The sequence below is a fragment of the Gilliamella sp. Gris1-4 genome (assembly GCF_001690335.1).
GTDB lineage: Bacteria > Pseudomonadota > Gammaproteobacteria > Enterobacterales > Orbaceae > Gilliamella > Gilliamella apicola_P.
Window position 1 is genome coordinate 1 of the sequence record NZ_LZHA01000040.1, and the last position, 57,671, is coordinate 57,671.

Consider the following 57,671-nt stretch of genomic DNA (forward strand, 5'->3'; position numbering starts at 1 on the left):
AGATGCCAGATGCCAGATGCCAGATGCCAGATGCCAGATGCCAGATGCCAGATGCCAGATGCCAGATGCCAGATGCCAGATGCCAGATGCCAGATGCCAGATGCCAACCATGGTAATGCATTTTTATTTCCTTGCCAAATAATTTTTTGTTTTTTATCAATTTCTCTATCCGTTTGCTTTATTTTTGAACGATTTCCTGCTTGAATAAGCTCAAAAATTATAACTTGATGATAAATAATCCGCCACTTTTTTTGTTAATTTATTGTAAAGATTTGTTAACGGTGAGTGTGGGGTTGCTTTGGCTTTTTTTGGGGAGTGGCGTTTTTTATGGGGCGTAGCGGTTGAGTGGTTTTGGGACTGGTGGAGTAGGTGCTTTTTAAAGGCCTAAAATTGCTTCGGTAGAATATTGATTTTATTTAAGTTTTTTGTTTTAATTAAGATCAGTCGGTTATGGTGGGTGGTGGTTTTGCTTAGGGTTGGTTTTTAACTTATTAAATCCTCGTTACGATTTTATTGCTTAATCTTTATTAAAAATCTTAAAATTCGATAAACCTAAAACACTTTGTTATAATTTGACCTCTTTAAAAATCAAAATACAAAGATTAATGAAAGCCCTCTATTCCTTTATCATCTTAACGCTAGTACCTTTTGATCTTTTTGCTGCTGATTTTAGCGGTGATGATTTATCGATTTGTTGGGGGATCCCTTTTGTGGGGATTTTGCTTTCTATTGCCTTATTGCCGTTATTTTTACCACGATTATGGCACCATCACTACGGCAAAATAACAGTGTGCTGGACAATGCTTTTTTTGCTGTTTGCTTTGTATTCGTTTGGTCTGCAATCAACAATTCATCTTACTGCCCATGCAATAATAGCTGAATACATTCCTTTTATTTTATTACTGCTAGCCTTGTTTACTGTTTCGGGGGGGATTTTAATTAAAAGCGATGTGCTTAGTACGCCCAAACTAAACGTTGGTTTGCTAGCAATAGGAACTTTGTTAGCGTCAATCATGGGGACAACAGGCGCTGCGATGTTAATGATTCGACCTGTAATTAGAGCTAATCGTCAGCGAAATTATGCCGTACATACCATTGTCTTTTTTATCTTTTTAGTGGCGAACATTGGCGGTGGCTTGACACCACTGGGGGATCCACCTTTATTTATTGGTTTTCTAAAAGGTGTTAATTTTGGGTGGACAGTTAAGCATATGTTGTTGCCCGTTTTGCTTAGTTCAATGTTGTTATTAGCAATTTATTATAAGATTGAATGCCACTACTTTCGTACTCAGTATGGTAATTCGCTTGTGGTATCTTCGACTTCAAAAATTAGTTCTATTAAGGTTTATGGTGTAAGCAATATTTTTTTATTGGTGGCTATTATTGCCTGTGTCCTTATGTCAGGCATTTGGCGATCGTCTGTTGAGATTATGGTTTTAGGATTACCTATTACTTTATCTAATTTAGTTCGCGATATTATGTTTGTTGTGATCACCTTTATTTCAATATTAATCACCCCTAAACAAGTGCGTGCTGGTAATGAGTTTAACTGGGAGCCTATCATTGAAGTTGCTAAGCTGTTTATCGGGATTTTTATTACTATTGTTCCTGTACTTGCTATTTTACGAGCAGGTAGCCATGGTGCATTAGCCCCAATAGTCTCACTAGTGACAAATGAGCAAGACGAACCAATCAACAGTATGTATTTTTGGTTGTCAGGTTTGCTTTCTGGATTTTTAGATAATGCACCAACCTATTTGGTCTTCTTTAATCTCGCTTCGGGTGATGCTATCACTTTAGTAACCACGTTAGAAAAAACCTTGCTTGCTATTTCAATGGGCGCTGTTTTTATGGGCGCACTAAGCTACATTGGTAATGCGCCTAATTTTATGGTCAAAAGCATTGCCACACAAAACAAAATTAATATGCCGAGTTTTTTTGGTTATATGAAGTGGTCAATAGGAATTTTAATTCCAGTGTTTGTCATTGATAATTTGGTGTTTTTTGTGTTTTTTTAATTTATGTGGTTATAAATATTACGTATTATTGATTCTATGAGTTTTACACTTTGTATACAAATCTTGGTATAATGCAATGTTTCTACCGTTACTTTGAGAGTTATCTATGTTAAATCAGTTAAAAGCAATTATTCAGTACTTTCTTCCTAAACAGCTATTAACCGTTATTTTTGGTTGGTTGGCAAAAAAACAGTTAGGTAAAGTTACAACATGGATGATTATGCTTTTTTGTAAAGTGTATAAAGTGGATTTGAACGAAGCAAAAATTAGTGATGTAAAAGAATTTAAAACCTTTAATGACTTTTTTGCTCGCGAATTAAATGAGGATGCACGGCCAATTGATACCACCGATAGTGCTGTTGTTATGCCTGCTGATGGTGTAATTAGTCAGTTTGGTACTATTCTAGATACACAGCTGTTACAAGCTAAAGGGCATTTTTATTCTTTAGAATCATTACTTGCCTGTCATCCTGATATGATCAACTTTTTTAAAAATGGTTCATATGCAACCACTTATTTATCTCCTAAAGATTATCACCGTTTTCATATGCCTTGTGATGGTATTTTGCGTGAGATGATTTATGTGCCTGGTTCGCTATTTTCAGTTAGCAAAGCTACAACCGAAAGTATACCTAATATTTTTGCTCGTAATGAACGTGTGATTTGTTTGTTTGAAACCGAATTAGGTCCAATGGCGCAAATTTTAGTTGGGGCAACCATTGTTGGTAGTATAGAAGTACAATGGGAAGGTATTGTTACCCCTCCACGAGAAGGAATAATGAAACGTTGGACTTATACTAATGGGATAAAATTAACAAAAGGACAGGATATAGGTTGCTTTAAGTTAGGTTCGACAGTAATTACGCTGTTTGCCTCAAATTCGATTGAATTTGATAATCACCTTAAAGTGGGCGATGTTACTCGTGTAGGTCAAAAATTAGCCGATAGGATATAGTGTTATGTTGATTCGTGGTGTTGTGTGCTTTGTTGCTGTGTTGTTTTCTTCACTGACCTTTGCCGAAGAAACCACGCCAATCATTAACAATGAAGATGATCTTTCGCTAGCTGTTCATCAGTTAAGTGATAAAAATGATGAACTCAGACAAAATATGGAGTTACAAAAAACACATCTAACTAGTATTGTTAATGAGCAAAACAATATCACGACACAAATTTCACATGTTCAAAATACACTGGCAACACTTGATGAGCAAGGAGAGTGGTTGAGTTTTTCGACCGCTTTGGGCGAAACCTTACGCCAACAATTATTGCGCTTGCCTGAGAAACCTAAATCGCAAGCGCTTGATGCCGAGATTGCCGAAGCAAAAGCTCAACAACTTAATTATAGTAATATTTTAACGTCTTTGGATGATTATCCAACTTTAACAAGCCCACTTAATAGCGTTAAAGAAGCAACCCAATATCGTCGTTTAATTCGGGAACAAACCGAATTACTTAAGACTCTTATTTCGGGAACAGACACTACCATTTTAGAATTGACTAAACTAAAAATTGCCAATAAGCAATTAACCAATGCGATTGACGAAGTAAACGATGCTGCACACAGATATTTTTTCTGGGTAGCTGATGTGAATCCAATATCATTGAGTTATCCAATTGATTTAGCCAAAGATGTTGTGTATGTGATTTTTTCTGTCGATACCATTTCACAACTTTATAAAGCTAGCATTGAAGTACTTAGTTCGCCAAAACCGTTATTTTTAATTATTTTGTCGTTACTTTTTGTGTTTGCCCACTTTAAGATGCGTGCGAAATATAATATTTTTCTTAATAAATCCGCTAACCGTGTGGGGAAAGTAACACAAGATAGTTATTCTTTAACCTTAAAAGTAATTATATTTTCATTAATTATGGCATTGCCTATCCCTATTTTGTGGGCGGTGTTTGGTTATGCTTTACAGATTAATTCAGATTATCCTGTCGCGTTTGCTTTGGGCTATGGCGTGAATGCGGCTGCGCCTATTTTGTGGGTGTTTATTATTTCAGCCCATTTTGCATCATCCAATGGGTTGTTTATTACCCATTTTGGTTGGTCTGGACGTAGCGTACGCTCGGCAATGAAATATTATCAACTTTCAATTTGGCTGGTAATTCCATTAGTAATGATAATGATGAGTTTTGATCAATATAATAATCATCAATTTGCAGCCACAATTGGCCGAACGTCGTTTATTTTGCTCTGCTTTGCTTTGGTGTTTATGACTAATTCTATCCATCGTGCTGGCGTTCCTCTTTATATTGATAAAAAAGGAGCTGGTGATAATTTATTAAGTCATATTTTGTGGTTTATTTTATTAAGTGCACCATGGCTAGCTATCATTGCGGCTTGTTTAGGTTATCTTTCGACAGCTCAAGTACTATTAGGGCGTCTTGAGGCCTCTGTCATTATTTGGTTTGCTCTGTTAGTTATTTATTTTATGATTCGCCGTTGGATGTGGATCCAAAAACGTCGTATTGAATTTGAACGAACCAAGCAACGTCGCTTAGAACGTATGCAACGAGCCAAATCACATGAAGATGATCTTAATTCACTTAACGAAAGTGTTGATGAACCTGTTATTGATTTAGATGTCATCAGTGCGCAATCATTACATTTAGTCAGATCGATTATTATGATGATTGCGTTAATTAGTATGATTTTGCTTTGGTCTGAACTGCATTCAGCCTTTGCTTTTATGAATAATATTAAACTTTGGGGTACCAGTGCCATTGTTAATGGAACTGAAATCGAACAATACATTACTCTTGGTGCAGTCTGTATTGCGATTTTAGTGATGACAATTACCGTTCAGTTGGTCAAAAATTTGCCCTCTTTGTTGGAGTTAGGCATTTTGCAACATTTAGATTTATCACCGGGAACAGGATATGCTATTTCCACAGTTTCAAAATATATTACTTTGATGATAGGCTGTATGATTGCATTTTCGTTTATTGGTATCGACTGGTCTAAAATTCAATGGTTAATTGCCGCATTAGGTGTGGGGCTAGGTTTTGGTTTACAAGAGATCTTTGCTAATTTTATCTCTGGCTTAATCATTTTATTCGAAAAACCTGTGCGTATTGGCGATACGGTGACAATTCGTGATTTGACAGGTAATATTACAAAAATTAATACCCGTGCAATTACCATCGTCGATTGGGATCGTAAAGAAATTGTGATGCCCAATAAAGCCTTTATTACTGAACAATTGGTGAATTGGTCGTTATCAGATTCGATCACTCGGATTGTATTAACCATTCCCGCTACCATCGATGCCGATAGTGATTTGGTTATCAAACTTTTGCAACAAGCATCAGATGAATGTGAATATGTGCTTAACGATCCTGAACCGCAAGTATTTTTGGTGGATATCCAAGAAGGTATTCAATTGTTTGAACTACGTGTTTTTGCTGCCGAGATGGGACACCGAATGTTACTGCGAAGTGCTATACATAAATTGATACTTGAAGCTTATCGTAAACATCATTTAACGCTACCATTCCCACCATTGCAAACCAATTTAGAAGCATTGGGACGCAAAAGCGGACGTCGTGGCTATACTGTTGGAACCGTTTAACCAAAAAGAGTTTCTAACCAAGGCACACCAAATGCTCCTGGCGCAAGCAATACAAAAGCCCAAACTGGCGCTGAAGCAATATTAGCCACATTAAATTTGGTAGCAGGCATATGCATTGTGCCTGCAATTAATGGCACTATTGCTCGTAATGGCCCAAAAAATCGCCCAATAAATACGCCAAACGTTCCATAACGCTGAAAAAATTGCTCGGCACGATAAACTAATTTAGGGTGCTTATTAAGTGGCCATGAAGCAATAACTTGTTGATGATAGTGTTTACCTAACCAATAAGACAGTAAATCCCCAAAAACAGCACCTGCCGAAGCGGCAATTAATACGGGCACAAATGATATTGCTCCTCCACCGATTAAAGCCCCTGCCCCTAATAAAATAGCCGTTGCAGGCACTAGAAGCGAGATAATCGCTAATGACTCACCAAATGCCAATAAAAATATAATGGGTAATGCCCAAACTTGATGGTGCTCAATAAACTGCATGATTGTCTGTGTGATTTCTTGTAATGACATAGAGTTAGCTTGTGAATTATCAATTGCTTATGGTGAACTATTTTATCATAATATTGCTTATTAAGTGCTGAGCACGCTATCTATTGATAAAATATTACACTACGTTAACATTTTAGAATTATTAATGGTTGATCTTGTGCTAATAGCAGTCTTAATTATAACCAAATTAGCAAGAGGCAATTAATGACGATCGGTGTTAAATCAATTCCAGTACGTAAATTTAAAAACAGTAAGTTGCAACATTTTCAACCTGATATGTTAGCTATCGAAAAGCCAGTTGCTTTAATTTATAACGGAATTTCACATGTAGTGATGATGGCAACACCAAAAGATTTGGATTATTTTGCCATTGGTTTTTCGTTAACGGAAAATATTATTCATTCGGTTAATGATATTTATGGCATTGATATTATTGATACTCCCAAAGGCATAGAAGTACAAATCGAACTTTCGTCACGACGCTTTAGCGAGCTAAAAGAAAAGCGTCGTAATTTAACTGGGCGCACAGGATGTGGCATTTGTGGTAGTGAGCAGATAGACCAAGTTTGCCAAACCATTCCTGCTTTGCCACTAATGAACCAAATTAATTTAGCTGATTTTAGCAATAGCCTAAATGGTTTATCGCAAGTTCAACATGTTGGTAATCAAACTGGATGCACTCACGCGGCGGTATGGCTCGATTTAAAAGGGCAATTTATTGCTGGATTTGAAGATATCGGTCGACATGTAGCTTTAGATAAATTACTTGGATTTAGAGCAATACAATTATCTAATAATCCCAATTATCAACATGGTGTAGTGTTAATATCAAGCCGTGCTAGCTACGAGATGGTGCAAAAAACAGTTAATTGTGGCGTGGAATTTTTATTAGCGGTTTCGGCTGCAACTTCAATGGCGGTTGATTTGGCTAAACAGTGTAATTTAACTTTGGTTGGATTCTTTAGAGGCGATAAAGGTGTGATCTATTCTGGCGATGATCGTCTTATCTAAGAAAATCTTTTATATTGTTCATTTTGGTAATTAAATTAATCTAAATTTAATATATTGAATAATAAAAATAAAAAATAAATTTTTCTAATTCATTCTAAGATATATCAATTCGCATCTTCCTTTATTAGACGAAGATCATCATAATATATGCCGAAAACAAAAATTATTTTGTTTTTTAATTATTTTATGGGATTTTACCCAATTAAACTAAGCAATAGGTTATCACTGTTTTATTATATTCACCTATTTTACTTTAGCTTAGCATTAATTTTTTTGAAAGGATACTATCATGCATCAGACTTCAGATATTCAACAAGCCGTTAATTTTATTCAGAAACACACAAACAAAAAACCAACAATTGGGATTATTCTTGGTTCAGGTTTAGGACCTTTTGCCGACACTCTTGAAGATGCTGTTCATATTCCTTATGACACAATTCCACATTTCGCCAAATCAGCAGCCGTTGGCCACGCAAATGAATTAGTCATTGGCCAATGCGGAGACAAAACAGTTGTGGCAATGAAAGGGCGCTTTCACTATTACGAAGGTTTTTCGTTAGATCAAGTTACTTTCCCTGTTCGTGTGATGAAGATGCTTGGTGTTGAAAAATTAATTATCACTAATGCATGTGGTGCAGTCAATACGAGCTTTAAACCAGGCGATTTAATGTTGATTACCGATCATATTAATCTTACTGCCAACAATCCTCTTATTGGACCAAATAACCCTGATTTAGGTGTGCGCTTTTTAGATGTAAGTGAGGTTTATAATAAGCAATTGCGTTCAACAGTAATTGATGTAGCCAAAGAACTTAATATTACCTTACAACAAGGTGTTTATGCTTGGTGGACAGGTCCAACTTATGAAACACCTGCCGAAATTAGAATGATTCGTGTTTTAGGTGCCGATGCTGTTGGTATGTCAACCGTACCCGAAGCAATTATCGCACATCACTCTGGTATTAAAACCATTGGAATTTCGTGCCTAACTAATATGGCTTGCGGAATTTTAGATCAACCATTAGGACACGAAGAAGTTATAGAGACAGCAGAAAGAGTTAAATCAACTTTTTTACAACTAATAACAAAAACGATTGCACGTTTCTAACCAATACTTTTTATTGGTAATTTTCTATAAAAAGTTCACTTTATTTTAGGAATAAACAATGAACATAAAGAATAGATTGAAAATAATGATGTTTTCCCAATATTTCATTTGGGGAAGCTGGTTAGCCACTTTTGGTGCTTATCTATTTAATACTTTACACTTTTCTGGTGTTGAAGTATCTATGATTTTTAGTACCAAAGGTTTAGCGGCATTAATTACACCATTTATTATTGGTATTATTGCCGATAAATTTTTGCAGGCTAAATATCTATATATGCTTTGTCATTCTGTTTGTGCCATTGCGCTTTTTTATGCTGCATCAGTTAATAATTCAGCTATTTTATTTTGGGTAATGTTAGGCAATGCGTTAGCTTTTATGCCAACTATTGCATTATCTAATTCTATTAGCTACCACTGTTTGGCTCAACATAACTTAGATTCGGTAACCGTTTTCCCTAAAATACGAGTATTTGGTACAGTTGGTTTTATTATTGCAATGTGGACAATTAGTTTATGCAAATTCGAGTTGAGTAATGCTCAACTCTATGTTGCATGCGCAGCATCCGCTATACTTGTAGTTTATAGTGCAACATTACCAAATATTACTGTATCTAAAAGTCAAAAACAGTCTTGGGTTTCTTATTTAGGATTAGATGCTTTTGTGTTATTCAAAAAGCCCGTTATGGCTGTTTTTTTTCTTTTTGCTATGTTACTTGGTGCGATACTACAAATCACTAATACTTTTGGTGGCGCTTTCTTACATGATTTTGGTAAAGTCTCAGAATTTAAAGATAGCTTAATTGTACAATACCCTGCTATTTTATTATCAGTTTCACAAATGGCTGAAGTCGCATTTATTTTGACCATCCCATTTTTCCTCAAAAAATTTGGCATTAAAAAAGTCATAATGATAAGCTTGATTGCTTGGACTTTGCGATTTGGTTTATTTGCATTTGGCGATCCAACACCTTTTGGTTTTGTGCTATTAATGCTTTCAATGATCGTTTACGGCTGTGCATTTGACTTTTTTAATATTTCAGGCTCTATTTTCATTGAAAAAGAAGTCAGTTCAAATATTCGAGCCAGTGCTCAAGGACTGTTTATGACCATGGTTAATGGTATTGGCGCTTATTTTGGCTCGATTTTGAGTGGTTATGTTGTTGACATGTGTACACATGATGGTCTTAAAGATTGGCAAACAATTTGGCTAATTTTCGCTACATATGCACTTGTGTTAGGTGTTGTTTTTTATTATTCATTTAATTATGACCATACTAAAAGTAAGTGTGCTGCATAATCACTTATCCGTTTAGATTAATAGATATTTGAAATATTAATTATCATTGTAATTTGATTAATTTATTAAAAAGACACTGGGGATGAATTGTATAATCCTTCTCCTGATGTCTTTTATTGTGTTTTTTAGCCGATAATTATCGGCAATGTTGTTTTTTGTTACGAGATTTAGTTATGAAAGATAAATTTTTAGGCGGCTTACTGGTTTTATTTGGTGCGTGTAGCTTTGGCGTACTCTCTTCTATCGTTAAGACGGCTTATCAAGACGGGTATAAACTAGGTGAAGTCACAGGTATTCAATGTTTTTTGGGAATGTTAATGTTATGGAGTATTCACTTTATTGTCAAAATAATACGTTCCCCAAAAGTATCCACATCAACGAACGCACAATTAGCAACTCCAACAGAAAAGCATACAAAATTGACAAAAAAATGGAAGGTCTGTGCTGTTGGTCTATTTCCTGGATTGGTCGGCATTTGTTATTACCAATGCGTACAACTAGTGCCTGCATCAATTGCAATTATTTTATTAATGCAATATTTGTGGATTAGTGTCTTTATTGATTTTCTTATATTTAAGAATAAACCTAGTATTATTCAACTTTCAGCGGTTATTATAATTATTTTAGGTAGCTGCCTAGCAGCAGGTATTTTTAATCAAGATATTAGTTTAAATTTGACTGGTTGTTTTTTTGGTTTTTTAGCAGCACTGATGTATTCACTCTTTATTAGTACTAGTAGCAATATTGGTAACGAATTACCTAAGCTTGAAAAAAGTGCGTTGATGATTACCGGTGCATGTATTGTTACTTTTTTGATATTTCCACCTTTATTTTTCTTCAAACTTGATATTAGCGACAGACTATATCAATTAGGATTTTTATTAGCATTGCTAGGTACTGTATTGCCTCCTTTTTTGTTTTCGGTAGGAATTCCAAGAATTGGGATTTCATTAAGTGCCATTTTGTCGGCAGCAGAGCTGCCTGTAGCGGTCACTTGTTCATATTTTTATTTACACGAATCAGTCCATTTTAATCAATGGATTGGAGTAGGTATTATTCTGTTGGCAATTGTTTTACCTAACTTAAAGCATATTAAAAAGAGCAAACTTGAAAAATAGTTAGTTTATCGACATTTTTGGTTTAAAATTCATTAATATACTGAATTATTTGCATTTAATGGTTAAATTTGCCCCCCCTAAAACCTCATAAGGCGTTTTATTTAAAATCGCTGTTATGTGGTTTTACTTCATTATAAAAGTGAACAAATCACTTAATCTTTTATTTTTATTTGTTGAATCTGCTGATTTTTACCGTATTGCCATTAAAAGTATGTTAATTACCGTAGTGTTTTCAATTACTGTAACTAACGTGAAAACTATATATTGAATTGATTGATTATTTATAATATTTAAAGGTATTGAAAATTTATCTATCATCACCATAACTTTGGTCATCTGATAATTTGACCGATATTACTATTTTTTATCAAAAAATAAATGATTCTGTGCTCTGCATCATTCTGAATAGCTTTAATAGTCAAATATATTAAAAATTATTATGATATGTTGACTGACTTCATTATGTATTTGTCTATAAAATTATAAGAAGAATCTTTAATTAAAAGATTAAATCTAACAATATTATTGAACTTTCCAAAATTAAATCTGTCTTACAAAAAGTGATTATTTTTAAGTGTATTAAATAGTATTAAGTATTAGTTCACTATTTAAATTAGGTAGTCATTCGCTATTAAATTTTAGTATTAAGTAATAGTGTTTTGCTGTATTGATAATATACCGTAATTAACCTTTAAGTAATACTTATAAGTTAATAAGGCTTTTCATTTTCTGATAGCTGTCGTTTTATTATTTTAAGTGCCTATGCTTTGAAACTTAATTTCATTAATTTAAATTTTTATTAAAACATAATGAATTGTTTTAATTTTTGTTGTTTGTTTTTATATTTAAGTATTATGTCAACCGAAAACATTTTCACATAAAATTAACAGCCTATTTTCTTTATTAAGGTCTTGTTATCTTTTTATTTTAATTAAAAGGAAGTTACAAAAATGAAGATATTAAAAAAACCTTTATTTACCTTAGTGCATAGTAATAGCGCAATACCTGAACACAGAACGCTAGCTTATTTAGATCCGACATTAAATTATTATACCGATCATATCAATGAAATTATTGCTTTGCGTGTTAAAGAACTTAAATTGCATCATCCTGAATATAGAGAATGCCCAGATAGTAACAAAACCAATAACAAAAAGGGGGGTTCTTTTGTTTTTCGTGAGATATTTGAGTCAGAGCATCATAAAAAACAAATTGGCATGCTAAAAGACGAAATAGCTATTACAAAAGAATCCAATAAAATAAAGGAGTTACTTGATACCCGGATAAAAGAAATTGCTAATGTTTATCCTGAATTACAATTTAATTTTAATGATATGCAGGTTTTACCGGATAAAGTCAAAAAGTACCTTTTTGCGCCACCATTAATATTGACTGACGATCATGCAATTATGCTTTGGGATGATTAAAAAAATATTTTTAACAATAATTAATAAAAGCCATAATTTACAGGGATAATTCCCTGTAAATTACTTTTAGTTTAAATCTGTTTTTATATCTAATTTTTAATTAATGACTGTTTTGGTTAGTGATTAACTATTGAAAGCACTTTCACCATGGCTATTAATATCCAGACCTTCTCTTTCATGTTCTTCTGATACTCTTAAGCCAACAATGATATCTGCAATTTTATAAGCAATATAAGCAACCACTGTAGTCCAAACTACGCAGGTAATAACACTCATCAATTGTATTCCTACTTGAGTTGCCATTGTAATGCCTTCGGCATAACCAATACCTCCTAACGATTCTGATGTAAATATACCAGTTAATATACAACCCACAATTCCACATACGCCGTGTACACCAAATACATCACATGTATCATCAACTTTTAGAATTCTTTTGAGTGTTGATACTCCCCAGACACCAGCAAAACCACAAATAAGCCCTATTAACATAGCACCACCTACACCAACAAGACCTGCCGCTGGTGTTACACCAACTAATCCCGCTATCACACCTGATGCCGAACCAAGGCAAGATGGTTTACCTCGTAAAAACCATTCTGCGAATGTCCATGCCAAAACCGCTGCTGCTGTTGCTGCAACAGTGTTAATAAAAGCTAAACCTGCGATTTCATCTGCATGCGTTGATGATCCTGCATTAAAACCAAACCAACCAATATAAAGAATAGCAGCTCCAAGGTAGACATAAGGTAAGTTAAATGGTTTTAGTGGTTCACGATTATAACCAATACGTTGTTTGATCAGATAAGCACCCACTAGTCCTGCAATCGCAGCATTAATATGTACTACTGTACCACCAGCAAAATCAAGTGCTCCTTCATCACCTAAAATTCCGCCTCCCCATACCATGTGCGCCATGGGAATATATGAAAATGTAAACCATAACACCATAAATATTAATACTGCTGAAAAACGAATTCGTTCAGCAAAAGCACCAGGAATTAAGCAACAAGTAATGCAAGCAAATGATCCTTGGAATGCTATCCAAATTAGCTCGTAAATCGATCCTGAAACATCTGTAATACCTATCCCTGTTAATAGAAAATGGTTAAAGTTGCCATAAAACCAGTTCCCTTCACCAAAAGCAAGTGTATAACCGTAAACAATCCATAGTACCGCTATTAACGAAAAAGTTACTAGCACTTGTGTTAACATCGATAACACATTTTTAGAACGTAATAATCCACCATAAAACAAAGCAATCCCTGGCACCGACATAAAAAGTACTAGGGCGGTACAGATCATCATAAAGCCGTTATCCGCTTTATCAACTACAGCAGCTTCTTCGGCAAAAGCTGAACTTGAGAATAAAATAACTAAAAAGGGGATAATTTTTTTCAACATAATGATTTCCTTAACAATCAATTACAATGCCGAGTCATCGGTTTCACCAGTACGTATACGCACTACATGTTCAAGTGAAGTGACAAAAATCTTTCCATCACCAATTTTGCCTGTATATGCTGCTTTAGTAACTGTACTAATAACTTGGTCAAGTTCATCATCTCTAATAGCTAAATCAATTTTAACTTTAGGTAGAAAATTGACATTATATTCTGCACCACGGTATAGCTCGGCATGACCTTTTTGTCGTCCAAAACCTTTAACTTCGGTAACAGTTAATCCTGTAACACCTATATTGGATAAGGCTTCTCTAACTTCTTCTAATTTGAAAGGTTTTATAACTACAGTAACTAATTTCATCAATTGCTCCTAAAAATTGTGAGATACAAAATAAATTATGCAAAGAGTGTGCCAAAAAAGTTAACTTAAATGAAATTAAACTATTGCAGCTGAATTTATAAAAAATATAGTCGTTAAAAAATCACGGTTCAGCGGTTCTAATCGAAGGGTTAAAACAAGAGATAACAAATAGTTGATAGATTTATTATTATTTAGCAGCGCACTAATATGGTGCCAATGCATATTAGTGGTGCTTAGCTGTTATAAAAATTACTTGGATCTAGAATGTCACCATTAACTTGCGATATTCGTCATAAGCAAAGTGATCTGTCATGCCACTAATATAATCCTGCAATAAGCGACATCGATAGTAGAATTCCATACACGCAAAACTTTCTACTTTATTTGAATTTAGTTTGTTAACTGCTTGTTGATAAGCGGCACAATGTTTTGAGGATAATTTATGATATAAGCGAGTTTCAATAGGATAATTTTTGTGATGTTTATCCTCAACCAATTTCAAAAAGTCGTTGGTAGGCATATCAAGCAGTGGGCTATAAATATCGAGCAATCCACTAATAATTCGGTACCCTTGAAGTTCAATATTTTCAACCGATTCATGGTTAAATATATGTTCAAGTCCAACTGTTTTGAAAATATTGAGTAATTTATATTCTGCACCATGATCTTCAAGTAAGGCATGATTAAATGAGCCGTGATAAATTTCTTCAATATTTTCAATAAAGCGTTCAGCAGCATGTGGTACCAATTTGCCAATAGTGTTGACACGTAGGTACATAAAAAATTGGTCGATGCCTATCGCATCAAAACCATTTTGATTTAGATTTTCATAAGGGCGATTGACAACGGTATCAAACAGATCACCTTTTTTAATCGGTCCCCATGCCTCAGCTAAGTAAGTATAAAGCTGTTTTACTGTTAGAATTTTCTTTTCAACCGCATCTTCTAGATCGGCAATGCAATATGAGATATCGTCGGCGGCTTCCATAATATAGGTAAATGGATAACGATGAAATGGTTTGATATCAAGCTGTTTAGATAACTCCTCAATAAATGGTTCTTCTGATAAATAATAACCTGCTTTTTTCATTAAATAAGAAAATTCTGGCAGTACCGGCTTAGACCAATAAGCTGGTTTAGAATATTTCATAATTGAAGCAATCTGAGAGTAAGTTAAATTGAGACGTAATATTGTATGCACTAAACGAATTGCTTGTGCATTACCTTCGAAACTTGATAAATCTTGGCGAATTTTAGTTTTAAGTTCTCTTATTTCTTCTTTATCACTAACATTTATTTCAAGAAATCGATAATCTGTTGCTCTGCCAAGACCCAAACGTAGAGTAAACCATTTATTAATGGCAGCCTCACCAAAATGACCAAATGGAGGATTACCAATATCATGCATTAAACAAGCCATTTCAACTAGGCTTTCAATCGCCATTATACAATTATCAAGCCCGTATTTTTTTAATTTTCCAGCATTGCCTAGGCGATTAACGATTTCTTTGACTATGTATCGCCCAACTTGTTGCACTTCCATAGAGTGAGTAAGTCTTGTTCTAACTACTGAGTTTCGTTCTAATGGAAAAACTTGCGTTTTTTGTTGTAGGCGACGAATAGCGGCTGAGTTTATGATGCGTCCACGATCACTTTCAAAACAACGTACTATTGAGTACTCATCAGACAGAGCTTCACGCTGTTTGCTAGCATAACGCTGATAATTGATTTTTTGGTTAAAGCTGATCATGGTTTCATCCCTAATTTAATCACTCAAATTGTTTTAATTTTTCAAATTGCTAATGTTTGTTTTGCCCATTCAATACTTTTTTGATAATCATTAGGTAATAACGGTATTAAATTCTCTAATGCTTTTAACAATTTGTTTGTTTGGTTATGGGTTAAATTTAAATGCCCTACTTTACGTCCAACTCTAACTTCTTTTTCATACCAATGAAGATGTACCAAATCAATTGATAACCAATTTAAATTTAATTCTGTGCCAATTAAGTTAACCATAACTGATGGCGTAAATACATCTGGCTTAGGAAATGGAAGCCCCAATATAGCACGAAGATGTAATTCAAATTGGCTAATTGAAGCTCCATTTTGCGTCCAATGACCACTATTATGTACTCGTGGAGCAAGTTCGTTGATCAGTAGTTCATTACCAACAATAAAGCATTCCATTGCCATTACGCCAATATAATTCAATTTATGCATAATAGCAGATAGCATTTGTTCTGCTTTTATTTGTAATGAATCTGATTTGTTAGGTTGTACAACACTTATTTTTAAGATGCCGTCTTGGTGGAAGTTATTGGTAAGGGGATAAAATACTGTTTCACCTTTTGCATTACGAGCGCCTATTAATGACATCTCTTTTTCGAACGGGATAGCCTGTTCAACAATAGCGTGCTGATAGATATCATCAGGTACAGTTATTGGACCATTAATAGCAATTCGCCATTGCCCTCGTCCATCATAACCGCCAGTTCTACGTTTAACAATTAATCGATCGCCAAGTTCAGTAAATAACGTTGACCAATCTTGAGGGTGATCAAGCGAAAACCATTTCGCTGTCGGTAAACCAAGTTCGTCAAGTAGCTGTTTTTGCGTTAAACGGTCGGCAATAATAGGAAAGACATCTCGATTAACAAAATGCGAATGTTTAGCTAAAATTTGTGTAAACGGAGTATCTGACCATCGCTCAATTTCAGCTGTTATTACTGACTGTTGATATGGAATGACGGTAGGATCTACATCTAATCCAACTGGATAAACTTTTATACCTATTGGTTCGCCTGCTTGCTTAAGCATTCGCCCTAATTGCCCGTTACCTAGTACACAAACAGATTGAAGTTTCATATTATGCATTCACTCTTGGATCTGGGTTATTTAGTACCTCATCAGTTTGAGTTAATCGCCATGTTGATAAACGTTGATATATTTCTTTATCATGTAGAGCTAGAATCTGTGCAGCAAGTAATGCCGCATTCGCTGCACCAGATTTACCTATTGCTAAAGTACCAACAGGAATACCTTTAGGCATTTGAACAATAGAATAGAGACTATCTACTCCATTTAATGCAGCACTTTGCACTGGAACACCTAATACAGGAATCAGTGTTTTAGCAGCTAACATACCTGGCAAATGAGCCGCACCACCAGCACCAGCTATGATCACATCAAAGCCTTTTTGTTTGGCATCTTCAGCAAAACAAAATAATTTATCAGGGGTACGGTGAGCAGAAACGATTTCAATATGATAAGGAATTGTTAACGCATCAAGGATATCGGCTGCGTGTTGCATAGTAGTCCAATCGCTTTTGGATCCCATTACAATGGCAATTCTAGGTTGAGTATGCATGGCAAATGTATGAATAATTAAAATAAGATGTATGCGAAGTATACACTAAAATTTAGTTAATGGGGATAGTAAGGATTTTATCTGTTAGCAATTAAAACACATGTTCCCAGCAGAATGAGATGATAAACAAAGTGATACCGCCGAATAGTATCGGCGGTGAAGAATAAGTTAGCCTTTTACTGCTGCCACGATTTTAATTTCTATCAAATATTCTTGTTTCATTAACCCTGTTTGCACTGTACAACGTACTGGTGCACTACCTTTAGCTACCCATTCGTCCCATGCTTTATTCATAGCGGCAAAGTCACTTTTATTAACTAAAAATAATGTTACATCTAATATACGTGATTTATCACTGTTAGCTAGGGCCAATATTTTGTCGATTTCAGCTAATGCACTTTTGGTCTGTACATAAGCGTCATTTTCAAGATCAGCTGGAACACTTGTGTAATAAATAACGTTATTATGGATTACTGCTTCAGACCAACGGTTATCTGGATCTATTCGTGTTATTGTCATCATATTTTCCTTGTTAGATGAGTTATTAAGAAACTTTAATAAAATCAGAGCGCAATTTTTTTATTTCATCACGCAATACACTAGCTTTTTCAAATTCAAGATTCTTAGCTGCTTCGTACATCATTGCTTCAAGCTCTTTTACTTTTGCCTGTACGTCTTTAACTGAGAGATATTGATAAGGTTTGCCTGGTTCGAATGCTTGTACTTTGGCTGTTGATTTTTTAGTACTTAAACCTGCCTCTAATACGTCTTTAATTTCTTTGCGTACTGATTTTGGTGTAATGCCGTGTGCTGTATTAAAGTCTTCCTGTTTTTTACGACGACGGGCAGTTTCATCAATCGTTTTTTGCATAGCAGGGGTTATTCTATCAGCATATAATATGGCTTTACCATTTACATTACGCGCTGCACGCCCTACTGTTTGAATTAGTGAACTTTCTGAACGTAAAAAACCTTCGCGATCAGCATCCAATATTGCTATTAGTGAGACTTCAGGTATATCTAAACCTTCTCGCAATAAGTTAATGCCCACAAGTACATCAACTTTACCTAAACGTAGGTCACGAATAATTTCCATACGTTCAACCGTATTGATGTCTGAATGCAAATATTTTACAGTTATATTATGTTCTGACAGATAATCAGTTAAGTTTTCTGCCATACGTTTAGTTAATGTGGTCACTAAAACACGCTCTTGGTTATTGATACGAATTTTGATTTCAGATAATAGATCATCAACCTGCGTTGCAACTGGTCGAACTTCGATAATAGGATCTAATAAACCTGTAGGTCTAACTACTTGTTCAATAATTTCATTACCTGATTTTTCAATCTCGTATTTAGCTGGTGTTGCTGACACATAAATAGTTTGTGGCATGATGTTTTCAAATTCAGCAAATTTTAACGGTCGATTGTCTAGTGCTGATGGCAACCGAAAGCCATATTCAACCAGATTAAGTTTACGTGAACGGTCACCATTATACATTGCTCCTAATTGTGGAATAGCCACGTGAGATTCGTCAATAAAAAGTAATCCATCAGGTGGCAAATAATCAAATAAGGTTGCTGGCGGATCGCCCGGATTACGCTGAGCTAAAAAGCGTGAATAGTTTTCAATCCCAGAGCAATACCCCAATTCGGTCATCATTTCAATATCAAATAATGTCCGCTGAGTTAAACGTTGCTCCTCTAATAGACGATTATTGTCTAACAGAACTTTTTGACGTTCTTTAAGCTCTTGCTTTATTTGCGCAATAGCGTTTTCCATAATGTTTCTTGGTGTGACATAGTGCGTTTTTGGATAAATTGTTATCCGCGATACTTCATTTATGCTATTACCTGTAAGCGGATCAAACATAACAATTCGATCGACTTCATCATCAAATAACTCTACGCGCACAGCAAGATCGTCTGAATCAGCTGGAAAAATATCTATAACATCTCCTCGAACACGAAATGTACCACGACTAAAACCTATTTCATTACGAGTGTATTGCAATTCAGCTAATCGAGTTAAGATTGAACGCTGATCGGTTATGGTGCCTTTTGTTAGGTGTAATATCATCGACATATAGGTTTCTGGTGCTCCTAAACCATAAATAGCCGACACCGAAGCAACAATTACAACATCACGTCGTTCTAGTAGTGATTTAGTGGCAGAAAGACGCATTTGTTCTATATGTTCATTGATTGACGCATCTTTTTCAATAAATGTATCGGTTGACGGTACATAAGATTCAGGTTGATAGTAATCATAATAAGATACGAAGTATTCAACCGCATTTTCAGGGAAAAAGGCTTTCATTTCACCATATAGCTGAGCGGCTAATGTTTTATTTGGTGCTAAAATAATTGTGGGGCGATTATGTTTAGCAATAACATTTGCCATGGTAAATGTTTTACCTGATCCGGTTACGCCTAATAGTGTTTGATGTGCAATCCCATCATCAAGATTTTGATTAATTCTTTTTATTGCTTCTGGCTGATCACCGGCTGGCTTAAATTCGGAACATAATTTAAATTTTTTCATTACATCGCAACCTAATATTTTACCTATTAATAAAAATTATCCCCAAAAGGGCTTGACCTTTTAAAATTTCCTATTTTTTGTTCAATTAACATTTTTATTTATAAAAAAGGCAACTAATTTATAACTTGATTTGTAATAACTCATTGATAAAAAACAATAAATTATTTCATGATTAAGTTACAATCAAATTAAGAAAAATCCTGATAGTTACTGAGGTTAGCGCTTTTTTCAATAAAATACTCACAGAGTTATCCACAGGCAACGGGGATAACTTTATAAGTATAGTCTTTATAAACTTTTTTCAATTATCAAGATAAAATTTCAAAAAAAAATCCCTTTTATTTTAATGTTTATTTCTATCTTTAACATTATATTTGATAGTTTTAACTAATCATTCGATTTAGCTGTTCGATTTGATATTGATAGCTATGATCCAAGTTTTGGATGAAAGTCAATCGGTGAGTGATGCATTTTGGCGCATCTTCTGCGTGATGAGACACAAATAACAACTGTGTGTACCCTTCACTAATTAAACGATCTATCCAACGTTTTACTAATTCTCGATTAAGATGATCGAGCCCTTGCAATGGTTCATCTAAAATAAGCAGTGTTGGATGTTTAACCAACGCTCTGGCAATCAATACTAATCTTTGTTGCCCCCAAGAAAGCGATTGAAAGGGTTTATCCGCCTGCGTTTGTAACCCTAGTAATTGTAGCCATTCATCAGCCAATTTAGCTTGTTTATCACTGGTAGCTTGGTAGACACCAATCGAATCAAAATAGCCTGACAATAACACAGTTTTAACGCTAGAACTAACTCGATAAGCCAAATGTAAGCTGCTACTAACATAACCAATATGGCGTTTAATATCCCAAATTGTTTCCCCCGAACCTCGTTTACGACCAAATAAAGTGAGATCATTACTATACCCTTGTGGATGATCGCCAGTTATTAAACTTAATAACGTTGATTTACCTGCGCCATTAGGTCCAACTATTTGCCAATTTTGTTTGGCTTTTACTCGCCAAGTTAATCCATTAATGATTGCTTTATCATCATAATATACATAACCATTATTTAATATGACTCGATCTAATTGATCAGCTAATTGAGTTGGTGGTTCGTCGGCTTCTGGTAATGGCATATTGGAAATATTTTCCAAATCCGCTAATTGCTTAACAGTTGTATCGTTTAATATTGTATCTTTTGTATCAATTTTCAATAGTTGGCAGTCGGCTAGTATGCCAATATTTTCAATAAAAGTAGGAATTTCATTAAATCGATTTAAAACAAGGACAATTGTGATACCTTGCTTAGCAAGATCTGCTAGTATTTCGGCTAAGTTTTCACGTGATGTCACATCTAAGCCATCAAAAGGCTCATCTAATATCAGAAAATCAGGTTGCTGCATCAAAACTCGACAGATTAAGGCTTTGCGTGTTTCACCAGTTGAAAGGTATTTAAAGCGTTTCGTTAATAGGTGTTCAATTCCAAATTGTGTTGCTAATTTTTGGCAAAGTACTTGATTAAAATTATTTTCTTGTATAATTTGCTGAGTGGTTAATCCTGTATCGTTTTCACCTTCGCTTAGCATATCTGTATTATTGCGTTTCCATTCATCATCAATTAGTTTTTGTAGCTGTTCAAACGATATGTGTGCTATGGAGTTAAATTGATTAATTACTTTGCCTGATAATAATGTTTGCTCACCAGCCAATGCTTTAACTAGTATAGATTTACCGCTGCCATTACGCCCCACAAATGCAACATTACTGCCTTGATTTATTGTAAGTGATTCAATAGTAAAAACTAGGTAGTCACTAATTTTAAAATGTGCGTTTTCTATTTGTAGCATGATAACCTCATATTGCTAAACTAATGTCGCAACAATAATATTTTGTGGATTAATAAATAGTTTTGATTGTTTGCCTGTAGCTAAGGCCGACTTTTTTACTTCACTGGCTAATTTGTTAGCATAAAGCACTATGCCAGAAGATAGTGTAAAAGCAATTTCACTCCAAATGCCATCAGTAGTGATTTTTTGAACGGTAACCGACAAGCAGTTTTCGTTCTCGATTTCATTTTTTAATTCAATTAATGGAGCTTTAATTAACAGCAATACTGTTTTGTCCGTACTCAACTTTAGCCGTTCAATACTTGATTGAGTAATGTAAACTTTTAACTCAGTTTGATTATCACTAAGTAGCACTGTAATAAAACCAGCAACATCATTTGTTTGAATCTGCTTAACCGTACCATATAATTGATTTCGTGCACTGGTTTGTAATGATAGTCTAGCTGTAGCTTTTAAAATATCATCTAAAGGTACTTTGTCATCATTTAGTATGTTAAAAGCATTTTGTTGTAGCTGAGTTAATAGATCATAGAGTTGGATAAATCTAACTGCATAAGCACTCAGTTTAGTGCCTCCTCCATTTTTACCACCAATTGCAGTAATTAAAAAAGGTTTAGGTGCTAATTTACTTATTTCATTAATGGCATCCCATGCGGTTTTATAACTAATACCAATTTGCTTGGCAGCCTGACTTAATGACCCCGTCTGTTCAATTGCTTTTAATAACGCAATACGCCTTGGATCAGTAAATAACTGCTGTTTTATATTTAACGTTAATAAAATTTCAGGAGAAAACATAATTTAACACCATGAAGAACCGACTAATCAATTTGGAAGAGATAATAGTGATTATTGTAGACCCTTTTTGGCATTCCTTCAAAACTTGTTAAAAATCTTGTTGATTATCATATCGTATCAGCTTAAATGAATTTTAATTGTACTTTATATATAAATTCTGCTAGAATCGATATGTTATATTTTATATAACGGTCATTTAATAATTTGCCAAATAACATAATAAATCATAATAATCAATTGGATAAATAATATTAACAGTTAAAATTAACTCAATTTTATTGTGAGGAACAGAATGAAAAAAATTATTGGAATTATCTTAATGATGGCAATGACTTTTTCAGTTTCAGCTGCTGAAAAAATGACTATATTTGCCGCTGCCTCATTGACTAATGCTATGCAAGATATCGCTGCATCTTATAAAGCAGAACATAAAGATGCAAATATTGTATTCTCATTTGCTTCATCATCAGTATTAGCTAAACAGATTGAACAAGGTGCACCTGCGGATATATTTATGTCAGCAGATCAAAAGTGGATGACTTATCTTATTGAGCATAATTTAACTAAAAATAAACACGATTTATTAAAAAATACATTGGTGCTTATTGCTCCCCAAAATTCACATTTAGAGAATGTTTCAATTAATAAAAATACCAATTGGGAAATTATTTTACCTAAAGGTGAAAGAATAGCTATTGGTGATCCTGATCATGTACCAGCAGGGATGTATGCAAAAGAATCATTAACTAATTTAGGGGTATTTAATAAATTATCGCCACAATTTGCTCCTGCAAGTAATGTAAGAGACGCTTTGGTACTAGTTGAGCGTAATGAAGCTGCGCTTGGTATTGTATATAGTACCGATGCTAAAATAAGCAATAAGGTAAAAATAATTGGATCCTTTCCTGATGATACATTTAAGTCTATCGAATATCCCATCACTTTGTTGAATCAAAAAGCAACTGATTTTTATAAATATTTAAATTCACCACAAGCTAAAGCTATTTTTGAAAAATATGGATTTATAACCAAGTAATTTAATAAGTAAATAATTTTATAAAACTATGTTATTAACTGAATTTGAATGGCAAACCTTGCTACTTAGTTTAAAGATAGCCGCCACAGCAATTGGTTTTAGTTTGCCAATAGGCATTTTAACCGCTTGGATATTGGCACGCTGTCAATTTTTTGGTAAATCGCTATTTGATAGCCTCGTGCATCTTCCTCTTGTTTTACCACCAGTTGTTTTAGGTTATTTGTTGTTAATAACCATGGGACGACGTAGCGTTATTGGCGAGTGGTTGAGTAGCCATTTAAATATTAGCTTTAGCTTTAATTGGCAAGGTGCAGCTTTAGCTTCGGCAGTAGTTGCATTTCCATTAATGGTGCGTTCAATTCACTTAGCCATTGAATCAATTGATACACGCCTTGAAAACGTTGCTCGGACTCTTGGCGCCCATAAGTGGCGAGTTTTTATAACTATTACTTTACCATTAGCCTTTCCTGGTATTCTTATGGGAATTGTATTGGGTTTTGCCCGTTGCTTAGGGGAATTTGGTGCAACCATCACTTTTGTGTCAAATATTCAAGATGAAACTCGCACCTTACCATTAGCAATGTATACTTTGCTACAAATTCCCAATGGTGAACAAGGTGCATTACGACTGTGTATTATTTCGGTTGTGTTATCACTAATCGCACTTTTTTTATCCGAATTGTTAAATCGATGGCATAAAAAGAAGTTAGCAGGATAATCAATATGTTAAAAATAGATGTTCGCAAACAACTTGCTTCGTTTTCGTTCCAATTCAATCATGAGATAGCCTGCCAAGGGGTTATTGCTATTTTAGGCGTTTCTGGCTCGGGAAAATCCACACTAGTAAACCTTGTTAATGGATTAATTAAACCTGATCAAGGCCAAATCCAGTTGAATGGCTTACCACTAGTTGATTGCGATAAACACCTTTTTGTTGCTCCTGAAAATCGGCATATTGGTACCGTTTTTCAAGATGCATTACTTTTCCCTCATTATAAAGTTATTAAAAATCTGATTTATGGTGCTAAAAATTTCAAGCAATCAAGATTTGATGAAATAGTTAATGTACTTAATATCCGACCATTATTAAATCGTTATCCGGCCATGTTATCTGGTGGAGAAAAACAGCGAGTAGCAATTGGTCGAGCACTATTAACCAACCCTTCATTACTATTAATGGACGAACCCCTTTCAGCTCTTGATATGCCAAGAAAAAAAGAATTGTTAATTTATATTAACAAATTAACTAATGAGCTAAATATACCCATTATTTATGTAACACATAATATTAATGAAGTTAAACAAATAGCCGATAATGTTGCAATTTTAGATCAAGGCAAGCTGATTGAGTTTGGTAAGACCGAACATGTTTTACAAAGTGACTATTTAAAAGAATGGTTATAAAGTTCTAAAGTATTACTATTCTCCTCTTGTTTAATATATGTCACGCCATCATGCCAAGCACCAAGCACCGCACGAGTTGCAGTGTTGCCTTCAATTTGAAAATGATGTACAGCAGGTTTATGTGTATGACCGTGCACCATAATATCTGCATTATGTTTAACCATCATTTCAATAACTGCTCGCTGATTCACATCCATGATATTTTCAGATTTAAGTTGATTATGTTGACTACTTTTTTTCCGTAACTTAGCTGCAATTTTCAACCGAATAAAAAGAGGTAAAAATAAAAATAATTTTTGAAGCCATTTATTATGCATAACTTTTCGGAAAGTTTGATATTGATGGTCGTCAATACACAGTAAATCACCATGTAAAAAAATAATGTTTTTTCCTTGATTAGGAAGACTATTAATCTCAGGCAGTAAGGTCATTTCGCATTGTTGTGCATACTTTTTTCCCAATAAAAAATCACGATTACCATGAACGAAATATTTTCTTATATTACGTTTTGATAAGGCTTGTAAAGCTTGCGCAATTTGATAATGTAAGTTTGTTTTTACATCATCCCCAACCCAGTAATCAAAAAGGTCGCCTAGAATGTAAAGCTCGCAGTTGTCGGGCAAAGTATCCAAAAAAGACAAAAAGCCTGCGGTTATATTAATATAACCTGAAGCAGGCTCATTATCTGCTAAATGGATATCAGCAATAAAATAACGAACAGGATTATTCAACCGTGACACTCGTAATAATAACATCTTCAACAGGAACATCAGAATACATACCACTGCGCCCTGTTTTAACAGTTTTTATTTTATCAACCACATCAAGCCCATCAACAACTTGTGCAAAAACACAATAGCCATAACCATTAATGTCCGCAGAGCGAAAGTTGAGATAATCATTATCAACCACGTTGATAAAAAATTGCGCAGTTGCCGAATGAGGATCTGATGTACGTGCCATTGCTAAAGTACCACGTTCATTTTTTAGACCGTTATTTGCTTCGTTTTTAATTGGTGATTTTGTCTTTTTTTGGTTCATTCCAGGCTCAAAACCACCACCTTGAATCATGAAATTATTAATAACACGATGAAATATTGTGTTGTTATAAAAGCCTTCTTTGCAATATTCAACAAAATTTTTAACAGTCTCTGGCGCCTTATCATCAAAAGTTTTGATTTTAATATCACCTAAATTAGTGTGAAATATGATCATTGCATAATCCTTTTTTTAATATATATCTTTCGAATAAAATTTAGTAAATCTTAATTAATATAAATTATTTACCAAATTTTTCACATGCTTCTAGTGTATTGCTCATTAACATAGCAACAGTCATTGGACCAACACCACCAGGAACAGGTGTGATCCATCCAGCTCTTTTAACAGCAACATCAAACTCTACATCACCTGCAAGTTTACCATCTGGCAAACGATTGATACCAACATCAATGACGATTGCACCTGGCTTTATCCACTCACCCTTAACATAATTAGCAATGCCTACTCCCGCAACAACAATATCCGCATTGCTAACATGTTTTGCTAAATCAATAGTACGACTATGGGTAATGGTTGTTGTGCAACCTAATAATAATAACTCTAATGCCATTGGACGACCCACAATGCTTGATGCTCCTACAACGGTAGCATTTAAACCTGACAGATTTATGCCGGTGGATTCTAGCATTTTGACTACGCCATAAGGAGTACATGGTCGCAAGATTGGATCACGCTGTAGCAAGTGTCCAATATTATATGGGTGAAAACCATCAACATCTTTACTTGGATCTATACGTTCAAGAACCTTTGTTTTATCAATATTATCAGGTAAAGGCAGTTGTACTAAAATACCATGCACATCTAAACGTTGATTTAGTTCATCAATTAATGCTAATAATTCATCGGTGGTCGTCGAGGTAAAGTCATAAGCAAATGAAACAAAACCAACATCATCACAAGCCTTTTGCTTATTTTTAACATAGATTTTTGATGCAGGGTCTGAACCGACTTGAATTACAGCTAATCCTGGGACTGATAGTCCTTTTTCAATACGCATTTTGACTTTATTAGCAATTTCAGTTCGTATTTGTTGTGCTAATACTTTCCCATCAATTATATGTGCAGTCATAAGCTTCCGTTTAACTATCTTATTAGAGGTATCATTTTCGCAAAAGTTTTTATTAATGTCTATTTAGTTATGAATTGATTGATTAAGTTGATTCAATATTTGTTTGTATTGAGCATCAATATCTGTAATAACTGAACAAATATGAGCATCAAAAGCTTTTAATTTAGGTTTTTGAGCCTTCCATTCATTTTTAGAAATTTGTTTAATTGCTCCATAATTTTTAAAAAATTCGAAATGCAAAATACTTCCGCCCACAACATTATAAAAAATGCGTTGACCAATATCTTCTCCATCTTTTTTTATATTATTAAAATGTCGGTAAAAAAATCGCGTATTACCATTTTCAGTAATAATTGATGCATGTAACAATTTGACTAAACGTTTATATAATTTGTTTAACTCGCTTTTTAGCTCATTATCATCGCCCAATTGATTTTTTATTGCTTTTTCAAAAGTTTCTTTAACTTCAGTTAAAAGGCTTAATGATTGTTGTTCAAGCAGTGGTAACTGTTGACGTAAATCTTGTTGAAATTGAATCAATTTTTTTTGTAATAATGGATTAAGTGATACCGTTTCTTTATTTAATATGGTATTACCATTTGGCATGATGATTAAATCATTCTTTTTATCAAAAACATGCACACTTTCTCTACTTATCGTAATGTCATAACTGGGCTTAATCCCACACTCTTTTTTAGCAGCGAATACGGTGATAGGTAACAACAAAGCAATCAATATCAATTTTTTTAACATATTCATATCCAACTAGTTTATCTATGAAGATTATAACGTCTACCTGAAAATAAACATAATAAAGTTGAACTTATGTTGTGATTGGAAAAACAAACAAGTCAAGATTAGCACAAGCTATTTTTGAATGATTTTTACAGAAATAGAACTATCTTTTTGTCTGAAAGTTAAAAGGTTGTTAAATTATGTTTATATTAGGTGTTTAGTTTTTTGATATCAAGTTTAATGAAGTATTAAGTGATAAATTTAAAAAATGCTAGCTTTCTGAATAATAATTCTAAATTATGAAAAAATAAGCAAATAGATTTAACTTTTCAAACATAAAACCAGATTAGCTTTTCAAGCCCAATATCAATAGGTATAATCTATTTAATCAACTATATTTAACAACTTTTTTTTAATTTAAAGTAACGTATAGTATCTATTTGTGAAATAATTTATTCGAGGTAAAAATGTATACTGTAATTTTTGGTCGTCAAGGTTGTCCTTATTGTGTTCGAGCTAAAGAACTAGCAGAAAAACTTTCTCAAGAGCGTGATGATTTTTCTTATCGTTATGTTGATATTAATGCAGAAGGCATTACTAAAGAAGATCTGTCTAAAAGTGTAGGTAAACCTGTTGAAACAGTACCACAAATCTTTATTGATGAAAAACCAATCGGTGGTTGTACTGATTTTGAAGCTTATGCAAAAGAGCATTTAGGCTTATTTAAAGAATAATGTAAACTAGTGAATTAAATTCAAGCCACCGTTTGGTGGCTTTTTTAATGTTTACTTGTTATTAACGACCTGGTAGTTTTTTCCAAGTAACCTCGTTACGTAAATAAGTTGGTTCTACTTCCTCAACATTAACTACTTCATTCTTTAACCATTTATTCTTAGCAAGAACGACTAGATCTTGTGCGTGAGGTAATAAAATATCACTTTGCCTTATTCCTTTAATCATATCTGGATAAGTTTGCCAACCAGTGCCAGCACAATAACTATCATTACCTATATTTTCCACTTTTTCTATTACTTTTTCAGGTGCAATTACACATTCTGGAATAACTGTTTGCCATTGATTATTGCTGTAAAAGTATTGCCCTAAATAGACTTCCCCCATTCTGGCATCAATTGTAGCAATGACTTTTGTGGCTTTTTGTGTTCGATATACACCTTGAGCCAAGGTCATCAACGTTGAAACTCCGATCATTGGTTTCTCAATGCCTAATGCTAAACCTTGTGCAACACCAATGCCAATTCTAACACCAGTAAAACTACCAGGTCCTTGTCCAAAGGCTATGGCATCAACTTGAGCAAGTGAACAATCTGATAGTGCAAGAAGCTTATCCACCATTGGTAATATTTGCTTAGTATGATCGCGTGCTGATATGATGAAATCATGAGTGATTTCATTACGGTAAATTAAAGCTACCGAACATGCTTCTGTTGAGGTATCAATAGCTAAGATAGTACTCATTTCTTTTCCAAAATATTTAAGTTTATAAGTTAGATTTAGATAATAAAAAATTAATAACTTTATTTACATCTCGTGTTCTTGGCGATGGAGGTAAACTATTAATAAAGGTTGCACCGTAAGGTCTCATAACCAAGCGATTGTCACAAATAATAATTGCTCCGCGGTCATTATGATGGCGAATTAGTCGACCTACTCCTTGTTTTAAAGTAATAACAGCTTCAGGTAATTGCACATCATTAAATGCATCTCCACCTTGCATTTGGCAATCCTCCATACGAGCTTTTATTAAAGGATCGTCTGGAGATGTAAATGGTAATTTATCTATAATAACACAAGATAAGGTATCGCCCCGAACATCAATACCTTCCCAAAAACTACTGGTAGCAATTAATAAGGCGTTTCCGCTATGTATAAATTGCTCAAGTAATTTTACTTTACTTGTTTCACCTTGTACTAATACTGGTAATTTGGTGAGTTCTTTAAACTGTTTTGCTAAAGCATTCATCATGGCATAAGAAGTACATAGGAAGAAACAACGCCCATTGTTTGCTTCAATAACTGGCAATAATATATCGACCAATTTTTCAGCATTACCTTGTTCATTAGGAGAAGGAATATAACGCGGAACACACATGACAGTTTGATGTAAATAATCAAATGGGCTTTCTAAAATAAGGGACTCGGCATTTGTGAGACCAAGGCGCTTAGTAAAATAATCTAATTTATTATCAACAGACAAAGTTGCCGAGGTAAAAATCCAACTACCTTTACGTTGTGCTAATAGTTCAGAGAATTTATCGGCCACTGACAATGGCGTTATCGCAAAAACAAAATAATTATAAGTACATTCATACCAATAACTAAACCCAGTTACATATGTTTCACTTAATTTTTTTAATAAGCTGATGTATTGATTTACTCGTTCAAAGCAGTTATCTAATGCAGTAGATCGTCCTATTGCCAACATTAAAACCTCACGACAAAAATCTAATGCATCAAAAAGATAAGATAACTCTTTTTTTATTGCTTGCTGTTTGAATAACACTCGCAAATTACCTTTAGGTGGTTGCTGATTAATTGCAATACGCAAATCTTGAACACTTTTTTGCAATTTATCTGCACACTGCTGTAGCTGAGACATATCTTTTACTTCAGTGCGATAGCTAAGCGTTATCTCTTTTGCAAGTTCTAGTAGCTGACGACTAGTTAACTGTTGTCCAAAATAGTGACAAGCCAGATCTGGTAACTGATGGGCTTCATCAAAAATCATTACATCAGCCTTAGGGATAAGCTCACCAAAACCTGTATCTTTTACCACAACATCGGCTAAAAATAGATGGTGATTAACAACCACAATATCCGCATTTAAAGCACGCTTACGAGCCTTAACAACATAACAATCATTATAATGTTCGCAGTCACTTCCAAGACAGCTTTCGTTTGTACTGGTTAATACGGGCCAAATTGGGTTTTCTTCCGTGACAGTTATACATTTGCTAATATCTCCATCTTTGGTTTTAATTGACCAATTTTTGACACGAACTAAATCAACACGTAAATCTTTATCAAGATCTCCTGCAGCTGCATATTGATTATACAATCGTTCTAAACAAAGATAATTCGATCTACCTTTAAGAAGAGATATTTTGCCAGTGTAATTTAATGCTTTTTTGATAATAGGCAGATCTTTACTAAAAAGTTGATCTTGTAGATTCTTGGATCCCGTGGAAAGTATTACTTTCTTTTCACTACGTAAAGCGGGCACTAAATAAGCGAATGTTTTACCTGTTCCAGTTCCAGCCTCAACAACAAGAGGCTGTTGCTTATTTATTGACTCTGAGACTTTACTTGCCATGTTTCGTTGTGGCTCTCTTGCCACAAATCCATCAATAGCTTTAGCCAATAAACCATTCTCAGAAAAATCATCAATCACTTAAAATATACCTAATAAAAAGCTAAGTTCAACACACCAATAAAATTAAGAAAATATATTCTAAGAAAAATAAAACGTTATGAAAACATAATGACTCATTTCAAAAATGAGATGAATTTATTATTGCTGAATTGAATAGTTAACAATACAAATAATTGCCGTACTATACCAGTAACCAAGAAAAAAAGATATATAGCTATATTTTAAGATGAATACGGTTGTTTTTTTATTTTGAACATCACCCATTAAAAATAGATAATGTTCAATGCTTAAAAAGCCAAAGAATCAATAATAAATTTATTTTGTCAATTTGGTTTTCAAGTAAATTAAATAATGCTTAATTCCCGATAAATATTTTTTCTGTTTAAACATTAATCGAGAATAGGCTCGTATTGAAGATGTTTTCTTTCGGCTATATAAAGGTAAAGTATTATTTCTCCATGGAGACTTTTCCAAATAATAATCAAATAATCTTGAACGATAAGGCTGATGCCAAGGTTTATTTTTAGTTATGTAATGAATTAAAACAGTATCGTCTGGAACATTAGAATCTTCATTACCATTTATTGATAGCGCCAATAATTTATTATATTTTTTTTCTAATATAATTCTTTTTTCACCTACACAAATATTTAATACATCTTGATCTGGATAATGATATTTATCACCATTATTTAATAACTTTAATGTCTTAGAAGTAATGTCTTCCTGACACCAAAGAGTTATGTTAATTAACATAACTCCAGAATTGAAATATGTCCCATATATTATGTTATATTTATCACACTGAGACTGTTGCATATAGGGCTCATCAGCAACAGCAGCAACAATTGCAGAATGTAAATTAACTTCATTAATAAAATTTAATTTTTTAAGGCAAAGTGTATCACTATCAATATAAAGCAATCTTTCAGCTATATCTTTTAAAATTATTGGAGCTATTAATCGAACACAAGCTGATATAGGAAATTGTTCAGTATTCTTTTGATCAATTTTAAATTCATCATTAATAACATATTCAGTTATAGAAGCATTATCGGAGTTGATTGTTGCCAATTTTTTTCTATTTTCTTCCGAAACATTATGAGTAAAAATATGAAAATGAATCTGATTATTTTTATTATTTTCAATAACTGAAACAATATCTACACCTGCTGATAGAGCGTAGTTATTATCAAAACATAAAAGAATATGTAATACATTTTCATTATTCGAAAAAACACATGATAATAATTCATTTTTTTTGTTAATAAACTTTTCAACATTAATCACAACATTATTCCTTAACGTCTTTTGAACGCTTTATGTTTCAAATAAAGTAGATAATACTTCAATGCAGAAAAATATTTATGCTGACTAGCAAGTAATTTAGCATATCTTCTGGTGGTTGACGGGGCATTTTCATTAGCTAGCAATAATTTATCGTTTGCCCAACAAGAAGACTCTATATAATGTTGATAAATAGGTGTCAAATATAGTTTATACCAAGGTTTATTACCGGTGACATAATGAATAATCACAGCATCATTGCCAATAAGATTATCTTCTTTTCCACCCGCAGTTAGCGCAGTAAGATAATTAAAACGTCTAGGTAAGAATACTGTTTTACCTTGCATTAAAATATTTAGGACATCTTGATCTGCAAATTTATAAACTTTACCACTGTTAATCATCGCAAAAGCTTTTTCAGTAAGGTTATTTTGCACCCACATATCTGTATTAATATATATCATTCCAGCATTAAAGTATTCACCATAAGGAATATTACAGCTAGCACACTGTTTTTCTTGGGTTTTTTCCAAATCAGGGACAACCGCAGAATATTTATCAGTTAAATCAATATTAATTAATTCATTAAGGTTACTTGTACACAGTACATCACAATCTAAATATAAAACTCGAGAAGTTACTTTATTTAGTATCTGTGGCACAACAAATCGTAAGCAAGTTGAAGCAGAAACATGTAAAACTAAAGTATCTGGATTAATTGAAAAATTATCACTAATTTCATAACAAATTATGGTAATATTTTCTTTATTTAATTGATTAAATCTTATAATTTTCTCGCTAGATACATTATTGGCAAATAAATGGAATACAAGATTTTTATCTGAATTATTCAAAATTACTGAAGACATAGCAATACCTGCAGGCATTGCATAGTTATCATCAAAACAAAATGCTATATGTACGGTATCAAAAGATTCTACGGTATTGTTAAATAGTGTTTTGATTTTGCTGATAAAAATATTTTCTTTCATCTTATGCCAATTTTTCGATTATGTTAAAAAAGATTAAGGCATTGTAACATATGTTAAATTAAACAATGAAGTAATAATAAATTTTATATTGACATATTGATTTAATAATGACTAAATAACAAAGTTAAGTTTTAAAGAGTATTAGAAATGAATAATAGGATTAATATTGCATACTGTAGTGATTCAAATTATCTTGAACATGTAGCTGTATCTATTACCTCTATTATACTTAACAATATGGATCATAATATTCATTTCCATGTCTTTTTATATGATGTCGTACCAGAAGAACAACATAAGTTACAAAAAATAAGTCCTTCAATCACAATTTATTCGATTTCAACAGATGAGCTAAATAAATATTCAGATCTTCCGAATAATAAAATAAAGCATATTAACCGATCGATGTATATTCGATTATCAGTTCCAAGACTATTATATGGTAAAGTTGATAAATTTATTTATTTGGATGCGGATACCTTATGCTTTTCTGACCTATCACCAATTTTAAATATAAATATAGACTCGGTCATTTGTGCTGTAACACAAGACTCATTAGATAAAGAAAATATGAACAAGAACCAAAAAAGGTTGGAACTTACCTCTCAAAGTTATTTCAACTCTGGTTTTTTATACATTAATGTTAATAATTGGATGGATTTTGATACAGAAAATAAAGCAAATAAGATATTGCTGTCCGCAGAAAAAAAACATTTAATTTATCCAGATCAAGATGCACTAAATATAGTTTTACAGCATCAAGTTCTATTTATAGATACTAACTGGAATTATCTATTTACTTGGATGAACGATAAGCAAAAAGAAAGATTCTTTTACAATAAAGAATCTTTACCTTTTATCATTCATTTTACTGGTGCCAGAAAGATGTGGTATCAAGAACATAAAGGGCTCGCGCAAGATATTTATAGTTTCTATAAACACTTCACTCCTTGGGCAAATAGTCCACTTAAAAGTTATAAACATAAAATGCGCGTTAATGATTATCGGATTTATGCAAAAAACCACATAAGAGATAGAAAAATCATAAATGGTTTTAAGTATTATCTGCTTTATTTAATTCATAAATTTAAAAATTAGCTATTCTTAATTTAAATATATTCTTTTATAGATTTTACTAATATATCGGGATTAATTGTTTTCACACTATTAGAATAAAAAACAATTTGTTTGCTGTTTATGTCGTTAGGAGACCAAATATCCTTATTTATTTGTAAATCGAGATTAGGGTTATGCTTTTTTATATAGGCTTTATCTAAAAATAAATCTTGTAGTAAATATTTATAATTACTAAACTCTCGACTATAAATAGATTTCAAATTATCCGGTTTAGGAAGTAATGGCTCCATATAGATTGAAATACACTTAGTCGAAAATGCGGAAGCCACATGCACAATAGATGTGTCAACACTAATAACTAAATCAGCTTTTTTTATTAAAGGAAAAACATCTAAAATTGAGGGAGATTGAAATTTAATGGTGCTGGGTATACACAATTTATCAAAATTTCCACCTTGTCCAATTATTACAATTCTATATTCTTGATAGTAGCTTTTAAATAAATTACACAACATTAAAATCTGAAGTTCTGATAAACAACGATAATCAGAGCCTCCATAAGGATTAATTACCACGAATTTTTCTTTTGGTTTAATATTGTTATTAATAAAAAGATCAACATCTTTATCTTTTATTGAATCAATAAAGATATCATAACCAAATGAATCATAATTTATATCAAGATAGTCTAAATAATATTTTAATTGATTTGTAACATGTTCCGTCGTTTTATAATAAGGTAAAGAAATATTGAATGATTTAATATTACTTTTGTTATAGCTGAGTAGATGTGAAGTTTTAACAAAAATACAAAAAAACAAATGTCTTAAGTCTAATCGTCTGTGAAATCTTGCGTCGATAGCCAAATCAAATTGATGTTTTCTAATGATTTTAAGTGATCTCATTAACTTACTAAAAGTTCCATCATCATATAAAAAACAATCAGTTACATAAGGGTTATTACTTAAAATTTCTAAACTATTTTTTCTTGAAGACACATATACTTTATATCCTGCCATAGATAAATATCGAATAAATGGCGTTGTAACTATCATATCGCCAATACAATCATTTCTTATAACAAGAACTTTTTTAACTGAACAAGGAATTAATGAATTTTTTTTACTTCGTAAAAATATAGTAAATAAAGATAAAAATTTTATAAATATAAAATATTTAATTTTTTTCGTAATAAAATTACGTTTCCAGTTTAATTGTCGAAATTTCTGATTTAGACTCGTCAAAATAATTCCTATTTATCAAATAAATTATCTATTTATAGTTTTTTATCTCTAGTTTCAATTGTTCAAGCATAATGCTCATATCAAGGTTAGCTATTGGATCACCAAGTCCTGTACCAAGGTTATCATTAGTAAATATTTGTATTGCATTGGAATAATTTGGTCCCCATACAAAATTATTAATAAATTGTTTATCAATAATCCTATTATTATAGACGCAAATCATTCTTATATTATAAATTGAAGCAATATGTACTATAGAAGTGTCAACAGAAATCACTAAAGTTGAATATTTAACTAACGCCACTGTGTCAAAAAAAGACGGTAATGGGTTTATAATAATATTTTTTTTAGCTTCAATATGAGAAATTTTATTAGGTTCACCCACCACAATTGTTGTGCAATCATCATATTGTGATAAGAAAGATAAAGTCTTATCAATTTGATAGTTAGAAAAACTTCTAGCTTCATTTGAACCATAAGGATTAAAAATAATTATTTTTCTATTTGATTCAATTATAGGCTTAATAAAATTTCTTACAAACTGCTCATTATCGGTTGGAATATTAATGTAATACTGTATCGGTTCAGATTGAATATTCATTAATTGAAGTATTTTCTGACTTCTTGTTGAAACATGAGACGTATACTCGTGATAAGATATTGACGTATCATACAATTTATATTTTTCTTGATTGAAGCCAATTGTATGCAATGGGCTGATAGCTTGAATGATTTGACAACGCCTTACACTATTGTGGCCTTTATCAACAAGGTCAATTGCAACATCAATTCTTGTGCTCTGTAATTGTTCTTTTAATTGTTTTATACTTTTTTTTCTATCGTAGAATAAAACACCATCCACTGAAATAAAATGCTCAAAAAGAAAGGCGATCCTTTTTTCTACGATAACATAAACCTTAAGCCCATTTTCTCGAAGGGACTTAATTAAATAGGAAGTAACTATCGCATCGCCAATTCCTTGATCATTCATAAGAATTGCTACAGAATGATACTCATCTGGATGAAATATAGATCTTACCTTTTTTTTTCGATTTAACCAGGCTAATTTAATAGCCAATTTAAACGGTTTTACCTTTAAATTTCTTTGCCTATTTAAGTACCTAATACATTCTAGTAATTTGTTTATCATATTCCCTTCAATACCTTATCATGCAAAAAATATTTATATCTGAGCTTGTAAAACTCCTTTTATGTTAGCTTGTAAAATTTCCTTGATATAATTTTGCATATAATCCATTCATCGATAACAATTCTTCATGATTACCTTGCTCAACAATCTTCCCGCTATCAATAACAAGTATTTTATCTGCGTTTTCAATCGTTGATAGGCGATGGGCAATAACTATTGATGTACGCCCTTTTTGTAAATCTTCTAAAGCTTTTTGTATTGCTTGCTCTGACTCAGTATCTAATGCCGAAGTTGCCTCATCAAGCACTAATATAGGTGTGTCTCTTAACAAAGCTCTTGCTATAGCAATGCGTTGACGCTGACCACCAGATAATAATACTCCACTTTCTCCAACGACTGTATCAAATCCATTTTCGAGCCCTTTTATAAAATCATAAGCATAAGCTTTTCTAGCAGCTTCTTCTATTTGATCTTGGGAGTATTCACCAACTCGTCCATAAGCAATATTATTAGCGACAGTATCATTAAACAAATGAACATTTTGCGAAACTAGTCCAATTTGGTTGCGCAAACTATATAAAGTAAAATCTTGGATTTTATAATTATCAATCAAAATTTCGCCGCTACTTATATCATAAAAACGAGTTAGCAAACTTGCGATAGTTGTCTTTCCGGAACCTGATCTTCCAACTAAAGCAATCGTTTTATATGGTTCTACTGAAAAATTGATATCTTGCAAAACTGGCTCTTGTCTAGTTTCATAAGTAAAACCAACATGCTTAAACTCAATATTCCCTTTGACTCGATCAATATTGATTTGGCCATTATCTCTTTCGATTGGTTGTTCAAAAATAGCAAATAAAGTTTGACAGGCAGCCATTCCTTTCTGAAATTCGGCATTAACACTGGTTAAACTCTTTATCGGTTGCATTAATGCAACTAGTGACGAAAAAACTACCGTAAACTGACCTGGAGTAATACTTAAATCAGGATTACTCGCCATTAATAAGACAAAAGCAATAGCAAACGAGATGATAAGTTGTACAATTGGCGTTGATAATGCTGAAATAGAAACTAACCTCATACCATCACGACGAAATTTATTATTCACTTTATCAAAGCTTCTTGATTCTTCATCTTGGGCACCAAAAATGATAATCTCACGATGACCTTTCAGCATTTGTTCAACAGACATGGTTACACTACCCATCGAATTTTGCATATTTTTGGCTAACCGTCTAAATTTCACAGAAATAAAAGTAATTAGTCCAATAACAATTGGCGTAATGATGATTAATGATAAAGACAACTGCCAGCTATTGGTGAACATAGTATAAAATAATCCACAAATAAAAGCAGATTCACGTACTATAGTTATTAAAGCATCAGAGGAAGAAGAAGCAACTTGATCAGTATCATAGGTTATCCGCGATAATAATCTTCCAGTTGAATTTTGATCATAATAACTTACAGGAGCATCAACAAAATGATTAAAAAGACGCTGCCGAATTTCAAGAACAATTTTAGTTGAAATTAACGACAATAAGAAAGCATATCCATAATTTGCAACACCACGAAGTAACACTAATCCGAAAATATACAACGGCGCCATCATTAAAAAATGCTGATCATTTTCTACAAACCCTTTATCCAACAACGGTTGTAACAAGGCTATGAGTGAGGTATCCGCAAAAGCGCTAAGAATAAGTAATATTATTGATAAAAAAAGAATAAATTTATGTTTAGCAATATAAGGCCATAATTTAGCGAATGTTTTCCAAGTTGATGAGTCTTGATCAATATAATTATTTATTGATTGATTATTATTTTTTTTCATAATATATTTTTAATTAAGCGTTAAATTGTAATTGATGCATTTTGGCATAAAGACCATTTTTTAGTAACAAAGCTTTATGAGTGCCTTCCTCAATTATTTTACCTTCATCAATAACTAAAATACGATCTGCTCGTTCAATTGTTGATAAACGATGCGCAATAATAATAGAAGTGCGGTTTTTTTGTAAATGTTCTATTGCTTGTTGCACTAATCGTTCAGATTCATTATCTAAAGCTGATGTTGCTTCATCAAAAATCAAAATTGGATTATTACGCAATAATACCCTAGCAATTGCAATTCTCTGACGTTGTCCACCTGATAATAAAACACCATTATCACCTATTTCAGTATTCAAACCATGTTTTAGTTTATCAATAAACTCCATAGCATTCGCTTGTATTGCTGCATTTATAATATCTTGTTGGCTATAATTATTTTTTGCTCCATAAGCTATATTTTCAGCTATCGTTCCATTAAATAAATGGACCTGCTGAGAAACATACCCTATTTGATTACGTAATGATTTAAGAGTGTACTTTTTGATATCCACAGAATCTATCAATATTTCACCTATTGAAATATCATAAAATCGTGGCAATAAACTAGCTATAGTTGATTTACCCGCTCCAGAACGACCAACTAAAGCAATAGTTTCACCCTCTTTAATTTTAAAACTGATATTATTTAAAGATGGTGATGTTCTTGTTGGATATGTATATGTTACTTGATGAAATTCAATACTACCTTTTGCCCTTTCTAAATCAATAGTTCCATTATCTTCTTCAATAGGTGAATTTAAAAGACCAAAAAGTGACTCACAGGCCACTGAACCTTTTTGCAATTCAAGATGTACACTAGTTAGCTCTCTCAAAGGACGCATTACAGCAACCATAGCCGAAAAAACAACCGTAAAAGAACCTGGAGTAATATCAAGTGTTTGACTTGCAACAAGAAACAAAATTAATCCTAAAGCCAATGTAGCAACCAATTGAATTATCGGTGTTGATAACCCCGAAACAAGTACGATTTTTAAGATACTTTTCCTGAAAAGTTTATTGATTGAATAAAAATTATTTTTTTCATATTTTTGAGCATTAAAAATTAAAATTTCTTTATGGCCTTTTAGCATTTCATCTGCTGCAGTAGTAATAGTCCCTATCCCTTTTTGCATAGAAACAAGTGCATGGCGAAATTTTTTTGCAATAAATTGAGCAATAAAAATAACTAATGGCACAACAACAATTAACACTAAAGCAAGTTTCCAATTACCATAAAACATCACTATACATAAACCTATAGCATAGGCTATTTCTCTAACTAAAATAATAAGCGCATCTGATGATGCTTTTGATAATAGCTGAGTATTATAGGTTATTACAGTAACAAGTTCTCCAATTGGGTTCTTATCAAGAAAACTAATAGGACTCTTTACTAGATGGTCGAAAATTAATTGCCTAAATTTAGTCACGACTTTCCCCGACAACCAAGATAAACAATATGTAGAACAATAATTTGACAAACCACGCAATGCAATTAAACCAATAATACCAATTGAAAAAAGAATTAATAACTCATAGTTCTTATCCATCAACCCATTATCTAATAATGGTTTTGTTAACGAAATTAAAGTTGCATCGGTTGCAGCATTGAATAAAAGGGCAATAACAGCAACAATTAAAGCTTTTTTATGCGGATAAATAAACGGCCACAATTGTTTTATGGTATTTAATGAGCTATATTTATTGGACATAACAGATATAAAAAGTTAATTAGATCATAGATTATACTATACATAATCTATGAATTTAAAATTTTATTACAATTCTTTTTCAACTAGAAAAATTTTGTTTTATCTATATAATAAACTTTGAATCAAAGTAGGTCTTTACTCTCTACTATGTTTAGAAACTCAACTTAATAATTGAATAATTTATTTTATTAAAGGATGATGTAACAGGAAATAGGCAATGTATTTCAATGCTAACAAGGTTATAAAAAAAAGAATAGGATTTGCCTCCAGTCATAAGGGCAACAAATTAAACATTGCATATGGCATTGATAAAAACTTTTTTTTAGGTTGTGCTGTTTCAATTACGTCTATTTTAGTGTTTAATCCTAATTTAAACTTTAGTTTCCATATATTCACAAATTACATTAACGATGATTTTGAAAAGAAATTAGAACAACTGGCTAATAAATATAATACTGATATAACAATTTATTTAGTGGATGACAATAATTTATCTAATTTACCAACAACCAAAAACTGGACAATTGCTACCTATTTTAGATTTATAGTTGCCGATTATTTCTATAATAAAATAGATAAAATACTTTATTTGGATGCCGATATTATATGTAAAGGTTCTTTACAAGAATTATTTACATTACAGTTTGATAATAATATTGCCTACGTAGTTACTGAAAAAGATTCTATATGGTGGAATAAATGCGCAAACCGACTCAACGAGCATAAATTATCATCAGGTTACTTTAATGCAGGTTTTTTATTAATCAATCTAAAAAAATGGCAAGAGTTTAATATAAATTGTAGAGCACTAAAATTACTTTCTGATCCTGACCTATCAAAAAAATTCACACATCTTGATCAAGATGTATTAAATCTATTATTACTTGAAAAAGTTAAATATATTGATAGAAAATATAATCAACAGGTAAGCATTAATTATGAATTAAAATATAAATCAAACGTTAACTGCTACTCGCCCATTTCAGATGAAACAATATTAATTCATTATATTGGTCCAACTAAACCATGGCATAGTTGGGCTAAAGATTACAAATGCTCGCAATACTTTCTTAATGCGAAATCTGCATCGCCATTGAATTCAACACCTCTGCTATCGCCTATCACAACAGCACAAATGAGATATTGTGCAAAGCATAAATTGCATCAGAAACAAATATTCTCAAGTATATTTTATTTTATTAGATATTTTCTGTATAAAATGAATATTCAAAAAATTTTAATATTTAAACGAAAGAATCTATAATAGAGAGTATAAAAAAACCAGATTAGTTTATTATCCTTTTTTAAGATTTTATATTTTTTCCAATCTTTATTATTAAGCATAGAATCCCCTATAAATTCAATTCTAGTATGGAAATCATTCTTCTTCAAATAACATTTAACTTTCTCATAATGCATTTTTTTTAGGCAATCAATTAAGTAAGATATTTCTCGTTGAAAAACACATGTAGAAGCCAATTTTAAGATTTCTTCTTTATCTTTTTTATGATATTTAACTATTAAATATGAAAGAATTTTCTTCCGCCCTTCAATATCAGCAAGCCATTTATTTTCTGACCAGTAAGAAGACATAACAGAGTCTGAACGTTGAACATAATTGAACAAATGTTCTTTAACACAGTAACAATCTGATTTATTAAGAAGTTTAACTGTGAATAAAAGATCCTCAGAAATAACTCGCCCTTCCTCAAAATAAATATAATTATCAATTAAGATGGTTTTACGGATCAACATACCAGAAAAATGGAAATATCCATTTCTTTGTAAATAGGAGTCTAAAATACTTCCTTCCTTAAATAGACACGGTACAATTGTAACTCTACCTGAAGAACTAATTCTATTATATCCACAGTAAACTAAATCAGCGTTTTCTTCAAATTGCTTACATAACATTTTTTCCAAAAAAACGGGAGAATACGTATCATCACTATCAAGAAATGTTAAAAACTCACCATTAGATAATTCAATACCTTTATTTCTTGCTACTGATACTCCTTTATTCTCTTGATTATATAAAATGATATTATTATTTTTACTTTGATATTTTTTTATTATATCGATTGAATTATCAGTAGAGCCATCATTGATAATAATGATTTCAAAATTTTTATAAGACTGTGCATGTAAAGAGGCTAATGTATTTAATATAAACGAACTAGAATTATACACTGGTATAATAATTGAAATTAGTGGCGTATGTATGTTCATTAAAATTCTCATTCAAAATAATATCGATCCAACCAAAATAAGCAAAATTTAGTCTTTTAAAATACATATTATTAAAAATATCACATAAAATGATTTAAAAAAATATTAAATAATATATTCTTTATGGAAACTTAAGCTATTAAACATTTGCATTTTTATATTAAAAATGTACTATTTGTTTGTAAATTTTTTTTACCAAAAATGGGAAAATTATGAAATATGATTATTTGATTGTTGGCAGTGGCTTATTTGGTTCTATATGTGCTCATGAATTAAAAAAAAGAGGAAATAAAATACTTCTAATAGAGAAAAGGGATCACTTAGCTGGAAATATATATACCGAAGATAACGGAGGTATTCAAGTCCATAAATATGGAGCCCATATTTTTCATACTAATAATAAAACAGTATGGGATTATATTAATAGTTTTGCCGAATTTAACCGTTTTACTAATTCGCCTATTGCAAATTATAAAGGTAAACTATTCAATTTACCATTCAATATGAATACCTTTTATCAATTATGGGGAGTAAAAACGCCTAAAGAAGCGCAAGCAAAAATTGAAGAACAAAAAAAGTTATATCATATTGAAAATCCAAGAAATCTTGAAGAACAAGCAATATCGTTAATTGGAAAAGATATTTATGAAATATTAATCAAAGGATATACAGAAAAACAATGGGGAAGAAAAGCAACTGAACTTCCTCCATTCATAATTAACAGGTTGCCCGTCCGATTTACCTTTGATAACAACTATTTCAACGATAAATATCAAGGTATTCCAATAGGTGGATATACACAAATTATTGAAAAAATGCTTAAAGGTATTGATGTAAAATTAAATACTGATTTTTTTGAAAATAAACAAGCTAACCTTGAACTAGCAAATAAAATTATTTATACCGGCCCAATCGATAAATTTTACGATTATCAATATGGCGCTTTAGAATATAGATCTTTACGTTTTGAAAACGAAACAGTTAATGAAGCAAATTATCAAGGAAATGCGGTAGTCAATTATACAGAGTACGAAATTCCTTATACGCGTATCATTGAACACAAGCATTTTGACTATGTAGAAACAGATCATACAATTATAACTAAAGAGTATCCTCGTGATTGGAAAATTGGAGATGAAGCATATTATCCAATCAATGATGATAAAAATGCCACATTATTTAAGAAATATAAAGAGCTTGCAGATAAAGAAAAACAAATTTATTTTGGCGGTAGGTTAGCTGAGTATAAATATTATGACATGCATCATGTAATCGAAAAAGCTTTGGATTTTGTTAAGAGATTGTATTAGATTAATAACATACCTGCCATTCTAAATGGCAGGCATTTTTTAATAATAACTTTAATTTAAAAACATATTTATATCTTTAAAATTTTAACCCAAAAATCTCTAGATGTAAGTTTTCCGAAGTTATTTTTATACTTCGCTAAATTAGATTTATAATTCCATTTCATTTTAAATACATCAATATAAAGACAAAATAGTAATTTAAAAAACTTAATACGTGAAACTTTTACGATAAAACCTGTTTTACTATTTGGTTTATAATAAAGAATATTTTTAAATCTGAAAATGTGATCATAGTTGGCGCAAAAACCAAACTCTTGATATGCAATTTTATTTCTCATTGGAAATAACAAACCATTAAATGATATTTTTTTAATGATTTTTTTTCTAGGTTTATAAACATAAACAGTTTTTAACGAATCTATATCAACATTCGTAAATTTTTCTACTTTTATGAATTCACTAAAAAACTTTCTTATATCACTTAAATCATAATTTTTAAACCAGAAATCAATATCACCATAGATTTGCTTAAAAGCTAATCTAACAGCTGCAACAGTTTCATATTTATGTGAATAAAGTGCAGCTAAATATAATCTTTTATAAGTTTTTACTATTTTTCTCACGGGACGCTGCAAATAAAAAGAATTAACAATATTATTTCTAGTATCTAAATATATAGTTAATGGTGAGGTTTTAGCAGAAAAGCTTTCTCCATAACAAGCAATACCTATTGGTGCAATATAATTAAATTTATTAGATAAACTAAAAAAGATATCATCTCCTCTCACAAAAAAAGGAAATGTATAATTTTTAATATTTTCAATAGGGAAAGCAAAAAACCACCATGCTCCATAAGTTATTTTAGGTTGATGAGCTAACTCTGCAGCAAGTAAGCTATCCCTCGCGGCCATATTATAGTTATGGCTATTTGGACGACCATATGTATCAAAAGAAGCTCCCTTCTCAATTAAAAAATCAGGTCTATCCTCAATAAATAATGACCCACAAATAGCTGTATCACTGTTTATTGCATAAGATAAAATCCAATAAGCTCTAGTTATACTTTCTGTTTCACAAGAAGCATCATCGTCCATAAATAAAACATGTGTAGCATTAGTATCATTTTCATAATGAAGTAACCCACGCATAAAACCACCAGATCCGCCAGTATTTTCATTAGGAATTACATTTACTCCATTAGCTTCTTCTTTAGTAATATTTTTAGAATTATCAACAACAGTAAAAAGAATTTTATTTGTATATTTAGGATTGTCTAATATATTTTTTTTCACTCTTTCAATGGCTGGTAATACATAATTTTTACGATTAAAATGGGTAATACTAATACCAAGAACTACATCTCGTTTAGGTTGTTCACGCGTATACCATCCACCACCTTTAAAAACGACTTTATCATCCATAGGTGAAATGGTAACGTAAAGTAAACCTGTATGCTCTATCTTCGACAAGTCATATTCAAAAATAGATTGTAAAGATTCATTTAACTCTACTGTTTGATTAGCCAGCTCGTAATCAGTACTCATACTTGCTATAAACAACTTAACAACAGCTTTTCCTTTTCCTCTTACACAAAAATCTATACTATTCAAACCACATTGTTCTTTCCAAACAGGCAAGGATAAAGCATTATAATAAGAGTCAAAAGATGCTACTCCTCCTTCAAAAATCACAATTTCATCACTAGAATAAGTTGTTAAATGTGAGCGCAAATATTTCGATTGGTTTGAACCGAAAGCTCCATTTGGAATAAGTATATTTTGAATACATATTAGGTTTTGTAAAGTCATTTTTAATGGGTTAAATTTAGTTGGAAAATAATATTATAACTTCTTTACAATAATTTCACAAAAAATAGTATACCCCTTTTATAACAATATATGTATTCTTTGTATATAAAGCTTCATAATTAATTTCACTATCATCTAACTAATTAGTTTACTAAGTATAATTACAAACATTTTTATATGAATTTATTTAAACACTAAAAATACTGATAATATCAACAAGCATTTTTAATGCATTTAGTTAATTTTTTAATATAAGGGTTATTCTTCCTCTAAACCATCTATTATAGAATCAACAATATTTTCTGCAGCATTATCAATTGACAATAACTGCTCAACAACAATATCTTGATTCTTTCGATTTGAATCTGGCTCGCCATTTTTAAATCGATATGCTAATGCTTTCGCCTGTTCAAATGTAGACACTCTATTTGTTCCATTTGCAATTAGCTCACCATTCACCGTAAATGCAGAATGATCTTCACGCTCAATAAAAATTAATGGTTTTTTCATCAATTGATATTCTAATAGCCAACTTATACCATCCATAATTAAAATATCGGAAGCTTGAAACAGCTGACCATAAGGACCTTCTCTATAAAAATAAGTATTATCTAGCTTATTCCATTCTACAAAAAATTCTTGCACGCTACGTTTAAGAGTTTCGTCTGTTATTGCCTCCAAAACTGTCACTAATGCTGGATGAGGGCTAAATACGAATTCAATTGAGTCATCTTCTTTTGCCCAATTTAACATATCATTATATATATCTAGAAAAACACTAAAATTACTCCAATTTTTATCGGTACTATGATGAGAAGCCCACAAAATTCTAAACTTTTTGCCTTCATAATTTGAAGTAATCGGCCATTTTGGTTTAGCATTTTTTAACGCTTTTACTTTAGGATGACCTGTTACAAAAACATTAAGTCCATTGAGTTTATCATGCTGTTCTTGTTCAATTTTAGTTTGCTGATTTGCGACAAAAAGTTTCCAACAAGAACTATGATAATGACTAGATAAATGATTAAATCCCAATTGAACAAAATTCATAATTTCATATGGAACTAAACATAGTTTTGTGAATCTTAAATTATCTGTGCTAAAAGCAGGGGGAATATCATAATCCCATTGTGATTGTCTAAAAATCACATGAGGAGCCAATGTTTTAATAATATTTAAATCGTCATATGAGTTATCATTATTGAACCTCAAATGAGGTACACCTAATTGTAATAAAATATTATGCACATATTCTTCATCTTTAAATACTTGACTTCCCGGATATCGCCGATTTATTGATGCAACAATGACATTAAATTGGTTACGTTTAAGCATCTCTTGATAAATAGAAAAAATACTATCCCATGACTCAATATTATGTACTAAAAACAAACATGTAATCTTTTGTTTTTTATTAATTGATCTATTCGTTGAAATAAGATTAACTGTTTGGTTCAAATTACGAATATCGATATCCAAATTAGTATTTTTCTCAATTAACCTATGTATTAGTTCTAATTTTTCTTCTAAAAAAACTATTCTTTGTAACAATTCATTATGCTTTTCATCTTTTTCTAAAAAATGAAAATATTCAGTAATCGAAGATATTTTTTGATTTAATTCATCTAATTTACAATTTATATCTAAAACTTGATGTTTAACTTTTTTATTATCAGTATAAATTTTGGAAAAAAACCAATTTCTAAATCCCATAACTATTCCTTAATAAATAATATGATATTATTTTTTTATAAATTTCATTCGCATTTTCATAAATGGTTTTCAATCAAACTATTTGAACTTAATATCTACTAACTTATTAGTAGCAATAAAATACAAAAACAATTTATAGTGTCAATTAAATTATTAGCATTTATAATTTTGTAGAAATCTAAAAATTAGATTAAAACTATAGTTTACACCTATACTTATACAATAACGGTAAAAATCGAATAACCAAAATTTTTTTAATATCTTTAAAAGAAAAAAAAGGATTTTTTTTGCAATAAATTTGTTTATTTTCACGTATTTCTTTAGACATATGTAAAAGAAATTGATAACGATAAGGCATTTCTAATCGATTATAATTCCATTTATAACTTTTGTATTGAAGATGACAAATTAAGAATTTTAGTTTTTCATATAACCTTTTATTTTTACAAAAAGTTATTATTTCATTAAATTCATCGCAAATACAAAATACCTTGTCTTTACTCTTTATTGATGACTGATCATGTATTCGATAATAAATTAATGGAGTATCAATAAGCATCATTCGTGTTGCGCAGGCATAGACTTTAAAGCTAAATGCTGTATCTTGATATGATGCACCAGGTGTTTCTAAAAATTTCAGGTTATTTTTCTGAATAAATGATCGCTTATAAAGATTAGCCCACACTGATGGCCATTGTAAAAATGGGGATGAATCATTTTGCGGATTAATTAAGACGTGACTTTTCATTTGATATGAATCAATCTTTTTAATTGAGCTATCTTTTTGCATAAATGTAAAAAAATGACATCTTGCAATATCTAAATCATTCTCGACAGCTACTTTATATAACGATTCAAACATATCAGGCTCAGCAAAATCATCAGATTCAACAATGCCTATATATTCACCAACGCATTGTTGAATACCAACATTCATTGAATGACCATAACCACTATTTAACTTATCAATGATACGAACTCTCGAATCTTTATCGGCATATTCTTGTAAAATTGCAAGTGAATTATCAGTAGAACCGTCATTTACACAAATTATTTCTATATTGGTTAATGACTGATTTATAATACTGTCTAAACATTGCCGCAAATACTTTTCCACATTATAAACAGGCACTACAATTGACACACTAGGTAACATAAATTTATCCTATCACTCTTATGTTATTTAAATACCATTCAACGGTTTTTCTCAAACCACTTTCAAACTTTTCTTGTGGCTTCCAGCCTAACTGTTTTTGTATTTTCGATGGATCGATAGCATATCGATAATCATGGCCAGGTCTATCAGATATAAATTGAATTAAATCTTGATATCGTTTGATTCCATTTGGACGTTTTGGAATAAGTCCATCCATCATTGAGCAAATAATTTGTACTGTATCTAAGTTCGTATATTCGCTATTTGCACCAATATTATAAGTCTCGCCAATTTTACCTTTCTTTAAAACAGAATATATAGCTTTGACATTATCTTCTACATATATCCAATCACGTATTTGTAAACCATCGCCATAAATGGATATGGGCTTGCCTGCCAGTGCCTTAAAAATTACAGATGGGATCAGTTTTTCAGTATGCTGGTAAGGTCCATAATTATTGGTACTATGTGTTATAATAGTTGGTAAACCATATGTGCGATACCATGCTTTAACTAAATGATCACTTGATGCTTTAGAAGCGGAATAAGGACTGCTTGGTGAGTAGGGTGTTACCTCTGTAAAAAATGATTTCGTACTACCTAGATCACCATAAACTTCATCAGTTGATACATGGATAAAACGAAATTTCTCTTTATTCTCATCAGACAAATTATTCCAATAATTTCGAGAAGCTTCTAAAAGTGTAAAAGTTCCTATAATATTACTTTCAATAAAAGCAATAGGACTGGTTATTGAATTATCTACATGGCTTTCAGCCGCTAAATGAATCACAGCATCGGGGTGATATTGTTGAAATACACGATCCAATGCTTGTCGATTACAAATATCAACTTGTTCAAAAATATATCTTTCACTGCTAGAAGCCATTGCTAGCGAGTTCAAATTTGCCGCATAGGTTAATTTATCAATATTAATGACATAATCTTGAGTATGTTCGATAATATATCGAATGACAGCAGAACCAATAAATCCTGCTCCTCCTGTTACTAAAACTCTTTTAGTGCTATTAAACAAATTTACCGCCCTATCCCATAATCCCGCAACTTATTTGCAATCGCTGTATGCGACACACCTAATCTTTTGGCCAGCTTTCTTGAGCTTGGGTATTGATCATATAATTTTAATAAGATCTCTTTTTCAAACTGTTTAGTTATTTCATCAAGAGTTTTATTTTCAATATTGTTGACCCACGATAATTGCGATGTGATTGGAGTCGGTAACACAATGTCTTTGACCGTTAACCTAGGCGAGGTCAATTGCGCTAATGCCGAATAAAGTACGTTTTTAAGTTGTCTTACATTACCTGGCCATGAGTAACGGGTCAAATTATCAATAACATTATCGTCAATTGTTGGTGGTATGATGCCTTGTTTATTGGCATATTCATTTACAAAAATATGCGTAAGTTGAGTTATATCATCTTTGCGTTCTTGTAAAGAAGGTAGATTAAGCGATAATACATTCAGCCTATAATAAAGATCTTTTCTAAATTTACCTTGTTCAACCAAATCAGCTAAATCGACTTTTGTTGCACAAATAATTCTAACATCGACATAAACTTCATTATCATCACCCACACGGCGGAAATAGCCATCATTGATAAAACGTAATAATTTAGTTTGCATTTGAAAAGACATCTCATCAATGCCATCAAGCAATACTGAGCCATCGTTGGCTTGTTCAAAAAAGCCTTTTTTACCCTCAATAGCGCCAGGATAAGCGCCAGCTGCATGCCCGTATAATTCACTTTCAACAACCTCATCAGGCATAGCTGCACAATTTAATGCTAGAAAAGCCTGATCGCCACGTGAACTGTATTGATGACAAGCATTAGCAAGTAAATCTTTACCTGTACCAGTTTCGCCAGAGATAAGCAATGGTTCTCTTTGCATTGAGAATGCTTTAGCTTGAGCGATAAGTTTTTGCATGACTAAACTTTGGCTAGCAAAAATATCAAAAGCTTGAGAACCAACAACCTTTATTTTTGATAACCTTTTTTTTAAATACTCAATTGGTTGTAAAATAAATATTGTTTTAGATGATTCCATCACTTTTTGCAATAAAACGTGCTGAGAATCTAACACAATAATCGTATCATCTTGTCCATCTATATTTATTGTATTATCAAGATTGAAGACCTTTTGATAATTAAAGGGTTGATTTAATACTAAATCGTTTTGAGCAAATAGTGCTCTAGCTACATGATTATAGGCAACCAGAAGTTGGTCATTATCCATTTCAATGATTGCTGCTTGCATACTCTGTCCACTTTTCATTAAGTTTTAATAAATTATCACGACGATGTTGCCACTCAGAACTTTTTGTTAATTCTACATAGGTGATTTTTGTATTGGTTAATAAACATTTTGCTTTATCTGATGTTAAGGAATTAATCTTATCTAATGCTGCTAATTGGTCTAAAATAGCTAATGTCCCTTGCCTATTATTACAAGCTAAAAGCAGATCGCAACCTGCTGATAATGCCGTTTGGGCTCGTTCAGCATAATTACCCATTATTGAAGCACCTTCCATTGATAAATCATCAGAAAAGATTACACCATCAAAATGTAATTGCTCACGAAGCACTGTTTTAAGCCAATATGGCGAACCGCTAGCAGGTTTATTATTAAAAGCAGGATAGATAACATGAGCAGGCATGATTGCATCAAGTTTTTTATCCGCAATCAATTTGGCAAAAATTTGCATATCAAGTTCAATAAGCGACTTTTCGCGATGATCTACAGGCGTTTCCTTATGTGAATCAGCAATCACATGACCATGCCCAGGAAAATGCTTGCCTGTAGTTTTCATACCTGCAGCATGCATACCATCAATCATAGCGGAAGCAACTTGATAAGCAATATCGACATCTTGATGAAAAGAACGTGTACCGATAGCAAGACAATCGTGACCTAAATCTAAAACGGGCGCATAGCTAAGATCAATATCAAAAGCAATAAGTTCCATAGCAAGAACCCAACCGGCATCAAAAGCCAAAGACTTTGCTTGCTCAAGGTTATTAAGTGCCGCAAACGATTGCGCAGGAGGAATTGCCGTAAACCCCTCTCTAAATCGCTGAACTCGCCCACCTTCATGATCGACCGAAATTAATAAACGCCGTGAAGAGGAAGCTCGAATTTGTTTAATTAATTCGTATAGTTGCGTAGGAACTTGGTAATTTCGACTAAATAAAATCACCCCTGCCACCAATGGATTTTGTAGCAACTTTTTATCGTCTTGAGTTAATGTCAAACCATCAACATCAATCAACAACGGCCCCATTATTGATTATCTCCAATTTGTTTTGATTGTGCATTACTATTGCTATCAGACGGTTTAGGAAAATCTTTCGACGCAATTCTAATTAATATTTCGCCACTTTTCGTTGAAAGTAATTCCATAGCTAAATCGGCATCAGTACTTTCGCTTGGCACTTTATAAATTGTTGTAAAAAGGACATAATTTGCATTCATCGACTTAGCTAAACCAATCATCTTACCTCGTGACACAAGCTTATCATCAGTCGAAATACCCAGTGATTGTTTAGCTTGGATTATCGCTTGTTGATCAACTACAGTGAACGTATTTTGTTTGTGCATTAATTGATGCAATGCATCAGCAATTTTATTATTGGCAAGATAATCACCACTACGGTTTTGGATATCGCTAATTAAAATCAACCTATTATCTGAGTCTAAAGATGACGAACTCACTAATTTACTGATAAATGGTGATAATACCGAATTCCAATCAGTCTGTTTAGCAATTTCAGGAGGCATTTCAATCACACCGGTATCATCAGGTTGATTAACATCAACAGTCGGTTTTACTTCGGTTTTTTGAGAGTTTCCAAGAAGATGACAACCCGCTAACAAAAAAGCTAATGAGCTAACAACAAATATACGCTTGATCTGTTTCATATCATGATTAACCTATTAATCTACCTAAATTTTTACCGCCTAATAAATGCATATGAAGATGAAAAACCTCTTGCCCTGCATCTTTATTACAATTCATGATTAAACGATATCCACTTTCATCAATACCTTCTTGTTTTGCAATTTTGGCAGCAACAACCATCATATGCCCAATAATGGTTTCATCTTCTTCCTTAATATCATTAACCGTTGGGATAAGTTTGTTAGGAATAATTAGAATATGTGTCGGCGCTTGAGGAGAAATATCACGAAATGCCGTTACTTTATCATCTTGAAAAACAATATCAGCTGGGATTTCTTTTCGAATGATTTTGCTAAAAATAGTTTCCTGAACCATCAAACACTCCTTTTATACATACGTCTATAAGTAAAAATGATAGGTACTCATAAGCATAGCATATTTTGATAACAAAAATGTATAGAAATCGTTACATTTTAAAATGCATTTTTATATTTCTAAAAGCAGACTAGAAAACTAATTAATTTTTTTTAAACTTTTTATTTAATTAATTTAGATGCTTTGTAAAATAATCAAGATAGGGCGTAAAAAACGCTCCGGTAGAGTATTGATTTTATTATATTTTTTATTTTTGATGTGATATACTACAAATATCCTCTCTTAAAAGCTGACATAAAAATAAAAATTTTTCTATAAAAAGAGTGATACAAACCCGCAATTAAACTTAGTATATTCATTTGTCAAAAATGATAAGTTGATATATAATGCCCCGTCGATTTCAACCGCCTATTTTCATGTTCCTTGCTTTCAATGGGTTGCGGTTGCCCCGACAGAAAGCTGATTAATCCGTAGGGAGCGATAATGCGTCATTACGAAATAGTATTTATGGTTCACCCAGATCAGAGTGAACAAGTACCTAGTATGATTGAACGTTATACTGGTACGTTAACCACTGATGGTGGTAAAATCCATCGTTTAGAAGATTGGGGTCGTCGTCAATTAGCCTATCCTATCGAAAAACTGCACAAAGCACATTACGTGTTAATGAATGTTGAAGCAACTCAAGAAGCTGTTAACGAACTTGAAGATAGCTTCCGTTTCAATGATGCAGTAATTCGCAGTTTAATTATGCGCACAAAACACGCTGTAACTGAAGCTTCACCTATGTTAAAAGCCAAAGATGAACGTCGTAGTTCTGAAGAAGATTTTAACGAAGTAAACATGGACGATGATTCCGACGAATAATCGTTTAATGTTATCGGGTATTGTAAAAAAAACTCCGATACGAAAAATCAGTCCAAGTGGGATCTCGCATTGTCAATTTTATTTAGAACACGTTTCTAAACAAATCGAAGCAGAACTTACAAGACAAGCATGGTGCATAATGCCTGTGATTGTTAGTGGACAACAAGAGTTAAGTTACATAAAAAAAGGCAGCAAAGTTTTAGTTAGTGGCTTTATAAGCACCCACACTAAACGCAACCAAACAAGCCAACTTGTTTTACATGCTGACCAAGTTAAACTATTAGGAGAATAGCCAAATGGCACGTTATTTCCGTCGTCGCAAATTCTGCCGTTTTACTGCAGAAGGCGTTAAAGAAATTGATTATAAAGATGTTTCTTTATTAAAAAGCTATATCACAGAAAGTGGTAAAATTGTACCAAGCCGTATCACTGGTACTAGCGCAAAATATCAACGTCAATTAGCTCGCGCAATCAAACGCGCTCGTTACTTGGCATTATTACCATATACTGATAATCATCAGTAATTAGCAACAGAGGGAACATATAATGCAAATTATTCTACTCGATAAAGTTGCTAATTTAGGCAGCTTAGGTGATCAAGTTAATGTTAAAGCAGGTTACGCACGTAACTTTTTAATTCCACAAGGTAAAGCTGTATCAGCAACTAAAAAGAATATCGAATTCTTTGAAGCTCGTCGTGCTGAATTAGAAGCTAAGCTTGCAGAAACATTGAAAACAGCTGAAGAGCGTGTTGCTCAAATCAATGCACTTGGTAAAGTAACTATTACTTCTAAAGCCGGTGATGAAGGCAAATTATTTGGTTCAATCGGTACTCGTGATATCGCTGATGCTGTTAAAGCTCGTGGTATTCAAGTATCAAAAAGCGAAGTTCGCTTACCAAATGGTGTACTGCGTACTACTGGTGAACATGAAGTGTTCTTCCAAGTACACAGCGAAGCATTTGCTAAACTTATTGTTGATATTATTCCTGAATAATTATCCAACAATAAATACAAAAAGACCCGTACAAGTGACGGGTTTTTTTATTGTTAAAATATAAAATTTTCATGCTATATGAAAAATTAAAAGTATAATAAATTCTTAGTTTGTAACTATCCCCTAAAATAGCACAGCCAAAAAGTAGAAAATTCTCTATGATAAAAGTAAAGGGGATTTAATTACGAAAAAAATGGCTAAACATAAACAAAAAAACTAGTATTATCATTTTATATAATACTAGTTTAGGCTGTAGATATACCCCAATTGGGATTAATTGAAGCTAATCAGGTGCTAGTTAATTTCAGCAACGGCATCACCCGCATTAACATAATCGCCCTCTTGGACTGTTTTGGTTACTGTGCCACTTCGATGTGCAATAATTTGTACTTCCATTTTCATGGCTTCCATAATACCAATGGCATCACCTTCGTTTACATTTTGCTTATCATCAATTAACCATTTAAAAAGGTTACCGGATACAGGCGATGGTACAACCGAATCGGATAGTGCGTCATTAGCAGAAGTTGAAGTCGATGAGGTAAAGTTTGCTTCGGTTTGCATAGCAAATCCAGCAAATAGGTTTGCTGGTAAGCCCAGTTTACAGCATTTGCCGTCAATTTCGATAACGGTTTTTATTAATGCTTCTTCTTTGGCAGGAATTTGCCTTTTTGCAGGTGTGATTGTGGCATTTAATTCGGTTTCGATCCAACGAGTATGTACATTAAAATCATCACAAAAATCAGGATGTTCAATCACAGCACGATCAAATGGTAAAACACTTGCAACCCCTTCAATTGTAAATTCTGCTAATGCACGGCGAGCTCTAGCAATGGCTTGTTGTCGATTATGACCAACTACAATCAATTTTGCCATCAGTGAATCAAACGTGGCAGGAATTGTTGACCCCACCGTTACGCCACTGTCCACGCGAACCCCTGCTCCTAATGGCACATCAAAGCGTGTAATGGTACCTGCCGCAGGTAAAAAGCCATTAGCGGCATCTTCGGCATTGATACGAAATTCAATAGCGTGTGCTTTAGGTTTTGGTGTTTCATTAATGCTTAATGGCAAACCTTGGGCAATACGCAGTTGTTCAACAACAAGATCAATGCCTGTTGTTTCTTCCGTTACGGGATGTTCTACTTGTAATCGTGTGTTGACTTCTAAAAACGATAATTTGCCATCTTGGCTGAGCAAAAATTCAACCGTCCCTACACCAACATAATTTGCTTTAGCACAAATAGCTATTGATGCTTGGGTTATTTGTTCGGTTAATTGTTCGCTAATAAAAGGAGCGGGAGATTCTTCAATTAATTTTTGATTACGACGTTGTAATGAACAGTCACGCGTACCTACCACAACAATATGACCTAATTTGTCGGCAATAACTTGTGTTTCAACATGTCTAGGATTATGTAAAAACTGTTCTAAAAAGCACTCTCCACGCCCAAAAGCGGCAGTTGCTTCACGCACGGCTGAATGGTAAAGCTCTTCTACTTCATCTATTTGCCAAGCTACTTTTAAGCCTCGACCACCGCCACCAAATGCGGCTTTTATAGCAATAGGTAAACCATGGGCATGGGCAAATTCGATCGCTTCTTTAGCGTTTTTAGCTGGTTCTTTTGTTCCAACAACCAATGGCGCACCCACTTGCAATGCAAGTTGCCTTGCTTTGACTTTGTCACCTAATATTTCAATCGTTTCGGGATTGGGTCCAACCCAAATTAACCCTGCATCTTGTACCGCTTTTGCAAATTCAACACGTTCAGATAAAAAACCATAACCAGGGTGCACCATCGTTGCTCCTGATTTTTTAGCTATAGCAATAATTTTATCAATATCTAAATACGTTTCGCTTGGCATATTGCCTGCTAGCCCATAAGCTTCGTCGGCCATTTGTACATGAAGTGCGTTAATATCGGCATCAGCATAAATCGCAACAGATAAAAATCCCATATCACGACAAGCACGCACAATGCGTACGGCAATTTCGCCACGGTTAGCAATTAATACTTTATGCGTTATTGTTTGATTATTTTCAGACATGATCAACATCACTCCCTTCAAATTCTTTAAATATCCCTATCGGATTAAATTTTATTTTGGCATTGACTGGTATTTGACCTGCCAAATCTAAATGATAATTACATACTGCACCAATAACAGGATAACCACCCGTTAAAGGGTGATCATTCAAAAATAGTACTGGTTGCCCATTAGCAGGAATTTGGATTGCGCCGATGCAAGTTCCTTCACTCGGTAATTCTTGGTGTTTTTCACGACTTAGTGGTTGTTCACCAGATAAGCGTAATCCAATACGGTTAGAAGCTGGCGTTACTTGCCATAGCTGTGAAGTAAGAAGCGCTATTGCTTGCTGAGTAAACCAATCAGTACGTGGCCCAAGCACAATATCTAAAACAACCACATCCTCACTGGTTGGGTAATCGATAGCAGAGGTTTCGGTTAATGAAATGGATCTTAACGCATTTGTTTGCTTTATTGCCAATGTTTGCCCTGCTTTTAGCGGCAATGGTCCTACTTGTGCAAGCGTATCATAAGCACAACTAGTTAAAATTGGCGATACTTGAAAACCACCACGCACCGCTAAATAACTACGAACGCCACACTTTACATTACCTAAACGGATAATATCACCTACTTCTAATTGAATTGGCCGATACATGGGCGAAGTATATGTTTCGCCTTGGGCGGTGGTAATGGTGATATCACATACCGCCCCTGTTACCGCAACTAACATGGAGCGGTTTATTTGTGCACTAAAACCGCCTTGAGTAATTTCTAACGCTGGTTCATTAATTGAATTACCTAACACTCGGTTAGCACTGTGTAATGCGCTTT

At 32.7% G+C, this 57,671-nt stretch carries 50 protein-coding genes and 2 pseudogenes (1 of these 52 running past the window's edge); 19 read left to right on the forward strand and 33 right to left on the reverse strand.

Annotated elements, in window-relative coordinates; all coding sequences use genetic code 11:
• The first annotated feature begins 605 nt into the window (after positions 1-605).
• The 3 genes and pseudogenes from A9G31_RS04870 to mscM form a co-directional block, all read left to right on the forward strand.
• Positions 606-2,018, forward strand: a complete 1,413-nt coding sequence (locus tag A9G31_RS04870) for a sodium:proton antiporter (RefSeq protein ID WP_065560690.1) — start codon at positions 606-608, stop codon at positions 2,016-2,018.
• Between the two features lie 106 nt (positions 2,019-2,124).
• A pseudogene (asd, locus tag A9G31_RS04875) lies at positions 2,125-2,970 on the forward strand (archaetidylserine decarboxylase); the annotation flags it as partial.
• Positions 2,971-3,049: 79 nt separating this feature from the next.
• A pseudogene (mscM, locus tag A9G31_RS04880) lies at positions 3,050-5,596 on the forward strand (miniconductance mechanosensitive channel MscM); the annotation flags it as partial.
• Here mscM and A9G31_RS04885 read toward each other — a convergent pair.
• Positions 5,593-6,123 carry a DedA family protein gene (locus A9G31_RS04885; RefSeq protein WP_065560693.1) on the reverse strand — a complete coding sequence of 177 codons (531 nt, stop codon included), beginning with the start codon at positions 6,121-6,123 and terminating at the stop codon, positions 5,593-5,595. The pseudogene mscM and the gene A9G31_RS04885 sit on opposite strands and share 4 nt — an antisense overlap.
• 183 nt (positions 6,124-6,306) lie before the next feature.
• Between A9G31_RS04885 and fdhD the strand changes: the two genes are divergently transcribed.
• From fdhD to A9G31_RS04910, 5 genes are all read left to right on the forward strand, one after another.
• Complete coding sequence (gene fdhD / locus A9G31_RS04890) at positions 6,307-7,113, forward strand: formate dehydrogenase accessory sulfurtransferase FdhD (RefSeq protein ID WP_065560694.1); 807 nt, start codon at positions 6,307-6,309, stop codon at positions 7,111-7,113.
• Between the two features lie 289 nt (positions 7,114-7,402).
• Entirely contained in the window at positions 7,403-8,221 is an 819-nt protein-coding gene (locus A9G31_RS04895) for a purine-nucleoside phosphorylase (protein WP_065560695.1), read from the forward strand.
• A 58-nt stretch (positions 8,222-8,279) separates the two neighbouring features.
• Positions 8,280-9,518, forward strand: coding sequence for a nucleoside permease (locus A9G31_RS04900; RefSeq protein ID WP_065560696.1), 1,239 nt, complete (start codon positions 8,280-8,282; stop codon positions 9,516-9,518).
• Between the two features lie 173 nt (positions 9,519-9,691).
• Positions 9,692-10,636, forward strand: a complete 945-nt coding sequence (locus A9G31_RS04905) for an EamA family transporter (RefSeq protein WP_065560697.1) — start codon at positions 9,692-9,694, stop codon at positions 10,634-10,636.
• A gap of 950 nt (positions 10,637-11,586) precedes the next feature.
• Complete coding sequence (locus tag A9G31_RS04910; RefSeq protein ID WP_065560698.1) at positions 11,587-12,063, forward strand: hypothetical protein; 477 nt, start codon at positions 11,587-11,589, stop codon at positions 12,061-12,063.
• Positions 12,064-12,186: 123 nt separating this feature from the next.
• Here A9G31_RS04910 and amtB read toward each other — a convergent pair whose 3' ends face one another.
• From amtB to A9G31_RS11605, 9 genes are all read right to left on the reverse strand, one after another.
• On the reverse strand, positions 12,187-13,467 hold the full coding sequence (amtB, locus tag A9G31_RS04915) for an ammonium transporter AmtB (RefSeq protein ID WP_065560699.1): 1,281 nt from the start codon (positions 13,465-13,467) through the stop codon (positions 12,187-12,189).
• Between the two features lie 21 nt (positions 13,468-13,488).
• On the reverse strand, positions 13,489-13,827 hold the full coding sequence (gene glnK, locus A9G31_RS04920) for a P-II family nitrogen regulator (protein WP_065560700.1): 339 nt from the start codon (positions 13,825-13,827) through the stop codon (positions 13,489-13,491).
• A gap of 259 nt (positions 13,828-14,086) precedes the next feature.
• On the reverse strand, positions 14,087-15,577 hold the full coding sequence (gene dgt, locus A9G31_RS04925) for a dGTPase (RefSeq protein ID WP_065560701.1): 1,491 nt from the start codon (positions 15,575-15,577) through the stop codon (positions 14,087-14,089).
• Positions 15,578-15,618: 41 nt separating this feature from the next.
• The gene (purK, locus tag A9G31_RS04930; protein ID WP_034912166.1) at positions 15,619-16,695 is read right to left on the reverse strand and encodes a 5-(carboxyamino)imidazole ribonucleotide synthase; all 1,077 of its coding nucleotides are present in this window, start codon (positions 16,693-16,695) and stop codon (positions 15,619-15,621) included.
• A 1-nt stretch (position 16,696) separates the two neighbouring features.
• Positions 16,697-17,197 (reverse strand): 5-(carboxyamino)imidazole ribonucleotide mutase, encoded by a 501-nt coding sequence (gene purE / locus A9G31_RS04935; RefSeq protein WP_065560702.1) that lies wholly within the window; start codon positions 17,195-17,197, stop codon positions 16,697-16,699.
• Positions 17,198-17,365: 168 nt separating this feature from the next.
• Positions 17,366-17,716, reverse strand: a complete 351-nt coding sequence (locus A9G31_RS04940) for a RidA family protein (protein WP_065560703.1) — start codon at positions 17,714-17,716, stop codon at positions 17,366-17,368.
• Between the two features lie 25 nt (positions 17,717-17,741).
• Complete coding sequence (gene uvrB / locus A9G31_RS04945) at positions 17,742-19,745, reverse strand: excinuclease ABC subunit UvrB (protein ID WP_065560704.1); 2,004 nt, start codon at positions 19,743-19,745, stop codon at positions 17,742-17,744.
• A 383-nt stretch (positions 19,746-20,128) separates the two neighbouring features.
• Positions 20,129-21,601, reverse strand: a complete 1,473-nt coding sequence (modF, locus tag A9G31_RS11600) for a molybdate ABC transporter ATP-binding protein ModF (RefSeq protein WP_065560705.1) — start codon at positions 21,599-21,601, stop codon at positions 20,129-20,131.
• A 15-nt stretch (positions 21,602-21,616) separates the two neighbouring features.
• Complete coding sequence (locus A9G31_RS11605) at positions 21,617-22,399, reverse strand: TOBE domain-containing protein (protein ID WP_034912100.1); 783 nt, start codon at positions 22,397-22,399, stop codon at positions 21,617-21,619.
• Between the two features lie 280 nt (positions 22,400-22,679).
• Here A9G31_RS11605 and modA point away from each other — a divergent pair, with 280 nt between their 5' ends.
• From modA to modC, 3 genes are read left to right on the forward strand one after another with little or no spacing between them, the layout of a single operon-like run.
• On the forward strand, positions 22,680-23,435 hold the full coding sequence (gene modA / locus A9G31_RS04960) for a molybdate ABC transporter substrate-binding protein (RefSeq protein ID WP_442902671.1): 756 nt from the start codon (positions 22,680-22,682) through the stop codon (positions 23,433-23,435).
• Positions 23,436-23,463: 28 nt separating this feature from the next.
• Positions 23,464-24,153 carry a molybdate ABC transporter permease subunit gene (gene modB, locus A9G31_RS04965; RefSeq protein WP_034912084.1) on the forward strand — a complete coding sequence of 230 codons (690 nt, stop codon included), beginning with the start codon at positions 23,464-23,466 and terminating at the stop codon, positions 24,151-24,153.
• A gap of 5 nt (positions 24,154-24,158) precedes the next feature.
• Positions 24,159-24,839 (forward strand): molybdenum ABC transporter ATP-binding protein, encoded by a 681-nt coding sequence (modC, locus tag A9G31_RS04970; protein ID WP_065560706.1) that lies wholly within the window; start codon positions 24,159-24,161, stop codon positions 24,837-24,839.
• Here modC and A9G31_RS04975 read toward each other — a convergent pair.
• The 4 genes from A9G31_RS04975 to A9G31_RS04990 all read right to left on the reverse strand — a co-directional run bounded on the left by A9G31_RS04975 (position 24,818) and on the right by A9G31_RS04990 (position 27,723).
• Positions 24,818-25,570 (reverse strand): UDP-2,3-diacylglucosamine diphosphatase, encoded by a 753-nt coding sequence (locus tag A9G31_RS04975; protein ID WP_218056377.1) that lies wholly within the window; start codon positions 25,568-25,570, stop codon positions 24,818-24,820. The two genes, modC and A9G31_RS04975, sit on opposite strands and share 22 nt — an antisense overlap.
• On the reverse strand, positions 25,563-26,054 hold the full coding sequence (gene ppiB / locus A9G31_RS04980) for a peptidylprolyl isomerase B (protein WP_065560708.1): 492 nt from the start codon (positions 26,052-26,054) through the stop codon (positions 25,563-25,565). Before ppiB ends, A9G31_RS04975 begins: the two co-directional genes overlap by 8 nt.
• 64 nt (positions 26,055-26,118) lie before the next feature.
• On the reverse strand, positions 26,119-26,970 hold the full coding sequence (folD, locus tag A9G31_RS04985; RefSeq protein WP_065560709.1) for a bifunctional methylenetetrahydrofolate dehydrogenase/methenyltetrahydrofolate cyclohydrolase FolD: 852 nt from the start codon (positions 26,968-26,970) through the stop codon (positions 26,119-26,121).
• A 63-nt stretch (positions 26,971-27,033) separates the two neighbouring features.
• Entirely contained in the window at positions 27,034-27,723 is a 690-nt protein-coding gene (locus tag A9G31_RS04990) for a DUF2884 family protein (RefSeq protein ID WP_065560710.1), read from the reverse strand.
• A gap of 449 nt (positions 27,724-28,172) precedes the next feature.
• On the opposite strand from A9G31_RS04990, the gene A9G31_RS04995 reads away from it, so the two are divergent.
• Positions 28,173-28,439, forward strand: a complete 267-nt coding sequence (locus A9G31_RS04995) for a GrxA family glutaredoxin (RefSeq protein WP_034912061.1) — start codon at positions 28,173-28,175, stop codon at positions 28,437-28,439.
• Between the two features lie 61 nt (positions 28,440-28,500).
• Here A9G31_RS04995 and tsaB read toward each other — a convergent pair whose 3' ends face one another.
• The 4 genes from tsaB to A9G31_RS05015 all read right to left on the reverse strand — a co-directional run bounded on the left by tsaB (position 28,501) and on the right by A9G31_RS05015 (position 33,375).
• A complete protein-coding gene (gene tsaB, locus A9G31_RS05000) occupies positions 28,501-29,181 on the reverse strand; it encodes a tRNA (adenosine(37)-N6)-threonylcarbamoyltransferase complex dimerization subunit type 1 TsaB (protein ID WP_065560711.1) in 681 nt (226 codons plus the stop codon).
• A 22-nt stretch (positions 29,182-29,203) separates the two neighbouring features.
• Positions 29,204-31,114 (reverse strand): ATP-dependent DNA helicase, encoded by a 1,911-nt coding sequence (locus tag A9G31_RS05005; protein ID WP_065560712.1) that lies wholly within the window; start codon positions 31,112-31,114, stop codon positions 29,204-29,206.
• A gap of 297 nt (positions 31,115-31,411) precedes the next feature.
• Entirely contained in the window at positions 31,412-32,386 is a 975-nt protein-coding gene (locus tag A9G31_RS05010) for a glycosyltransferase family 8 protein (protein WP_065560713.1), read from the reverse strand.
• Between the two features lie 11 nt (positions 32,387-32,397).
• Positions 32,398-33,375: a glycosyltransferase family 8 protein gene (locus tag A9G31_RS05015; protein WP_081299348.1), complete on the reverse strand. Its 978-nt coding sequence runs from the start codon at positions 33,373-33,375 to the stop codon at positions 32,398-32,400.
• Positions 33,376-33,522: 147 nt separating this feature from the next.
• Here A9G31_RS05015 and A9G31_RS05020 point away from each other — a divergent pair, with 147 nt between their 5' ends.
• On the forward strand, positions 33,523-34,473 hold the full coding sequence (locus A9G31_RS05020) for a glycosyltransferase family 8 protein (protein ID WP_081299349.1): 951 nt from the start codon (positions 33,523-33,525) through the stop codon (positions 34,471-34,473).
• 11 nt (positions 34,474-34,484) lie between these two features.
• Here A9G31_RS05020 and A9G31_RS05025 read toward each other — a convergent pair whose 3' ends face one another.
• The 4 genes from A9G31_RS05025 to msbA (A9G31_RS05040) form a co-directional block, all read right to left on the reverse strand.
• On the reverse strand, positions 34,485-35,696 hold the full coding sequence (locus A9G31_RS05025) for a glycosyltransferase family 9 protein (protein WP_065560714.1): 1,212 nt from the start codon (positions 35,694-35,696) through the stop codon (positions 34,485-34,487).
• 28 nt (positions 35,697-35,724) lie between these two features.
• A complete protein-coding gene (locus A9G31_RS05030) occupies positions 35,725-36,774 on the reverse strand; it encodes a glycosyltransferase family 9 protein (RefSeq protein WP_176700356.1) in 1,050 nt (349 codons plus the stop codon).
• Positions 36,775-36,910: 136 nt separating this feature from the next.
• Positions 36,911-38,683 carry a lipid A ABC transporter ATP-binding protein/permease MsbA gene (gene msbA / locus A9G31_RS05035; RefSeq protein ID WP_065560716.1) on the reverse strand — a complete coding sequence of 591 codons (1,773 nt, stop codon included), beginning with the start codon at positions 38,681-38,683 and terminating at the stop codon, positions 36,911-36,913.
• Positions 38,684-38,696: 13 nt separating this feature from the next.
• On the reverse strand, positions 38,697-40,433 hold the full coding sequence (gene msbA, locus A9G31_RS05040) for a lipid A export permease/ATP-binding protein MsbA (protein ID WP_065560717.1): 1,737 nt from the start codon (positions 40,431-40,433) through the stop codon (positions 38,697-38,699).
• A 217-nt stretch (positions 40,434-40,650) separates the two neighbouring features.
• On the opposite strand from msbA (A9G31_RS05040), the gene A9G31_RS05045 reads away from it, so the two are divergent.
• Positions 40,651-41,697, forward strand: coding sequence for a glycosyltransferase (locus tag A9G31_RS05045; protein WP_065560718.1), 1,047 nt, complete (start codon positions 40,651-40,653; stop codon positions 41,695-41,697).
• On the opposite strand, the gene A9G31_RS05050 is transcribed toward A9G31_RS05045, so the two are convergent.
• A complete protein-coding gene (locus A9G31_RS05050; protein WP_065560719.1) occupies positions 41,661-42,662 on the reverse strand; it encodes a glycosyltransferase family 2 protein in 1,002 nt (333 codons plus the stop codon). The genes A9G31_RS05045 and A9G31_RS05050 overlap by 37 nt on opposite strands.
• Positions 42,663-42,874: 212 nt before the next feature.
• On the opposite strand from A9G31_RS05050, the gene glf reads away from it, so the two are divergent.
• Complete coding sequence (glf, locus tag A9G31_RS05055) at positions 42,875-43,972, forward strand: UDP-galactopyranose mutase (protein ID WP_065560720.1); 1,098 nt, start codon at positions 42,875-42,877, stop codon at positions 43,970-43,972.
• A gap of 68 nt (positions 43,973-44,040) precedes the next feature.
• On the opposite strand, the gene A9G31_RS05060 is transcribed toward glf, so the two are convergent.
• The 8 genes from A9G31_RS05060 to A9G31_RS05095 form a co-directional block, all read right to left on the reverse strand.
• Positions 44,041-45,780 (reverse strand): glycosyltransferase, encoded by a 1,740-nt coding sequence (locus A9G31_RS05060; protein ID WP_065560721.1) that lies wholly within the window; start codon positions 45,778-45,780, stop codon positions 44,041-44,043.
• Between the two features lie 258 nt (positions 45,781-46,038).
• Complete coding sequence (locus A9G31_RS05065) at positions 46,039-47,493, reverse strand: hypothetical protein (protein WP_065560722.1); 1,455 nt, start codon at positions 47,491-47,493, stop codon at positions 46,039-46,041.
• 196 nt (positions 47,494-47,689) lie between these two features.
• Entirely contained in the window at positions 47,690-48,649 is a 960-nt protein-coding gene (locus tag A9G31_RS05070; protein ID WP_065560723.1) for a glycosyltransferase, read from the reverse strand.
• A gap of 4 nt (positions 48,650-48,653) precedes the next feature.
• Positions 48,654-49,685, reverse strand: a complete 1,032-nt coding sequence (rfbB, locus tag A9G31_RS05075) for a dTDP-glucose 4,6-dehydratase (protein WP_065560724.1) — start codon at positions 49,683-49,685, stop codon at positions 48,654-48,656.
• 2 nt (positions 49,686-49,687) lie between these two features.
• Complete coding sequence (locus A9G31_RS05080) at positions 49,688-50,929, reverse strand: sigma 54-interacting transcriptional regulator (RefSeq protein ID WP_065560725.1); 1,242 nt, start codon at positions 50,927-50,929, stop codon at positions 49,688-49,690.
• The gene (nagZ, locus tag A9G31_RS05085; RefSeq protein ID WP_065560726.1) at positions 50,910-51,953 is read right to left on the reverse strand and encodes a beta-N-acetylhexosaminidase; all 1,044 of its coding nucleotides are present in this window, start codon (positions 51,951-51,953) and stop codon (positions 50,910-50,912) included. The genes A9G31_RS05080 and nagZ overlap by 20 nt, the downstream gene beginning before the upstream one ends.
• On the reverse strand, positions 51,953-52,591 hold the full coding sequence (locus A9G31_RS05090; RefSeq protein WP_065560727.1) for a hypothetical protein: 639 nt from the start codon (positions 52,589-52,591) through the stop codon (positions 51,953-51,955). Before A9G31_RS05090 ends, nagZ begins: the two co-directional genes overlap by 1 nt.
• 7 nt (positions 52,592-52,598) lie before the next feature.
• A complete protein-coding gene (locus tag A9G31_RS05095) occupies positions 52,599-52,946 on the reverse strand; it encodes an HIT domain-containing protein (RefSeq protein ID WP_065560728.1) in 348 nt (115 codons plus the stop codon).
• Between the two features lie 483 nt (positions 52,947-53,429).
• On the opposite strand from A9G31_RS05095, the gene rpsF reads away from it, so the two are divergent.
• From rpsF to rplI, 4 genes are read left to right on the forward strand one after another with little or no spacing between them, the layout of a single operon-like run.
• Positions 53,430-53,813, forward strand: coding sequence for a 30S ribosomal protein S6 (gene rpsF, locus A9G31_RS05100; RefSeq protein ID WP_034914699.1), 384 nt, complete (start codon positions 53,430-53,432; stop codon positions 53,811-53,813).
• Positions 53,797-54,105, forward strand: a complete 309-nt coding sequence (gene priB / locus A9G31_RS05105) for a primosomal replication protein N (protein ID WP_065560729.1) — start codon at positions 53,797-53,799, stop codon at positions 54,103-54,105. The genes rpsF and priB overlap by 17 nt, the downstream gene beginning before the upstream one ends.
• Positions 54,106-54,109: 4 nt before the next feature.
• Positions 54,110-54,337: a 30S ribosomal protein S18 gene (gene rpsR, locus A9G31_RS05110; RefSeq protein ID WP_025314965.1), complete on the forward strand. Its 228-nt coding sequence runs from the start codon at positions 54,110-54,112 to the stop codon at positions 54,335-54,337.
• Positions 54,338-54,359: 22 nt separating this feature from the next.
• Positions 54,360-54,809 (forward strand): 50S ribosomal protein L9, encoded by a 450-nt coding sequence (gene rplI, locus A9G31_RS05115; RefSeq protein ID WP_065560730.1) that lies wholly within the window; start codon positions 54,360-54,362, stop codon positions 54,807-54,809.
• A 294-nt stretch (positions 54,810-55,103) separates the two neighbouring features.
• Here the strand turns inward: rplI and A9G31_RS05120 are convergent, their stop codons facing one another.
• Both A9G31_RS05120 and A9G31_RS05125 read right to left on the reverse strand, forming a co-directional pair.
• Positions 55,104-56,858, reverse strand: a complete 1,755-nt coding sequence (locus A9G31_RS05120) for an acetyl/propionyl/methylcrotonyl-CoA carboxylase subunit alpha (RefSeq protein ID WP_081299352.1) — start codon at positions 56,856-56,858, stop codon at positions 55,104-55,106.
• On the reverse strand, positions 56,851-57,671 hold the 3' portion of the coding sequence (locus A9G31_RS05125; RefSeq protein WP_065560732.1) for an urea amidolyase family protein. Its footprint extends 787 nt past the window's final position; the window shows 821 of its 1,608 coding nt (coding positions 788-1,608); the start codon falls outside the window, past its right edge; it ends in the stop codon at positions 56,851-56,853. Before A9G31_RS05125 ends, A9G31_RS05120 begins: the two co-directional genes overlap by 8 nt.

Bases quoted from the DNA above. Each gene is read 5' to 3' on its own strand.
- A9G31_RS05080 (WP_065560725.1), bottom strand. From the start codon at position 50,929: ATGCAAGCAGCAATCATTGAAATGGATAATGACCAACTTCTGGTTGCC.
- priB (WP_065560729.1), top strand. From the start codon at position 53,797: ATGATTCCGACGAATAATCGTTTAATGTTATCGGGTATTGTAAAAAAA.
- A9G31_RS05060 (WP_065560721.1), bottom strand. From the start codon at position 45,780: ATGACTTTACAAAACCTAATATGTATTCAAAATATACTTATTCCAAAT.
- folD (WP_065560709.1), bottom strand. From the start codon at position 26,970: ATGACTGCACATATAATTGATGGGAAAGTATTAGCACAACAAATACGA.
- A9G31_RS05050 (WP_065560719.1), bottom strand. From the start codon at position 42,662: ATGAACATACATACGCCACTAATTTCAATTATTATACCAGTGTATAAT.
- A9G31_RS05045 (WP_065560718.1), top strand. From the start codon at position 40,651: ATGTATTTCAATGCTAACAAGGTTATAAAAAAAAGAATAGGATTTGCC.
- A9G31_RS04895 (WP_065560695.1), top strand. From the start codon at position 7,403: ATGCATCAGACTTCAGATATTCAACAAGCCGTTAATTTTATTCAGAAA.
- A9G31_RS11605 (WP_034912100.1), bottom strand. From the start codon at position 22,399: ATGTTTTCTCCTGAAATTTTATTAACGTTAAATATAAAACAGCAGTTA.
- rpsF (WP_034914699.1), top strand. From the start codon at position 53,430: ATGCGTCATTACGAAATAGTATTTATGGTTCACCCAGATCAGAGTGAA.
- fdhD (WP_065560694.1), top strand. From the start codon at position 6,307: ATGACGATCGGTGTTAAATCAATTCCAGTACGTAAATTTAAAAACAGT.
- A9G31_RS05065 (WP_065560722.1), bottom strand. From the start codon at position 47,493: ATGGGATTTAGAAATTGGTTTTTTTCCAAAATTTATACTGATAATAAA.
- A9G31_RS04870 (WP_065560690.1), top strand. From the start codon at position 606: ATGAAAGCCCTCTATTCCTTTATCATCTTAACGCTAGTACCTTTTGAT.
- ppiB (WP_065560708.1), bottom strand. From the start codon at position 26,054: ATGATCATATTTCACACTAATTTAGGTGATATTAAAATCAAAACTTTT.
- nagZ (WP_065560726.1), bottom strand. From the start codon at position 51,953: ATGGGGCCGTTGTTGATTGATGTTGATGGTTTGACATTAACTCAAGAC.
- A9G31_RS04940 (WP_065560703.1), bottom strand. From the start codon at position 17,716: ATGACAATAACACGAATAGATCCAGATAACCGTTGGTCTGAAGCAGTA.
- tsaB (WP_065560711.1), bottom strand. From the start codon at position 29,181: ATGAGTACTATCTTAGCTATTGATACCTCAACAGAAGCATGTTCGGTA.
- modC (WP_065560706.1), top strand. From the start codon at position 24,159: ATGTTAAAAATAGATGTTCGCAAACAACTTGCTTCGTTTTCGTTCCAA.
- modB (WP_034912084.1), top strand. From the start codon at position 23,464: ATGTTATTAACTGAATTTGAATGGCAAACCTTGCTACTTAGTTTAAAG.
- A9G31_RS05095 (WP_065560728.1), bottom strand. From the start codon at position 52,946: ATGGTTCAGGAAACTATTTTTAGCAAAATCATTCGAAAAGAAATCCCA.
- A9G31_RS05015 (WP_081299348.1), bottom strand. From the start codon at position 33,375: ATGAAAGAAAATATTTTTATCAGCAAAATCAAAACACTATTTAACAAT.
- rpsR (WP_025314965.1), top strand. From the start codon at position 54,110: ATGGCACGTTATTTCCGTCGTCGCAAATTCTGCCGTTTTACTGCAGAA.
- A9G31_RS05090 (WP_065560727.1), bottom strand. From the start codon at position 52,591: ATGAAACAGATCAAGCGTATATTTGTTGTTAGCTCATTAGCTTTTTTG.
- glnK (WP_065560700.1), bottom strand. From the start codon at position 13,827: ATGAAATTAGTTACTGTAGTTATAAAACCTTTCAAATTAGAAGAAGTT.
- A9G31_RS04995 (WP_034912061.1), top strand. From the start codon at position 28,173: ATGTATACTGTAATTTTTGGTCGTCAAGGTTGTCCTTATTGTGTTCGA.
- A9G31_RS04910 (WP_065560698.1), top strand. From the start codon at position 11,587: ATGAAGATATTAAAAAAACCTTTATTTACCTTAGTGCATAGTAATAGC.
- A9G31_RS04990 (WP_065560710.1), bottom strand. From the start codon at position 27,723: ATGTTAAAAAAATTGATATTGATTGCTTTGTTGTTACCTATCACCGTA.
- A9G31_RS05070 (WP_065560723.1), bottom strand. From the start codon at position 48,649: ATGTTACCTAGTGTGTCAATTGTAGTGCCTGTTTATAATGTGGAAAAG.
- rplI (WP_065560730.1), top strand. From the start codon at position 54,360: ATGCAAATTATTCTACTCGATAAAGTTGCTAATTTAGGCAGCTTAGGT.
- purE (WP_065560702.1), bottom strand. From the start codon at position 17,197: ATGCATACTCAACCTAGAATTGCCATTGTAATGGGATCCAAAAGCGAT.
- modF (WP_065560705.1), bottom strand. From the start codon at position 21,601: ATGCTACAAATAGAAAACGCACATTTTAAAATTAGTGACTACCTAGTT.
- msbA (WP_065560717.1), bottom strand. From the start codon at position 40,433: ATGTCCAATAAATATAGCTCATTAAATACCATAAAACAATTGTGGCCG.
- A9G31_RS04905 (WP_065560697.1), top strand. From the start codon at position 9,692: ATGAAAGATAAATTTTTAGGCGGCTTACTGGTTTTATTTGGTGCGTGT.
- A9G31_RS04885 (WP_065560693.1), bottom strand. From the start codon at position 6,123: ATGTCATTACAAGAAATCACACAGACAATCATGCAGTTTATTGAGCAC.
- glf (WP_065560720.1), top strand. From the start codon at position 42,875: ATGAAATATGATTATTTGATTGTTGGCAGTGGCTTATTTGGTTCTATA.
- A9G31_RS05020 (WP_081299349.1), top strand. From the start codon at position 33,523: ATGAATAATAGGATTAATATTGCATACTGTAGTGATTCAAATTATCTT.
- purK (WP_034912166.1), bottom strand. From the start codon at position 16,695: ATGAAACTTCAATCTGTTTGTGTACTAGGTAACGGGCAATTAGGGCGA.
- uvrB (WP_065560704.1), bottom strand. From the start codon at position 19,745: ATGAAAAAATTTAAATTATGTTCCGAATTTAAGCCAGCCGGTGATCAG.
- A9G31_RS04900 (WP_065560696.1), top strand. From the start codon at position 8,280: ATGAACATAAAGAATAGATTGAAAATAATGATGTTTTCCCAATATTTC.
- dgt (WP_065560701.1), bottom strand. From the start codon at position 15,577: ATGATCAGCTTTAACCAAAAAATCAATTATCAGCGTTATGCTAGCAAA.
- A9G31_RS05120 (WP_081299352.1), bottom strand. From the start codon at position 56,858: ATGTCTGAAAATAATCAAACAATAACGCATAAAGTATTAATTGCTAAC.
- msbA (WP_065560716.1), bottom strand. From the start codon at position 38,683: ATGAAAAAAAATAATAATCAATCAATAAATAATTATATTGATCAAGAC.
- amtB (WP_065560699.1), bottom strand. From the start codon at position 13,467: ATGTTGAAAAAAATTATCCCCTTTTTAGTTATTTTATTCTCAAGTTCA.